The sequence below is a fragment of the Desulfogranum marinum genome (assembly GCF_016918565.1).
In the GTDB taxonomy this organism is placed as follows: Bacteria; Desulfobacterota; Desulfobulbia; order Desulfobulbales; family Desulfobulbaceae; genus Desulfogranum; species Desulfogranum marinum.
The window spans coordinates 1-57,671 of record NZ_JAFFQD010000005.1; the positions used below are offsets into that span (position 1 = coordinate 1).

General features: G+C 46.2%; 50 protein-coding genes, 1 tRNA gene and 1 pseudogene (1 of these 52 running past the window's edge). 33 read left to right on the forward strand and 19 right to left on the reverse strand.

The window, feature by feature from the left end:
* Positions 1–103 precede the first annotated feature (103 nt).
* Positions 104–709 (reverse strand): MFS transporter, encoded by a 606-nt coding sequence (locus tag JWH17_RS04670; RefSeq protein ID WP_205221419.1) that lies wholly within the window; start codon positions 707–709, stop codon positions 104–106.
* Between the two features lie 375 nt (positions 710–1,084).
* Between JWH17_RS04670 and JWH17_RS24015 the strand changes: the two genes are divergently transcribed.
* From JWH17_RS24015 to JWH17_RS04690, 4 genes are all read left to right on the forward strand, one after another.
* The gene (locus JWH17_RS24015; RefSeq protein ID WP_205221420.1) at positions 1,085–1,462 is read left to right on the forward strand and encodes a MarR family winged helix-turn-helix transcriptional regulator; all 378 of its coding nucleotides are present in this window, start codon (positions 1,085–1,087) and stop codon (positions 1,460–1,462) included.
* Positions 1,463–1,643: 181 nt separating this feature from the next.
* Positions 1,644–2,780 carry an efflux RND transporter periplasmic adaptor subunit gene (locus JWH17_RS04680; protein ID WP_205221421.1) on the forward strand — a complete coding sequence of 379 codons (1,137 nt, stop codon included), beginning with the start codon at positions 1,644–1,646 and terminating at the stop codon, positions 2,778–2,780.
* A gap of 53 nt (positions 2,781–2,833) precedes the next feature.
* Positions 2,834–5,983, forward strand: a complete 3,150-nt coding sequence (locus JWH17_RS04685) for an efflux RND transporter permease subunit (protein WP_205221422.1) — start codon at positions 2,834–2,836, stop codon at positions 5,981–5,983.
* Positions 5,984–7,378: an efflux transporter outer membrane subunit gene (locus tag JWH17_RS04690; RefSeq protein WP_205221423.1), complete on the forward strand. Its 1,395-nt coding sequence runs from the start codon at positions 5,984–5,986 to the stop codon at positions 7,376–7,378. It abuts the gene before it with no gap.
* Positions 7,379–7,466: 88 nt separating this feature from the next.
* Here the strand turns inward: JWH17_RS04690 and JWH17_RS04695 are convergent, their stop codons facing one another.
* Entirely contained in the window at positions 7,467–8,804 is a 1,338-nt protein-coding gene (locus tag JWH17_RS04695; RefSeq protein ID WP_205221424.1) for a metallophosphoesterase, read from the reverse strand.
* Between the two features lie 214 nt (positions 8,805–9,018).
* Positions 9,019–9,720, reverse strand: a complete 702-nt coding sequence (gene budA / locus JWH17_RS04700; RefSeq protein WP_205221425.1) for an acetolactate decarboxylase — start codon at positions 9,718–9,720, stop codon at positions 9,019–9,021.
* A gap of 303 nt (positions 9,721–10,023) precedes the next feature.
* On the opposite strand from budA, the gene JWH17_RS04705 reads away from it, so the two are divergent.
* From JWH17_RS04705 to JWH17_RS04740, 8 genes are all read left to right on the forward strand, one after another.
* A complete protein-coding gene (locus tag JWH17_RS04705) occupies positions 10,024–10,887 on the forward strand; it encodes a DMT family transporter (protein ID WP_205221426.1) in 864 nt (287 codons plus the stop codon).
* A 762-nt stretch (positions 10,888–11,649) separates the two neighbouring features.
* A complete protein-coding gene (locus tag JWH17_RS04710; protein WP_205221427.1) occupies positions 11,650–11,922 on the forward strand; it encodes a PAS domain S-box protein in 273 nt (90 codons plus the stop codon).
* Positions 11,919–12,230, forward strand: coding sequence for a hypothetical protein (locus JWH17_RS24540; RefSeq protein ID WP_205221534.1), 312 nt, complete (start codon positions 11,919–11,921; stop codon positions 12,228–12,230). Before JWH17_RS04710 ends, JWH17_RS24540 begins: the two co-directional genes overlap by 4 nt.
* Positions 12,231–12,256: 26 nt before the next feature.
* Positions 12,257–13,075 (forward strand): SDR family oxidoreductase, encoded by an 819-nt coding sequence (locus JWH17_RS04720; RefSeq protein WP_205221428.1) that lies wholly within the window; start codon positions 12,257–12,259, stop codon positions 13,073–13,075.
* Positions 13,076–13,387: 312 nt separating this feature from the next.
* Entirely contained in the window at positions 13,388–13,594 is a 207-nt protein-coding gene (locus tag JWH17_RS04725; RefSeq protein WP_205221429.1) for a hypothetical protein, read from the forward strand.
* A 388-nt stretch (positions 13,595–13,982) separates the two neighbouring features.
* The gene (locus JWH17_RS04730) at positions 13,983–14,261 is read left to right on the forward strand and encodes a hypothetical protein (RefSeq protein WP_205221430.1); all 279 of its coding nucleotides are present in this window, start codon (positions 13,983–13,985) and stop codon (positions 14,259–14,261) included.
* 1,281 nt (positions 14,262–15,542) lie between these two features.
* The gene (locus tag JWH17_RS04735; RefSeq protein WP_205221431.1) at positions 15,543–18,959 is read left to right on the forward strand and encodes an FG-GAP-like repeat-containing protein; all 3,417 of its coding nucleotides are present in this window, start codon (positions 15,543–15,545) and stop codon (positions 18,957–18,959) included.
* Between the two features lie 235 nt (positions 18,960–19,194).
* Positions 19,195–20,823, forward strand: coding sequence for an ABC-F family ATP-binding cassette domain-containing protein (locus JWH17_RS04740; RefSeq protein ID WP_205221432.1), 1,629 nt, complete (start codon positions 19,195–19,197; stop codon positions 20,821–20,823).
* Between the two features lie 72 nt (positions 20,824–20,895).
* On the opposite strand, the gene JWH17_RS04745 is transcribed toward JWH17_RS04740, so the two are convergent.
* From JWH17_RS04745 to JWH17_RS04755, 3 genes are all read right to left on the reverse strand, one after another.
* Entirely contained in the window at positions 20,896–22,017 is a 1,122-nt protein-coding gene (locus tag JWH17_RS04745) for a CaiB/BaiF CoA transferase family protein (protein WP_205221433.1), read from the reverse strand.
* Positions 22,018–22,263: 246 nt separating this feature from the next.
* Positions 22,264–22,884, reverse strand: coding sequence for a site-2 protease family protein (locus JWH17_RS04750; RefSeq protein WP_205221434.1), 621 nt, complete (start codon positions 22,882–22,884; stop codon positions 22,264–22,266).
* Between the two features lie 363 nt (positions 22,885–23,247).
* Positions 23,248–25,935, reverse strand: a complete 2,688-nt coding sequence (locus JWH17_RS04755) for a CBS domain-containing protein (protein ID WP_205221435.1) — start codon at positions 25,933–25,935, stop codon at positions 23,248–23,250.
* 265 nt (positions 25,936–26,200) lie between these two features.
* Here JWH17_RS04755 and JWH17_RS04760 point away from each other — a divergent pair.
* The 12 genes from JWH17_RS04760 (at position 26,201) to JWH17_RS04815 (ending at position 37,720) form a co-directional block, all read left to right on the forward strand.
* Positions 26,201–26,276: transfer RNA gene (locus tag JWH17_RS04760), tRNA-Gly, on the forward strand.
* A gap of 179 nt (positions 26,277–26,455) precedes the next feature.
* Positions 26,456–26,917: a ribosome maturation factor RimP gene (gene rimP / locus JWH17_RS04765; RefSeq protein WP_319549401.1), complete on the forward strand. Its 462-nt coding sequence runs from the start codon at positions 26,456–26,458 to the stop codon at positions 26,915–26,917.
* A 76-nt stretch (positions 26,918–26,993) separates the two neighbouring features.
* Entirely contained in the window at positions 26,994–28,412 is a 1,419-nt protein-coding gene (gene nusA, locus JWH17_RS04770) for a transcription termination factor NusA (RefSeq protein ID WP_205221436.1), read from the forward strand.
* On the forward strand, positions 28,399–28,629 hold the full coding sequence (locus JWH17_RS04775) for a YlxR family protein (RefSeq protein WP_205221437.1): 231 nt from the start codon (positions 28,399–28,401) through the stop codon (positions 28,627–28,629). Before nusA ends, JWH17_RS04775 begins: the two co-directional genes overlap by 14 nt.
* Positions 28,630–28,655: 26 nt before the next feature.
* Complete coding sequence (gene infB, locus JWH17_RS04780; protein ID WP_205221438.1) at positions 28,656–31,493, forward strand: translation initiation factor IF-2; 2,838 nt, start codon at positions 28,656–28,658, stop codon at positions 31,491–31,493.
* A gap of 18 nt (positions 31,494–31,511) precedes the next feature.
* Positions 31,512–31,907 carry a 30S ribosome-binding factor RbfA gene (rbfA, locus tag JWH17_RS04785; protein WP_205221439.1) on the forward strand — a complete coding sequence of 132 codons (396 nt, stop codon included), beginning with the start codon at positions 31,512–31,514 and terminating at the stop codon, positions 31,905–31,907.
* On the forward strand, positions 31,894–32,880 hold the full coding sequence (locus JWH17_RS04790) for a DHH family phosphoesterase (RefSeq protein ID WP_205221440.1): 987 nt from the start codon (positions 31,894–31,896) through the stop codon (positions 32,878–32,880). Before rbfA ends, JWH17_RS04790 begins: the two co-directional genes overlap by 14 nt.
* Complete coding sequence (truB, locus tag JWH17_RS04795; protein WP_232370905.1) at positions 32,877–33,677, forward strand: tRNA pseudouridine(55) synthase TruB; 801 nt, start codon at positions 32,877–32,879, stop codon at positions 33,675–33,677. Before JWH17_RS04790 ends, truB begins: the two co-directional genes overlap by 4 nt.
* Before the next feature lie 120 nt (positions 33,678–33,797).
* Positions 33,798–34,067, forward strand: coding sequence for a 30S ribosomal protein S15 (gene rpsO, locus JWH17_RS04800; protein ID WP_205221441.1), 270 nt, complete (start codon positions 33,798–33,800; stop codon positions 34,065–34,067).
* A 214-nt stretch (positions 34,068–34,281) separates the two neighbouring features.
* A complete protein-coding gene (gene pnp, locus JWH17_RS04805) occupies positions 34,282–36,369 on the forward strand; it encodes a polyribonucleotide nucleotidyltransferase (RefSeq protein ID WP_205221442.1) in 2,088 nt (695 codons plus the stop codon).
* A gap of 93 nt (positions 36,370–36,462) precedes the next feature.
* The gene (gene dut, locus JWH17_RS04810; RefSeq protein ID WP_205221443.1) at positions 36,463–36,921 is read left to right on the forward strand and encodes a dUTP diphosphatase; all 459 of its coding nucleotides are present in this window, start codon (positions 36,463–36,465) and stop codon (positions 36,919–36,921) included.
* Positions 36,922–36,937: 16 nt separating this feature from the next.
* Positions 36,938–37,720, forward strand: a complete 783-nt coding sequence (locus tag JWH17_RS04815) for an MBL fold metallo-hydrolase (RefSeq protein ID WP_205221444.1) — start codon at positions 36,938–36,940, stop codon at positions 37,718–37,720.
* 15 nt (positions 37,721–37,735) lie between these two features.
* Here the strand turns inward: JWH17_RS04815 and xerD are convergent, their stop codons facing one another.
* Together xerD and rpsU are read right to left on the reverse strand one after the other, a co-directional pair.
* Complete coding sequence (gene xerD, locus JWH17_RS04820; protein WP_269755815.1) at positions 37,736–38,683, reverse strand: site-specific tyrosine recombinase XerD; 948 nt, start codon at positions 38,681–38,683, stop codon at positions 37,736–37,738.
* Between the two features lie 11 nt (positions 38,684–38,694).
* Positions 38,695–38,886 carry a 30S ribosomal protein S21 gene (rpsU, locus tag JWH17_RS04825; RefSeq protein WP_369125042.1) on the reverse strand — a complete coding sequence of 64 codons (192 nt, stop codon included), beginning with the start codon at positions 38,884–38,886 and terminating at the stop codon, positions 38,695–38,697.
* A gap of 278 nt (positions 38,887–39,164) precedes the next feature.
* Here rpsU and JWH17_RS04830 point away from each other — a divergent pair, with 278 nt between their 5' ends.
* Positions 39,165–40,100, forward strand: coding sequence for a D-alanine--D-alanine ligase family protein (locus tag JWH17_RS04830; RefSeq protein WP_205221445.1), 936 nt, complete (start codon positions 39,165–39,167; stop codon positions 40,098–40,100).
* Between the two features lie 44 nt (positions 40,101–40,144).
* Here JWH17_RS04830 and serS read toward each other — a convergent pair whose 3' ends face one another.
* Positions 40,145–41,422: a serine--tRNA ligase gene (serS, locus tag JWH17_RS04835; protein ID WP_205221446.1), complete on the reverse strand. Its 1,278-nt coding sequence runs from the start codon at positions 41,420–41,422 to the stop codon at positions 40,145–40,147.
* A gap of 519 nt (positions 41,423–41,941) precedes the next feature.
* Here serS and tatC point away from each other — a divergent pair.
* Positions 41,942–42,712, forward strand: coding sequence for a twin-arginine translocase subunit TatC (gene tatC / locus JWH17_RS04840; RefSeq protein WP_332468369.1), 771 nt, complete (start codon positions 41,942–41,944; stop codon positions 42,710–42,712).
* 4 nt (positions 42,713–42,716) lie between these two features.
* Here tatC and JWH17_RS04845 read toward each other — a convergent pair whose 3' ends face one another.
* Positions 42,717–43,136: a 2-thiouracil desulfurase family protein gene (locus tag JWH17_RS04845; protein WP_205221447.1), complete on the reverse strand. Its 420-nt coding sequence runs from the start codon at positions 43,134–43,136 to the stop codon at positions 42,717–42,719.
* Between the two features lie 39 nt (positions 43,137–43,175).
* On the opposite strand from JWH17_RS04845, the gene JWH17_RS04850 reads away from it, so the two are divergent.
* A complete protein-coding gene (locus JWH17_RS04850) occupies positions 43,176–43,502 on the forward strand; it encodes an FtsB family cell division protein (RefSeq protein WP_205221448.1) in 327 nt (108 codons plus the stop codon).
* A 236-nt stretch (positions 43,503–43,738) separates the two neighbouring features.
* Here JWH17_RS04850 and JWH17_RS24545 read toward each other — a convergent pair.
* Positions 43,739–43,828, reverse strand: a pseudogene (locus JWH17_RS24545) (FmdB family zinc ribbon protein); the annotation flags it as partial.
* A 161-nt stretch (positions 43,829–43,989) separates the two neighbouring features.
* Here JWH17_RS24545 and JWH17_RS04860 point away from each other — a divergent pair.
* Entirely contained in the window at positions 43,990–44,871 is an 882-nt protein-coding gene (locus JWH17_RS04860; protein ID WP_205221450.1) for a uracil-DNA glycosylase, read from the forward strand.
* Positions 44,872–44,889: 18 nt separating this feature from the next.
* Here the strand turns inward: JWH17_RS04860 and JWH17_RS04865 are convergent, their stop codons facing one another.
* From JWH17_RS04865 to JWH17_RS04885, 5 genes are all read right to left on the reverse strand, one after another.
* Positions 44,890–45,255 carry a PqqD family protein gene (locus tag JWH17_RS04865; protein ID WP_205221451.1) on the reverse strand — a complete coding sequence of 122 codons (366 nt, stop codon included), beginning with the start codon at positions 45,253–45,255 and terminating at the stop codon, positions 44,890–44,892.
* A 1-nt stretch (position 45,256) separates the two neighbouring features.
* On the reverse strand, positions 45,257–46,099 hold the full coding sequence (locus JWH17_RS04870) for a hypothetical protein (protein ID WP_205221452.1): 843 nt from the start codon (positions 46,097–46,099) through the stop codon (positions 45,257–45,259).
* A 130-nt stretch (positions 46,100–46,229) separates the two neighbouring features.
* The gene (locus JWH17_RS04875) at positions 46,230–46,811 is read right to left on the reverse strand and encodes a hypothetical protein (protein WP_205221453.1); all 582 of its coding nucleotides are present in this window, start codon (positions 46,809–46,811) and stop codon (positions 46,230–46,232) included.
* 25 nt (positions 46,812–46,836) lie between these two features.
* Positions 46,837–47,382, reverse strand: coding sequence for a Crp/Fnr family transcriptional regulator (locus JWH17_RS04880; protein WP_205221454.1), 546 nt, complete (start codon positions 47,380–47,382; stop codon positions 46,837–46,839).
* Positions 47,360–49,936 (reverse strand): ABC transporter ATP-binding protein/permease, encoded by a 2,577-nt coding sequence (locus tag JWH17_RS04885; protein ID WP_205221455.1) that lies wholly within the window; start codon positions 49,934–49,936, stop codon positions 47,360–47,362. The genes JWH17_RS04880 and JWH17_RS04885 overlap by 23 nt, the downstream gene beginning before the upstream one ends.
* Positions 49,937–50,224: 288 nt before the next feature.
* Between JWH17_RS04885 and upp the strand changes: the two genes are divergently transcribed.
* From upp to JWH17_RS04900, 3 genes are all read left to right on the forward strand, one after another.
* Positions 50,225–50,851, forward strand: coding sequence for a uracil phosphoribosyltransferase (gene upp / locus JWH17_RS04890; RefSeq protein ID WP_205221456.1), 627 nt, complete (start codon positions 50,225–50,227; stop codon positions 50,849–50,851).
* Positions 50,852–50,924: 73 nt separating this feature from the next.
* Entirely contained in the window at positions 50,925–52,178 is a 1,254-nt protein-coding gene (locus JWH17_RS04895) for a uracil-xanthine permease family protein (protein ID WP_205221457.1), read from the forward strand.
* A gap of 556 nt (positions 52,179–52,734) precedes the next feature.
* Positions 52,735–53,175, forward strand: coding sequence for a DUF1178 family protein (locus tag JWH17_RS04900; protein WP_205221458.1), 441 nt, complete (start codon positions 52,735–52,737; stop codon positions 53,173–53,175).
* 98 nt (positions 53,176–53,273) lie between these two features.
* On the opposite strand, the gene JWH17_RS04905 is transcribed toward JWH17_RS04900, so the two are convergent.
* Positions 53,274–53,468 carry a hypothetical protein gene (locus JWH17_RS04905; RefSeq protein ID WP_205221459.1) on the reverse strand — a complete coding sequence of 65 codons (195 nt, stop codon included), beginning with the start codon at positions 53,466–53,468 and terminating at the stop codon, positions 53,274–53,276.
* A gap of 316 nt (positions 53,469–53,784) precedes the next feature.
* On the opposite strand from JWH17_RS04905, the gene JWH17_RS04910 reads away from it, so the two are divergent.
* Positions 53,785–55,227 (forward strand): DNA integrity scanning protein DisA nucleotide-binding domain protein, encoded by a 1,443-nt coding sequence (locus JWH17_RS04910; RefSeq protein WP_205221460.1) that lies wholly within the window; start codon positions 53,785–53,787, stop codon positions 55,225–55,227.
* 191 nt (positions 55,228–55,418) lie between these two features.
* Here JWH17_RS04910 and JWH17_RS04915 read toward each other — a convergent pair whose 3' ends face one another.
* Both JWH17_RS04915 and JWH17_RS04920 read right to left on the reverse strand, forming a co-directional pair.
* Complete coding sequence (locus tag JWH17_RS04915; protein WP_205221461.1) at positions 55,419–56,372, reverse strand: calcium/sodium antiporter; 954 nt, start codon at positions 56,370–56,372, stop codon at positions 55,419–55,421.
* 6 nt (positions 56,373–56,378) lie between these two features.
* A complete protein-coding gene (locus tag JWH17_RS04920; protein ID WP_205221462.1) occupies positions 56,379–57,104 on the reverse strand; it encodes a hypothetical protein in 726 nt (241 codons plus the stop codon).
* 247 nt (positions 57,105–57,351) lie between these two features.
* On the opposite strand from JWH17_RS04920, the gene dnaG reads away from it, so the two are divergent.
* Positions 57,352–57,671: the beginning of a DNA primase gene (gene dnaG, locus JWH17_RS04925; RefSeq protein WP_205221463.1), read on the forward strand. The gene runs 1,468 nt beyond the window's last position; the window shows 320 of its 1,788 coding nt (coding positions 1–320); its start codon is at positions 57,352–57,354; its stop codon lies beyond the right edge, outside the window.

The following is a 57,671-nucleotide window of genomic DNA, read 5'->3' on the forward strand; positions in this document are numbered from 1 at the left end:
GAAAAAGAAGGAAATCCAAAGAAAAGGGAGGAAGAAGAGATAAAAAATGCCAACTACAAAAAGAGGGAAGAAAAGCAAACAGAGAAGAAAAGACACAACATAATTAATCTCGCAACATAATTCCTGTATACCGTTTTTCCAAAGTCTCCTGCAGGAGAGAGGCCGCAAGCATAGCCACTATTCCAAATCCACCAAGAATCAGAAAAACGGCTCTCCACGATGTGTATTTCAGCACAACAGCTCCAATGACAGGAGCCACTATTGGAGCTATAACAACCATTGACATTAAAATTGCCATCACCTGTTCCCGTTCTCGTCCATCATACATGTCTTTAACCATGGCGGTGGCAACTGCGGTTGCCGCACTTCCACCAAACGCCTGCAGTATCCTCCAGCCAATAAGCCGGCCCACGTTGGGAGCATAGGCGCACAGAATACTGGCCGCAATATAGATAAACAAGCCTATCGTTAAAACAGGCTTGCGCCCGTATTTTTCACTTAACGGCCCCCAAAACAAGAGTCCTCCCGCAAAAAATATAAAAAAAGCGCTCAGTGTCAGGTTTACCTGGGACTGAGATGTATGCAATGTTTCTATCATGTGGGGAAGAGCCGGAAGATAGAGATCGGTTGAAAGAGGCGGAAAGGCACTGATAAGTGCAAGAACAACAAGCGTTCCGACATTTCCCAGATATTTTTGTTCTACATTCAAGCTATTTCTCCTTGGCTGACTCCTGGTATTGTCTGTTGTGATGCACAGCTGTAATGATAATGCATAAAACCTCTTTGGTTTTTTCATTATCTACTTCTCTTCAGAAGCATCGGTCAAGCAGGTTTTGTGCAGTTGTAGCAGGATGAGGAGACAGTGAAAATTTTAAAATAAGTGTTGAAGGTTTCAGGGACTGGTTTTTGTTTGATCGAAATGTGCTCCGGTTTTGTCCAATAGAACGGCTCTGTTCCAGTGATATTTTATTGACATGAGGATAAAGTTATGGTTAACAGGTTAACTATTTTTTAACGGAGAGCACAAATGCGCTATGACCCCTTCAATTCTTATACTTTTTTTTTAGTTGTTGCGGCAAAAAGGGTGCGTGAAAGACTGCATCACAAATTTTTACAGGCAGGATATGATATAAGTCCGGAAAAGTATGGAATGCTTGTTCTTCTTTCTAGGCAGGAGGGTATGTCACAGCAAAGTATTGCTGATAAATTCGAAATAAGCAAGGTTGCGGCTTTTAAACTAATCACAAATCTTGAAAAGAGAGGGTTTGTTATTCGAAAACCCGATCAAAAAGATGGCCGATCTAAGCTTGTCTATCTCACTGAACAAGGGCAAGACATGTATGAAAAGCTGATTGTCCTGGCCCAAGATAATCTCAATGAATGTGGACAGGGGATTGATCATGAAGAGCTAAAAATTTTAAAAACGACTTTGCGGAAAATCATAGACAATAGCCAAAAATGATTTTTCCGTGTCCCTGGTTAAACTGCTCATCATCATTTTTGCCTGCGAATAAAGCAATGAATCAAATTTTACCTTGTGGTGAGTGCGTTGCATTAGAAGAAATAGGGCTTAAGTATATGCTTTTGCCCATAATTAATAAAAAAGACGTGTTGTTTTACCTATAAACATCTGGAAATTTATCATGAAGACAAAGACTATTTTACGTATTTTCACTGTCGCCATTACTCTTGTCGCCACTCTTCAGCCAAGTTTTGTCGCAAAAGCTGCTGAGCAAGCTCAGCAACAAACCCCGCGTGCTGTTCCCGTTTCTGCGATAACGCTTAAAACAACAACAATCCAGTTGAAGCAGCACCTTCCCGGTCGCTCTGTGGCCTATAAGGTCGCAGAGATACGACCGCAGGTTACCGGTATTATAACGGAACGACTTTTCACAGAGGGCAGCATGGTGGAGCAAGGTCAACAGCTTTATCAAATTAACCCAGCCCCTTACCAGGCTGTGTATAATAAGGTCAAGGCAGATTTGCTGCGTGCTGAAGCCAACCTTGCCTCCGTAGCTGCCAAGGAGGCCCGCTATCGTGAGTCGCTTAAAGTGAGTGTGGTCAGTGAACAAGACTATGATGATGCCAAAGCTGCTCTGCTTGACGCGAAGGCTTCTGTCGCCATTGCGAAAGCGGCTATCGAGTCTGCTGAGATTGATCTTAACTACACCAAAGTCTATTCTCCCATTAGCGGTCAAATCGGCAAGTCAACTTTCACTGAAGGTGCGCTTGTCACCGCGAATCAATCAACTCTCCTTGCCAAGGTGACTCAGCTTGATCCTATCTATGTTGATATGCAGGAATCACGGAAAAAGGTTCTCAGCCTACGGGAGAAGTCAAAAAATACAGATAAAGTAATGGTTACCTTGGACTTGGGTGATGGATTTACCTATGAACACCAGGGACAATTCCAGTTCTCTGAAGTAACAGTTAATCCTACAACCTCCAGCGTTGAACTCCGAGCCATTTTCCCCAACCCTGATCAGATCCTGTTCCCGGGTCTCTTCGTTCGCGCAACCCTGCTTCTTGATACAGTTGACGCTCTTCTTATTCCACAAAAAGCAGGAATTATCGGCCCTGGAGGACAAATGAACGCTTGGATTATTGATGATAAAGATACCGCCCAACTGGTACCCATTGTTGCCAAGGAGATTCACGAAAATAATTGGATTGTCACTAAAGGACTCAAGATAGGTGATACCGTAATTACGGAAGGGTTTCAGAAACTTCGTCCAAATGCACCGGTTGTTGTTACCCCTGCTGCAGAAGATAAAAAATAGGAAAGATGCCTTTTTAAGCTCACCAGGTATTAAACCATAGAAAAGGACAAAATATGTCTCGTTTTTTTATTGATCGACCAGTTTTTGCGTGGGTGCTTGCTATCCTGACCATGCTGGCCGGCGCTCTTACAATTAAATTCATGCCCATTGAGCAATACCCTGCAGTCGTTGCTCCACCACAGGTTTCTATAGCTGCCTTCTACCCCGGAGCTTCTGCCGAGACTGTTGAGAACAGTGTTACTCAGGTCATTGAGCAGAGCTTGACCGGTATAGATAACCTCCGTTACTTCTCATCAACCAGCGATTCATCCGGCCAGGTAACTATCACTGTCACCTTCGAGCCGGCAGCGGATCCCGATATTGCACAAGTGCAGGTGCAGAATAAGGTGCAAACGGCAATGCCTCTTCTTCCCGCTTCAGTACAGGCGCAAGGGGTTGTTGTGGAAAAATCATCGGCTAGCTTTCTTTTTGTAGCCTCCTTTTACGCCACAGATGGTGAGATGACCCAGGGACACCTCTCTGATATTTTATCATCTGATATTGAAGATACTGTGTCTCGTATACCCGGTGTGGGGAGTGTGCAGGTTTTCGGTTCTCCTTATGCCATGCGTATTTGGCTTGACCCCAGTAAACTCTACAGCTTTCAGCTTACAACCAATGAAGTCGTCCAGGCTATCAGTGAACAAAATATTGATGTCTCTGCAGGGCAAATTGGAGGTCTGCCGGCAGTGAAAGGCCAGGAAATCAACGCTACCGTTCTTGCGCAGTCCCGTCTCAAAAATACAGAGGAATTTGAAAATATACTTCTCCGTGTTAATACGGATGGTTCTCAGGTGCGCCTTCGTGATGTAGCCACGGTTGCACTGGGAGAAGAGAATTTTTCCACCATCGTCCGCCAAGATACCAAGCCTTCCAGCGGTATGGGAATCAGCCTTGCCACTGGTGCAAATGCCCTTGAAACGGCACAACGTGTAAAAGCTAAACTTGCTGAGCTTGCAGAGTTTTTACCCGAAGGTGTTGAGTATAGTTTTCCATACGACGCCACTCCGTTTATTGAAATCTCCATTGAGAGTGTATTCCATACCCTGATTGAAGCCATTATCCTGGTCTTTTTTGTCATGTTTCTGTTTTTGCAGAATTTTCGCGCAACACTCATTCCAACGCTGGCTATACCGGTTGTACTTCTTGGTACCTTTGCCATTTTGAATGTCTTCGGTTTTACCATCAACACCCTGACCATGTTCGCAGTGGTACTTGCTATCGGCTTGCTGGTTGATGATGCTATCGTTGTGGTGGAAAATGTTGAACGCGTCATGAGTGAGGAGGGGCTCTCACCACTGGAAGCAACCAGAAAATCCATGGATCAGATTACTGGGGCTCTGGTGGGGATTGCCATGGTCATTTCTGCGGTATTCATACCGATGGCGTTCTTCAGCGGCTCGGCCGGTGCAATCTACAGGCAATTTTCCATTACGATTGTTTCTGCGATGACGCTGTCTGTTTTGACCGCAATTATTTTTACACCAACTCTTTGTGTAACCCTGCTCAAACCAGTGAAAAAGGGGCATGCGGAAAAAACAACCGGTTTTTTTGGTTTTTTTAATAGATACTTCAATAAATTCCGAGATGGTTTCCAAACTTCTACAGGCTTTATGACGAAGAGAATGAAGAGATCTCTTGTCGTCTACGGGCTCATCTGTGCAGGGCTTTTCTTTATGTTCCAAAAGATCCCGACCGGGTTTCTTCCGGATGAGGATCAGGGTGTGCTTTTTGCTATGGTCTCCACCCCGGCTGGTGCATCCGCGGAAAGAACCGTGGAAGCAGTGAAATTCCTTGAAAACTATTTAATTGAAAATGAAGACAGCAATGTTGAAGAGTTTTTGACCGTAACCGGATTCTCCTTTGCAGGTAATGGGCAAAACACCGGTATCGGTTTTATTATGTTGAAAGACTGGGATAGTCGTAAAAATCCAGATCAATCCATGGAAGCCATTGCTGGTCGTATTATGGGGGCTATGGCTCCTTACAAAGATGCACTTATTTTCGCCTTCTACCCGCCACCTATCATTGCTCTTGGCAATGCTTCCGGTTTCGATTTTCAACTTATTGATCAGACAGGGCTAGGCCATGAACAACTTATGGCTGCGCGAAATCAACTTTTGGGGGCGGCCGGCCGGAATCCGAAACTTGTTGGTGTACGTCCCAATGGACTCAGCGATGTCCCCCAGTACCAACTCGATGTGGATATGGAAAAAGCACGAGCCCTCGGGGTTTCTATCAGTGAAATCAACTCCACCTTGAACACGGCATGGGGCTCGAGCTATGTAAACGACTTCATTGATCGTGGTCGTGTCAAAAAAGTATATGTCCAGGGTGACGCCATCTATCGTATGCAGCCTGCTGATATAAATAAATGGTATGTGAAAAATACCCTCGGCGAGATGGTTCCTTTTTCCAGCATAGTCAATGCGCATTGGACCTATGGCTCCCCTCGTCTTGAAAGATTTAACGGTAGCTCGTCGATGAATATCCAGGGAGCCCCAGCTCCAGGCGTGAGTACCGGTGAAGCCATGGCAGAGATGGAGAAAATTGCCGCGACCCTGCCCGCTGGAATTAATTATGCCTGGACCGGCCTCTCTTATGAGGAAAAACTTACGGGATCTCAAGCCAATGCTCTCTATGCAATTTCTCTCATCATTATTTTCCTGAGTCTTGCGGCGCTGTATGAAAGTTGGGCAATCCCCTTCTCCGTGCTGTTTGTTGTACCTTTAGGTGTTGTCGGATCAGTTGTTGCTACCTCTGTGTTTGGACTGAGTAACGATATTTACTTCCAGGTGGCGCTTCTCACCACTGTGGGGTTATGCGCAAAGAATGCCATTCTCATTGTTGAGTTTGCAAAAGAGCTTTTTGACGGCGGTACTGATCTTTTTGAGGCTGCCACCACCGCTGCAAAATTGCGGTTTCGTCCAATCATCATGACCTCCATGGCATTTATTCTTGGTGTGCTTCCCCTTGCCAAGTCCACCGGGGCCGGCTCCGCTTCTCAGAATGCCATTGGTATTGCAGTTATTGGCGGCATGCTCTCTGCAACATTTGTGGCAATATTTTTTGTGCCGCTCTATTTTGTTCTGTTTGAAAAAATATCTCACTTTCGTAGCAAAGAAAACTCTGAAACTGCTCAGCTGATCGAGGAAGGTAAATAGATGAAAAAACAATATCTCACTTTATTTTTGGGATGCACCTTACTCACATCATGTGCCCTTGCACCTGAGTACAAACAACCTCAGGACATGGTATCCCCATCTTGGGATGAAATAGTGGACCTTGGACAACAGGAAGGCACCAAAACCCAGCTCGCGAGTGAAATTCCCTGGAAAGATTTTTTTCAATCACAAGAACTGCAAACCGTTATTTCGTTAGGTCTTGAAAATAACAAAGATTTACGAACCGCAATTCTCAACATTGAAAGAGCCCGCGCAACCTACGATATTGAAAGAGCAGAGCGTTTTCCCAAAATAAATGTGGGTGCTGATGCAGACCTGCAAGGGGATTTCGAGGGCGAGACAACCACAGAAATCTACCAGGTTGGTCTGGGGGTACCCTCTTATGAACTCGATTTTTTCGGACGTATTAAGAACTTAAGCGAGGTTGCATTAAATAGCTATTTGGCCACAAAATCAGCGCAGCAGAGCCTTACCATCTCCCTTATCTCTCAGATTGCGGCGTCCTACCTGCAATTAGTGACCGATATGGAAAATCTGCAACTGGCTCAAGAGACCTTATCCGCGCAAAATAAAAGCTATGATCTTATTAAGAAAAGTTATGATTTTGGCCTTTCAACAAAGCTTGACATAGCCCAAGTCCGTATTTCTGTAGAAACTGCTCGCACCGACATGATTCGCTTTGGCCGGTTAGTACAACTTGATAAGAATGCCCTTGTTCTTTTATTGGGTGTGCACAATGTTAATGAGATTCCACTGAAAGATAATCTGGGCAGTATAGCCCTGTTGTCGGACATACCTATTGGCTTGCCCTCACAAGTACTCTTGAAACGACCTGATATCAAACAAGCCGAATATACTCTTCGGGGAGCAGGTGCAAATATTGGTGCAGCACGTGCTAATTTTTATCCGCGCATAACTCTCACTGGGCAGCTTGGTTTTGCAAGCGGCAATCTTGGTGACCTCTTTGACGGCGGTGGTTGGACCTTTGGCCCCTCTTTTTTGTTGCCTCTTTTTAATGCTGGGCAGAATAAGGCAACCTTGGAAGTAGCTAAGGTAGATCAAGAGCTTGCAGTAACAGCCTATGAACAAACAGTACAAACAGCCTTTCGTGAGGTAGCAGATGAACTTGCCGCTCGCGAGACTCTGGGTAAACAGCTTGAGGCTCAAAGAATGCTTGTGGCAGCAACACAGGACTCCTATGACCTCTCTATGAATCGCTACCGTCAAGGCATTGACAACTACCTTAATGTCCTTGTTGCGCAACGCAGTCTCTTTACAGCCCAGCAAGGGGCCATTGAAATCCACAGGCAAAAACTGGTTAACCAGATCAACTTATACAAAGTCCTTGGTGGCGGTTTAGCCATAGAGGAGTAAATCAAAAATGCCCGTTCATGAGATATGGGCGGGCATTTTTACCTTGGTTCATCGGTGGTAGTTTAACGGATCTTGTTTATCTTTCAACTCACTCCGCTTTCACTTCAATCCCACTCAACGTTTTATACGCCGGTGCTCCATGCATAACCGTAAATATTGTATCCATGGCTGCATTTACATCTGCCAGGCTCGCATCAGATAAGCATTGGTAAAGAGTACTGTTTGCATCACACCCGAATATGGTTGAAAAGCGATAGCTTTGTTTTCCCCATGAAAGTGCTGCAGGTGTCGTGTAATATGTTTCAAAGTCCAGTAATTCCTTCGTGCTATAGCTGTACCAATAGATTTTGAAGCCCGGATTATTATTGTGCTGAGGTGAAACACCTGGAGCGGAAACAGCCACCTCGGTAATGTTTACGCCGTCAACATCATACAGTCGACGTACTTCATCCATATGGGTATGTCCATATAAAATACCCGTGATTTCAGACTGGTACTGTTTCATCAGGGTTAAGAATTGGTGCATCCAGTTATTGTTGGGCAAAGGTAATTGGGCCCACATCTGTGTCGGTGTTCTGTTATGAGCCACAGCATAAGCATTTTTCCCCGGCGGAATATGCATGATTATAAGGACTTTCTCTCCACTTAGCCTGGCTGCGACAAGTTCAGTACTTAACCAACTCATTTGGGTATTGCCGGCATCCACTTGCTCCACGCCATCAACCTGGTGATATCTATGCCCAAGAATAATAGAATTAAGTGTGATTACTCGTAAACCCTCTATTGGCCGAGCTGAGTAATAACCCATTTGAGGATGAGGATTGGATACGATACAGGGAGCGTTGCCGCAGGTCCGCATACTGTTTAAAGCCGGATATGCATTTTCAGGGTCTGGTGCAAGGCTTAATGGTGTTTTGTTATTTTCATCGGCATATGAACAATAATCTCCGGCTAAAGAATCGTTATTGCCGGGGGTGAAAAGCAGTGGGATTCCAGTGTCCTCTGCTAGCTTTCGCAGATCAGTTAGAACTTGAGCAATATTCTTGTGGTGCGTCTTACGCTGGTCAGGTGGAATAAAACAGGTGGTAACGCAATCGTAATGTGCTGGCAGGTCACCTGTGTAGATAATAAATTTTGGTGCCGGCTTTTGTCGGATAATTTCTGTCAATTTAACTATGGTCTTGGTCCATAGCTCTGTCCCTGTATCGTGACCATAGTTTGTAGTTGTGGCTTTCGAATCGAGGTGCACATCCGAAACTTGAATAAAATACGGATTTGCAGAGAGACTTGTGGCAACTTTTTTTGTAGATTCAGGACGTGAAGCCGGATCGATATTTTTTGCAGTCCGATGACTATGCCGGCTATCTGCGCAGCTGACGAGAAGTGCTATACAGGTTAAGCAAACCATCAGTCGGGGGAAATTCATTGCTAGTCCTCGAATTGAGATAAATAGGCTGGAAATGTTGTTTCCAATAGCTCTGGCCATTAATCTGTAATTTTTCACCAACGCTCAAACCGAAGTTGCTCGCCAGAGCAGTCGGTGTCAGGTTCGAAGTCTTCAGCAATGAATAGGTAAGCGTAGACTCCGGGTAAGCGTAGACTCCGGGTAAGCATAGACTCTGTGGTGTGCTGTTGAATAGTCACTCTACTTTTTTTAAATCCGCACCAATATCCCTGTGGAAATCCCACTCCATGTAATCTTTGGTCATTGGCAGGGCAAGCTCCAGCTTATGGATCAGTTGCACCTCTACCGAGACCTCTTCCGGAATACAACGAAGCATATGGCCACCGTGTTTGGTGTCCTCTGTAAGAAAGTGGAGGTGCAGGCCGGCAACGTTGAGCGATGCCATAAAGTCTGGGGTGTAAAACCCAACCAGAACACCGTTTATATCATTGAATTCGGATGTCACCTGTTGCGCAGCTATCTCGACCAGCGGAGAGTGGTTGCTCTGTTTAGGGATCGATCGAGTTTGCATCTGATGAAATTTCCCTGCTATTTTTATTGCATACAGCATATTCGGCGAAGGCAAAAAACTACTGAGCTTTTTCATGAACACATCATGTGCTAATCTTGCAGATATCGTACAGGTAGTTTCAGCAGAAAAAAAGGTGACTGCCGCAAAGGGCGTCTTTGCCTCTTCAGGTGCTCGCTTCACCTTTCCATCGGCAAGTATCTGGTAACAGCATCCGTCAAGGATGACCATCTCGCCATTAAGATCATCAAAGGTGCCGATGCCGAAATCGCCATGGAGCAGGACATTACTGAGCGGTATGTCCTCTTCATAGATTCCTTCTACCAGGGCGTTCACAGGAGCAGATAGATAAACTGAATTTTCCGACATGGATACGTTTCCCACCTTTAAGATGTTAGGGTAAGATAGATAATGGTTCATCCGGTTGAGAGTACTTTCCAGAAATGAATTGATGAGGGCGATAACAGGATGCCCACGGATATATACTACCATGAACTCGGTAAATGCAGAAAAACAAACCTTACTTCACTTCATTGTCTATGTAAGGTATTCTTTATCCACACCAGTTACTCAGATCCGGAACACACACATAAACCAACGTGGCTATCCGTAAACAAGTCGGAGAATATCGTACTCTTGTTCAATTTCAAGGCAACTCCTAAAGGGACATAAATGGACTCCTGGTATTTCCCAGCTTTGCTTGCATTACTGCTGATGGGCATCCAGCGGTTTTTTTATAAAGTCGCAGCCGAAAGGAACTATCCCACCCAGTGGGTAACCTTTGCCTTCATGGCTACGGTTACTTTGTTGAGTGGCGGAACATACCTTTTCCAACAGCACCATGCAGTCAATATAGGTGTGCTCGCGACGATTGCCCTGATCAATAGCATCTCTTTTCTGGTGGCTACTGTTTCGCACATAGAAGCGCTCAAGTATATCCCGGCCAACATCGCCTACAGCATCATTCGCCTCAATGTGATAGTGGTGGCTGTTTTTTCCATTGTCTACTTCAAAGAACACATTTCCTTGCTCCAGGGTATCGGTCTGCTAACCGCTATTGCCGCCATGGTAGTGCTCACGATCCAGATGGGGGCAGACAACACCACACCCCTGCAACGCAAGCGACAGGGAGCAGTGTTTATCATTCTCGCACTTTTAAGCGGTTCCGCGGCAAGCATTTCATCCAAGTTTGCCGCCGTGTATACGGACAAACTTGCCTTCATGGCCTTGTCCTACCTGATGGGTGTGATCGGCTCTCTGGCCATAAACAAAGTCGTTACCCACCACAAAACAACAACATCCCGCTGGCCGGCATTGGGTTTGGGCATGGTCATGGGCGGGTTTAATTTTACCGGGTTTTATGCCTTCCTCTATGCCCTGGAACGTGGTCCTCTTTCCCTTATTGCAGCCATTGTGGGGATGCATTTCGTGATCGCCATTATACTGTCAGCCCTTATCTATCATGAGAAGGTACGCCCTGCCGGACTAGTGGGAATACTTTTGACCATCCTCTCGATTGTCCTGATACGGATATAGGCTGTCTTGATCAATTGCTTTTCGCTCGATCTCCAGGGGGCAGAGTGCATCTGATCTGGAACGACAAGCGAGGTGGTAAAAAAACTGAGTAATCTAATTTTGCAAAGGATCGCCTTGATTGTTTCTCCGGGTAGTGGGGCAGGGCGTCCTGCTGGTTATGTGAAGCACTGTAGGGGGGCTGGCAAAAGCAGAGTCGCAATTGTTTGAAACAGTACCTTGGTTCACCACGGTCCGCCGGAGGATTTCGTCCGCAAAATCACCAAACCGCACCTTGTAAATACTGTATACCGGTAATAGCGTGTAATGTGCTGTTATTTTGGATCAAGAGTGAGGGCTACTCCATGGTTTATCCTGCATAGGATTTGCACAGGGGGCTTTATATATAGTGTTAGTTGTTTTTGCCTAGGGCCGTCCGTCTTTAGGATGCAAGTTGAAAGGACTGAAAAGAGATGGTTCTGTCCAGGTAAAGTGGAAAGAGCTTGCCGTTAGAAAAATATACTTCCAGGGATGTTGTGTAAATGAGTCAAATAAAAATCTGACCCCTTTTCGACCCTTTTTCTTTTTCAGGTTGGACACTAACAGCCGTATGAAGCGATAGCTTAATGGACAGTTAGGGGGCAACCTTGACCTATTTAAAGGCCCTATTCGTTATGCTTTTATTTAGACAGGTGAGTAATAATGTCTGAAAAGCAGACCTATGAAGAGTTGGAAAAGAGAGTTCTTGAGCTGGAAAAATTTTAACTCGAATTTAAAAAAACAGAAATGTTGCTCAAGGATGAAATAAATTGGCGACGTCTTCTGATAGAGGAATCAAGGGATGCTATCGTTGTCCTGGATCAAAACGCCAATGTCTATGAGGCGAATAATCGATTTGCTGATATGCTTGGTTATTCGAGGGCAGAAGTGTACCAGCTGCACCCATGGGACTGGGATGCTCAGTTAAAGAAGGAGCAAATATTGGAATTGGCCGAAACGGTCAATGATCTGGTCATCACTTTGAGACATAACACCGTCGCAAAGATGGCAGGCTCATAGATGTAGAACTCAGTAGCAATGGTGCAGTTTACAGGGGAAAGAAGTTAATATTTTGTATCTGCCGTGACATCAGCAAGAGAAAAAAGGCAAAAAAAGAGCGGGAAGAGCTTATTCAAAGGCTTCAAGATTCATTAGCTGAGATCAAGACCTTAAGGGGCATATTACCTTTATGCTCTTTTTGTAAAAAAATCAGAGACGATCAAGGCTATTGGGAGCAGGTTGATGTGTATATAAACAAATATTCCGAAGCAGATATCAGCCACAGCATATGTCCTGAATGTTTAAAAAAACATTATCCTGATGTGTAGCTTCGAATAGAGAGTGTGGGGGAGCAATGAGCCTGACGATTGATTTCAGCAACAAGACGGTGGTGGTGATCGGCGGAACCAGCGGTATCAACCGGGGCGTTGCCGAGGTGTTTGCCCGACACGGAGCCCGAATTGCTGTTGCCAGCCGCTCAGACGACAAGGTGCAGGACACGGTAGCTTCTTTGAAGGCACTGGGTGCTGAGACCATGGGGTTTTCAGCGGATGTTCGCGACCTGGCTGCTATTGAAGGGGGGCTGGCAACAGTCCATGAGGCCTTTGGCATTTTCGATGTGCTCGTCTCTGGTGCGGCTGGTAATTTTCCTGCTACTGTCAACGGTATGTCTGCCAATGCCTTCCGGAGCGTGGTTGAAATCGATCTGATTGGGACCTTTCATGTGATGAAAGCCTGTTTTTCCTACCTGAAAAGGCCTGGTGCCAGCGTCATAAACATTTCGGCGCCGCAGGCCTTTTTACCGATGGAAGCTCAGGCCCATGTCTGTTCTGCCAAAGCTGGAGTAGACATGATAACCCGCACTCTGGCATTGGAGTGGGGGGGTGAGGGTGTTCGGGTAAACTCTATCGTTCCCGGCCCCATTGACGGCACCGAGGGGATGTTGCGGCTTGCGCCCAACGAATTGGTACGGAAACGGGTGGTCGAATCGGTGCCCCTCCGACGCATGGGATCACCGGAGGATATCGGCCAAGCGTGTCTTTTTTTGGGTTCGGGCCTGAGCAGCTATATCAGCGGCGTGGTCCTGCCAGTCGATGGTGGATGGTCCCTGGGAGGCTGTGGTGACATGAGCTCCTACCTCGGCAGCCTTGCACGTCAAAAAGAACAGGGCTGAGAAGCGAACATTCCAACATCCCTTCCGCATGTCAGCCATAATTCTTTAAAAAATGCTCATTGCATTGAATCTCTCTCTAACCGGTATCCTGTCAGCGTAGGTAAAACCAACAAATTAACTTTTACTGATTAATTACCCGCTCCCTGATAAGATATACGTAGCGTCAATTGCAATGCCCTTGGTGTATGCAGAGGGTGAAGATTATATTTTTTACATATGAGGTCTCGTTTGAATCCGTATTACCTTATGTTTGAAGTCGAACCACAGCCTGGAAACCTATAGGGGGCAAATGTTTCCAGGGCAATCGTTCATGTGTGGGTGTTTGCAACCGATATACAAGGCGCCAGAGACACTGCGTTGCGTTTTTTTGAGTCCGATAGTTGGGACGTGAAAGAGGAGAAACAAGCCTTGTTGCTGACTCCGGAACAGATAGACGCTTTAAGCGCAGCAGATGCCGAGATTTATCGCACAGCTGAAGCAGAAGGAATGCACGTGACATTTAATTACTGGCACAAGTAACCAAAACCTGGGGAGACCGCAGTTTCTCTCTGCCCGTCGATTTACCTGAAATCGGATACGATCTCTGTAGTTCATGCCGATCGATTGATCCGGAAGAGGTTTTTTGGGGACCTTTTGACGATGTTTTTGAAGTAACTGCGACTTGGCCGGTCTGGAAAAGGTTGAGTCGCAGGTTTTTCCAACTTATTATTTAGCCATTGATAATACAGGACTCGCGCCTTTTCTTTTCCTCTCTTTTTCCACCCATTCCCACTTAAGCGCAGGGTACCCAATGTCGACTAATCGGTGAGCTGGGTAATAATTTTGAGACATTGATGACTTGGTGTTTAAAGTAACCATAAGCTACCAGCTTTATTTTTTTGTATTTTCTACTTTATGAGAGGTAGTTATGGAAACTTTTACAAAAGATGACCTTGTTTATGAATATAAGTGGTCCCACTACGAAAAAGACGATCCCAAGATTTCCGGGATACCAGATACTTCCACCTTTAATAGAAAAGAAGGGTGGCAAACGCTCTATATTATCAACCATCTGACCAACCATCTAGCATGGGATGTGAACAGCTTTGGAGAAAAAATAGAAAAAATGATCCATGATCAGCTTCCGGAAGAAATAAGTAATCAAAAGGATACGATACAGTGGATTAAGGAGAACTGGGCGAATTGACAGTTGGCTTATGCTGAGCTGTTCAAAGTTGTCATTTATCATCTCTATCTTTACCTGAAAAGTGTCGGGGGTAAAAGTACATTGCTACCAACCATTATCTCGACTCCCTAACAGCGGTGCTGCCCCGTAGAGTGTGCGTTCTGTTTTTTCATCTTAAAAGGGTCAATATCCTAATCACTTGCAGTTACGAGCAGTAAAATGAAGGTGAAAGTAACCTTTGTCCATTCCCTCCCTAGGTCGACACTGCAAGTCATTTTGGCTTTTTGCTAACGTAACTTCAAGAGGTTACACTCCCCAGCCAGAGTGAAAATAATGAAACCAGAGGCCGAACTGCGAAAGTCGGGTAGATATAGCTGTCGCCCTATAAACCCCTCCTGCAACAAATTTGATAACGGCACACAGGCTCTATCCCCCCTATGGCCCTGTTGCACAGTGAAGGTCTGGGAGTGTCGACCTTAAGATGGGTAAACGCTAAAAAGCGTCTCGTTTTCTATCTCGTTGTCCTTGTCAGTCATAGAGCAAATCAATTACTTCTTTGACCCGGCATTAATCTGCCCTGTGGAGGAAGAAAAAAACGTTTAACTGAACAGGTTTCGCAGACAAAATTGCCTTCTCAAAGAAAAGAACTTGCAAAAAAAGCAAAAGAAAAATGTCTGTCTAGCAAAGTCGGAGTATTGCTGAAGAGCGTGATATGTCAACATCGTAACGAATGTGACCTGCACTGCGTTTTCCGCATATTCGAATTTTTTTTCCTAATAATCGTAAAAAAGAGTAGCGAGCGGGTATCTGTAACCTACCGTAAAAATGTAAAGTTTTGTAATATCAATAAAATTTTTGTACCACATTGTGGCAAGGCTGTTGCATGGAAAAAGAAGTAGTTCTTTGGAAATGTTAGGTGATAGTTACCGTCCCTGTCTTGACGACATTTCGTCTACCATACCAACTCGGAACAGGAGGCCCACCTATGATTGATACTTTCTGTGTCACGTGGTAGCACAACATGTAGCGCTATTGATTGATCAAATCGCATAATATGCACAAAATGCATTCTGCAGTGTGATCCTGCAAGAAAGAAGTGGGCATATTGCCTACCCAAGGCATCCAATCAATAGATAGATATCAATAGATAGAGATGTTGAGAACATATTCAGACCTTTTACCTACAGGAGGATTGAGCTCTTTAATTTGAAATAATGTTATTTCATGAATCTAAGTACGCCTTAGCCTGATAATACATAAGCCTTACCAATTAATCTTAATGGAGGTCTTTAGGAAGAGAATATGTTGATATTAAAAGTGAATTATTTTCAAAAAAGAGTCGATACTTCTTTGTTTTTTTTTCTGAAGAACTCTGTTTATTATCGCAATCCATTGCTCATAGGTTTTTTTGTATTCATAATATCAGCAACCCTCATTTTTCCGGCCCGAGCTGAGATAAGCTTTACTGAAAGTACACAGGAAGCAGGTTTAACTTATACCGGCCCCACCTGGGGTGCGCAATGGGCCGACTATAATGGGGATGGGTGGCCAGATATTTGGGTTACCAATCATCAGTCGAAAGAGCCGAGCCTCTATCTAAATATGGGGGATGGAACATTTGACGAGATTTCTGATAGTATTTGGAATCAAAAGCCATCTCCAAATGTTGATACACATGGTGCTGGGTGGGCCGATTTTGATAACGATGGAGATCAAGATATACTGGTCAATGGCGGCACATCTAGAGATTCCAACCTTTTTTTTGTAAACGATAATGGAATTCTCTACGAAAGCGCTGAAGCATACGGCGTCTCATTTACTGAAAATCGAGGGCGCATGCCATTGTGGCTGGATTTCGATAATGATGGCCTCTTAGATGTATATCTAAATGGGATCGTTCCCCCATACCTTGAGTTTGCTGCCTTGTTTCAACAGGATAAGCAAACTGGTTTTTTTGATAAAGTAAATTCTCTGGTAGGATTTGAGGATCATGGTGCTCTTTTTAGCATGTTGGCGGATCTTACGGGTGATGGGGTTTTGGATATTATAACGTATGATGGTGGAGCAGGGTTTCCTCGTTATGTGTACAGCATGGCGACCATTCCTTTCACCGAGCATCGTAATCAAATATTTCCATCGGACACAGGATATGCAAGTGACGCTGCTTTCGCAGATTTCAACGGGGACCTTCGTCAGGATCTTTATTTATCAAGGAGCGGGGGGGGGGATCAGGTAAACGTAACATCCCATAACGTGGCAGCAGCTATTATTACCAATAACTGTGGGTGTGAGAAAGGAATAACATTTAAATCCAATGGTAGGGTGAGAATTTTGTTTTCGCTGCCGAATGCATTTCAAAACTACCCTATCTATGTCGGTTCGTCGGGTCTCCCTTTTGAAATATTTTCAGCTGACATCTCTCCCGATGACCCAAGAATATGGGGATTTTGGCCTCGAATCCCTGTTTATATAGAGTTAGACCCTAAAGATCCAAGAGTATCTGGTATGGCCTCACATCAACCAGGCGTTGATAATGGTGTTTATGTCGGCTTTGACAAGGGCGCAAATGAGTGGCGAATTGTATCTTCAAGATCTGTTGACCAAAGTTTTGAGAGTAGATTTATAGTCGAAACCGATAATCCAATTACAGATTATGACCTTTTGAATTTTAATAGGCCACAACCGGCTATAGATACTCTCTATATCCATGATGGTGCCCAGCTGAAAGAGATGCCAGCGCAACAGAGTGGAATCAACAAGCATTTAAGAGGAAGGAGTGTTGTAGCGGGTGACTTTGACAACGATATGGACATAGACATTTATGTGGTGAATTCATTAAAGGTTTTAAATACACCTAATATTCTATTTGAAAATGACGGGACAGGTGCTTTTACAGAAGTCACTGACACAGGAGGAGCGGCTGGGACCTCACTGGGAGCAGGGGATCACGTAATCGCTGCGGACTATAACCGTGATGGATTTCTGGATTTGTTCGTTACCAATGGGAAGTATCCGTCGCCGTTTGATCATTTAGGGCCTATTCAACTCTTTAAAAATAACGGAAACAGTAATCACTGGATTGAAATCGATTTAGTTGGAACGACTTCCAACAGAGACGGTATTGGTGCACGCGTGTTTGTGACCGCAGGGGATAAGACCCAGTTGCGTGAGCAAGCAGGCGGTGTGCACAAGGATTCACAAAATCATACGCGCATTCACTTTGGTCTTGGGCATAATTCAACCATACAGCGCTTAGAAGTACATTGGCCAAGTGGGATTGTTCAGGTAATAGAAAATATCTCAGCTGATCAAGTCCTCCGGGTTGTGGAATCTTCGGGTGGCCCTCAACCGCCAGTGGCAGGGGCTGATAGTGTCAGTACGGATATGGATACCGCGACGGCTGTGGACGTCCTAGTTAACGACTACGATCCAAACGGTGATACTCTGACCATTACTGCAGTGGATAACCCAACCAGTGAGGGCGGTATAGCCATTATCAACGATAACGGCTCGCCGAGTGATCCAAACGATGATTTTATCGACTACACGCCACCGGCAAGTTTTTCAGGTACAGACACCTTTGACTATATCATTGATGACTACACCGACGGCACGGGTACCGCAACCGTAACCGTCACTGTAAACGAACTAGAACCAGTCTGTATTCCGTATGGAGAGCCAAATTATGATGCAGCAACAGAGGATGGAGTTTTTCTGTGGAAAGAAGGTAATGTTTGGCACTTAAGGGCTATAGCAGGATCCAGTGGGGGGCAAAGGTATTCTGGCAGCATAGTTGCAGATATGGATTTTGTTAGTGTAACCCCTGTCAGCCTTGAGCAATGGGGAGATAGTGTGGACACCCCTGATTCGCAACTAATTGAATTTAATATAAATATGGGGTCGCCTTGGTACGACGGGCTTGATATCGAGGTTCAAGCTGGGGCCACTGTCTTTTTTAATGTTGAAGCGACGAGTGGGAATGCTGCCGATCTTGTCTTTATCGGTGGAAATCGATGCACTGTAGACCAACTCCCCTACCAGCTTTTATCAGACTCTAACACGCCGCCAGTGGCTATGTTTACGGTCGACCCAACTTTGGGCGAAGAGCCGCTGGAGGTGCACTTTGACGCTTCTGCTGCATACGACCCTGATGGTTCGATCGTATCCTATGCATGGAACTATGGCGACGGTACAGGCAGCGGCTTAACCTCTAACCACACATACAACACTCCCGGCACCTACAACGTTGTCCTCACTGTTACCGACAACGATGGTTCCACCAACACGGCCAACCAGACGATCATGGTAGGGACGTCGAGCAATTGTGATCCGTATGGAGAGCCAATTTATGATGCAGCAACAGAGGATGGAGTTTTTCTGTGGAATGAGGGTGTTGTCTGGCACTTGAGAGCTATAGCCGGATCCAGTGGGTGGCAAAGGTATACTGGCAGCATAGTTTCAGATATGCCTTTTAGCAGTGTAATTCCTGTCAACCTTGAGCCCAATGATACTCTTGACACCTCCAATTCTCAAGAGATTATATTTGCTGCACAAATGTCGAGGCCTTGGTTCGATGGAATTGATTTCGAGGTTCCAACGGGTGCCACTGTCCAATTTGATGTTCGAGCCACTAGTGGGAATGCTGCCGATGCCGATCTCGTATTTATAGGTAGAAATCGATGTCCTGTAAACCAGCTTCCCTATTCCCTCGTAAAATGAATTTAGGTGCTTCGAGGCGGGTAACCAGGATGTGGTGGATGGTTTGTTACGTATAATACGAAGAGGACTAAGGTGTTTAAGCTTTAAGATGGAACGCTTCGTGTTCCATCTTAAAGTGGCTTGTAATCATCCACCGCTTCTTTAACGTAAGGTCGTATTGTGCTTGCGAACCCTGTTGCGCTATGCTACGTTCCGCACCATTTTTTTTCGGTAAAACAGTGAAAACAATTGTTCCATGATACATTTAAACAACATATATAAGCAGTACGGTTCTCATGTCTTGTTTCAAGATGCAAGCCTTCAGGTGCTTCCCCAGAGCCGTAACGGTCTTGTCGGGCCGAACGGTGCAGGCAAGACTTCTGTTTTTCGTCTTATTACCGGAGAGGAAGAACCGGATAAGGGTGACATTTCCTGTTCGAAAAAGACGGTTGTTGGCTATTTCTCGCAAGATGTTGGCGAGATGGCGGGGCGATCGGTTTTAGAGGAGGTCATGTCGGCAGCAGGAGAGGTGGTTGAGCTAGGGCGTCAGATGCGGGAAATGGAAGCACAGATGAGTGAACCGATGGATGATGCTGTGCTTGCAGACCTGCTTGAAACCTATGGGAAAGTAACCGACATCTTCGAACATCGTGGTGGGTATGATCTTGATTCACGTTCCAAGGCGATTCTGAGCGGGCTGGGTTTTTCTGAACAGGAATTCTCGCTGCCCGTGGAAACATACAGTGGCGGCTGGAAGATGCGTATCGCTCTAGCAAAGATACTCATCATCAATCCGGATGTGCTGCTGCTGGATGAGCCGACAAACCATCTTGATATTGAATCGATTCTCTGGCTCGAGGAATGGCTGGCAAGCGAGTACAAAGGAGCGTTGTTGATGACCTGCCATGATCGAGATTTCATGAACCGGATCGTCTCCCGAGTTATCGAAATTGCCAATGGTCAGGCAACCACCTACAATGGGGACTACGATTTTTACCAGCGTGAATGTGAAATTCGTCGAGAGCAGTTAGTGGCTAGTTATCGCCGTCAGCAGGAAATGCTTGCCAAGGAAGAGGAGTTTATAGCCAAGTTTGCCGCCCGTGTCTCCCATGCTGCTCAGGTCCAGTCACGTATAAAAAAATTGGAAAAAATTGAACGTATAGTACTGCCGCCGGAACAGAAAGTTATGAAGTTTAATTTTCCTGTTCCGCACAGAAGTGGTGAAGATGTGCTTCACCTTAAAAATCTCGGTAAAGAATGGCAGACAGCAGAAGGTAGCGTCAAACCGGTCTTCAGCGGGCTCAACGGGACCATTAGGCGGCTTGAAAAAATAGCCCTGGTAGGTGTGAACGGTGCCGGGAAATCTACGTTGTTAAAAGTAATCACCGGCAGGGCAGAGGCTTCTGCAGGCGAGGTGGTTATGGGTGCGGGGGTTAGCATTGGTTATTTTAGCCAGCATTCGATGGATACTCTTCATCCCGATCATACGGTTTTTGAAGCCGTCCAGGAGGTGCTGCCGCTGGAAAATATCGGTGTCATCCGTAATTTGTGTGCCGCCTTTTTGTTCCAGGGAGATGATATTGATAAAAGGATCAGCACTCTTTCCGGCGGAGAGAAAAGTAGGGTCGTTATTGCCAAGCTGCTTGCCCGGCCATTGAATTTTTTGGTTCTGGACGAACCGACCAACCATCTCGATATTCTTTCGCGGGGAGTGTTGCTCAATGCGCTAAAAGCGTTTGAGGGGACCATCCTGCTCGTCAGTCATGATCGTCACTTTTTGCGTTCGCTGGTAAACAGAGTCTTTGAGATTGATCATGGCGAAATGCGTATTTATGAAGGTGATTATGACTATTATCTCGGTGAGGTTGCTGGTCTCGTGCACTGACGCAGTAGGCTGTGAGGGCGGCGTGATATAAAAGGCGAAAAGGAGGTAATGTGAAGTAACCAGGAGCGTGAATCACTTTGAGAACTGTCTGCGAATCAAATCACTGTGCTCGCCAAGTGCGGGCACTTTTTGCAGCACGTGTTTTTTGTTTGAATGGATTGCCGCAGGTGCGACGACATCGGCTTTGCCCGACGGCGTGTCGATTGATATTCGTCGAAGCTGAGGGTGGTTTGATAATCCAGAGATGTCGTTGAGTTTGCCGTAAGCGATTTTTCCCTGTTGCAGCCTTTCTATCACCTGAGATTGGCTCAGGCCGGAAAATACCTGGTTTATCAGCTGGTCCATGTAGGAACGATTTGCCACTCGCAGCTGGTTGGATTGCAGTTTTGGATTTTTTTGTAGGGATGGATCGCCAAGTACATCGCTGCAAAATGTCAGCCATTCACGCTCGTTTTGGATGGCGATAACGATAACCGCTCCATCGCCGCAAGTGTAGGCACCATAGGGGGATATGGTGGCATGACTGATGCCGACTCGTTTTTGTATTATGCCGGTATAGTCGTAATGCAGGAGCGGCACTGCCATCCATTCCGCCATGCTGTCAAAGAGTGATAGCTTGATAATGCAGCCTTTGTTGCTATGCTCACGTTCGATCAATGCTTCGAGAATTGCGCTGTATGCCTGTTGGCCGCAATTGATGTCGCAGGCTGAAACGCCGACCCGTCCTGGGGCATCGGGTGTCCCTGTAATCGAAGCCATACCTGATTCGCATTGCACCAACAAATCGTAAGCCTTCATGCTTCGATATTCGCCACTGTCGCCATAGCCCGAAATATCACAGCAGATTAGCTTGGGATACAGCTTGACCAGCTCCTCGCTGCCAAATCCGGCACGGGCGATTGCACCTGGGGCAAGATTCTGGAGGAACACGTCGGCGCCGGCGAGGATGCGGTGCAGGAGCATGGCATCTTCACTGTCCTTGATGTTGAGTACCAATGATTCTTTGCCCTGGTTGAGCCAGATAAAATATGCCGACTCCCCATGCACGGTGCTGTCATAGCCACGGGCAAAATCTCCCTCCGCACGTTCAATCTTGATGACGCGTGCACCAGCCTGTGCCAGACGGTTTGAGCAGTAGGGTGCTGCAACCGCCTGTTCCAGTGAGACGACCAGGGTGTTTTGTAGATTAAGCATACAGCTAATGTACGTGATCCTGTCCCTAAATGGCAACCACAATCAGCTGCGCTGGTTGCGAAAAATGTTGTGTGACTCGTAACTTCAGCAGCACGCCAACTTTTCACCATCTGCCCACCCACCATACCGATGTATCGAGGTCGGAACTTATCTGCTCATCGGTTAGCTGATAAATATTTGGTGCACTGCGGTACAGTCGCAGATCGAGGTGAAGACGAGGCGATTTGATGTTACCTGTTGGGCTGGTTAGCCGAGCAGTAAATCATTTGAAAAACGAATGATGGGCATGATCAGCTTGGGGATGATGCCGGTATAAAACAGGGCCAGAAGCAAGATAAAGCCAAACGGCTCCAATTTAATATATGTCCGAACCGCTGACGGTGGCAGGAGTCCCATCAGTACCTTGGACCCGTCGAGCGGGGGAATGGGGAGGCAGTTGAAAACCGCGAGCATGATATTAATCCAAACAGATGCCACCAGCATGCTCACCAATGGCTGCAGGATGAAAATGGGTATAAATGACAGCATAACAAAAAACTTGGCAAGAATGGCGCTGGTAATGGCAAGAAAAACATTCGCTCCCGGACCTGCCAGTGCCACCAAAATCATCCCTTTTTGTGGGTCGCGGAAGTAACTCGGGTTTACCGGTACAGGCTTTGCCCAGCCTATTTTCATTATGATAAAGGCTAAAACACCCAATGGGTCAAGGTGCTTTAATGGATTAAGGGTCAGGCGGCCTGCTTTTTTTGCTGTAGGATCACCAAGGTGATAGGCCACGTAACCGTGAGCCAATTCGTGTAAGGTGAGGGCAAACAGAAAGGGAGGCGTGAGAATAATGAGCTGTTGTATAATGTTGTTTATCTGCATGGGAAAATAAGTCGTGGGTATGTTCAAAAAATAGAGTCATGAGAGGCGCTATCAAGCAAGCAACACCTTAAGGGCAAAACTGGAAAAAGCGAGAAAGAATTTTAGTAATTGTTCAGTAGCACCCCACGAAGGCTGGGCTTACCTCTGCCCACAATCTGGCAAGAAAACATAGTTTTTCTATGGGTGTCCAGGCTGATCGTGAGCATATGGAAGACTACTGAACAGTTAGAGTTGAGGGGCAGCCGAGGTCGCTACTTAATTGTCGGGTATTCAAGAACTCTACCTCAATAAGGGTATGAAACTAACACTACTTACCTTTTCAGAATGGCATAAAATGCTCATGAGACATTTTGATTCTTTTGATTAAACGAGCCGGGTATCGTTGACGGGATAGGTCGATGTGATGAAGCTCAGCGCCTGATCATGGGTTGTGACCTGTCCGTCGAGCTGCACTTCGATAAGGTGGTTGAGCATGGAACGGAAGGCTGGGCCGGGTTTATAACCAAGCTCTTTTAGCTCGTTGCCGTTGATAAGCGGTGTTTCGTTGCGCAAGGTGGTCACGAAGAGGGATACAGCCTGCTGGATATGTTTTTTTCGGGCAATAGTCATCAGGTAGAGCAGTCCTTCGTTGTCGAGATCGCCAAGCAGCCAGTAAATTTCACTTGGCTTCATATAGGGACGCTTGAGCATATCCTTGGCAATACGTTCCACATCTGTTTTTTGCTGCACTAGTTTTTTCTGCAACTTGATGGGCAGGTCAAACCGTGTACAGAAATTTACCAGTTCTTTGGTTCTGGAGCGACTCATGATCGCCAACAGGTGCACGATCCATGGTTCTAGTTTTTCCGGGAGGTATAGGAGCTTGAACCAGGATATGGATCGGCTTGCCTGGGTGATGAAATGGACAAACCGCCTGTCAATTTTAAGGTTTGGGCGGAGGTCCGGCCAGAGAAAGGGGAACAGTTTGAAGCTTGCCAGTCGTTTGAGTGCCGGTAAAGGATTGTTTTCAGAAAGGATCAGCTTAAGTTCATAGAAAAAACGCGACTCTTCAAACCGATCAAAAAGATGCATGTCTACAGCGTTTTTGATCAGTTTTTCGGTATGCCGTGTTATTTGGAAATCAAGGCGGCCTTCAAACCTGATTGCTCTGAATATACGGGTCGGGTCTTCAACAAAACTTAAATTGTGTAATACTTGAATTCGTCTTTCCTTGAGGTCGGTTTGGCTGCTGAAATAATCGGCAAGTGTGCCAAAGCGTTCCGGGTTAAGATGGATTGCCATCGCATTAATAGTGAAGTCTCGACGATAGAGGTCAAGTTTAATCGAACTCAGCTCTACTGTGGGCATAGCAGCCGGGTATTCGTAGTATTCCAGGCGGGCGGTGGCAACGTCGACCCTGGTATCGTCAGGGAAAATGATAGTTGCTGTTGCAAATTTTTCATGGGTGCGCACCGAGGCTTTATTTTTTTCAGCATAGGCTTTGGCAAACTGAATGCCATCGCCTTCGATAACAACATCTATATCATTGTTATTTATGTGCAGGAGCAGATCTCGGACAAAGCCACCTGCAACATAGGCATTACATTGCATTTGAGCGGCAGCCTCGCCTATGTCCCGGAGGAGGACAACTATGTTCTTAGGCAGTACTTGGGTCATGGTACCGCTTAGGTTACGGCTTCTTTTGACCGAAGGTCTGTTGTCTTCCTGGAGGAGATCGGCCGGGAGGTGGGATGGGTCGTTTATAAGAAGGTTGAGCAGGTCGGTGCGGGTGATAACCCCCATTACCTCTTCGCTTTTGACTATGGGGATAAGCCGTTGTCTGTTTTCGATTATCAGTTCCTGGATATCTGCAAGTGTTGCAGTTGCCGGCAGGGTTGCCACTTCTGTGGTCATGTAATCTGATACCGTCAGACTTCCCAGTTTGTGAAAAATAGCCTTTTCTGCAACCATGCGGGAGATCATGCCCATGAAGCAAGATGGCCTTTCCCCTGTTTCCGGGTTGCCTCCTTTTTGGGCAACAGGGAGAACGGTGACGTTGTAACGGGTCATCATTTTGTTTGCTTCATCAATGGTTACATCGGGGGTAACCGCTATAACCGGCGATGACATCAACTCCCCGGCAATGGCTTTGGGCTGGATATGACGATGAAGCAGGTGGACAAGTTTTTCTTCTGCCTCATAAAGCGTCATGTCCTTGACCGTTGCCGACGCTGCCGATGCGTGTCCTCCACCACCATAGGCGCGGGCAATATTGCCCACATTGACTTCAGGGATTCTGCTTCGGGCAATAAGATAAATACGTTCTCCCATACTTATCAGGGCAAACAAAACATCAATGTTTTCCATAACCACCATCCGCTGGACAATGCTTGAAAAATCATCAATGTATTCAGGGAGAATCAGCTTGGTCAGGGTCACATTTACCGAACCGATGTTATAGATGGTGGCATTTTTGAGCAGTTTACCGAGAAACTTTACTTGCTGGGCGCTTAACTCTCTTGAAACAAATTGATTAACTACGTCAAGGTTGACCTCGTGCTGCAAGAGCCAGGAGGCTGCCACCAAATCTTCAGGGTGTGTGGTGGAGTGCAGGAAGTTGCCCGTATCCTGATATATACCCAGTGCCATCAGGGTCGCTTCCTCAGGGGTAGGTACTATTTCATTTTTTTGAAAAAGTTTAGTGAAGATAGTTGTAGTGGATCCCAAATTTTCGATGACTTCCAGGCTGCCTTTGATGTCTGTTGGCGAGTTAGGGTGATGATCGTAGAGGTGGATATCGATGCCGGGATTGTCAAGACAGGTCGCAAGTTCTCCGATACGCTCTGCGTGGCGGGTGTCGACGATAATCAGTCGCTTAACCTTGGCCAGTTGTATATGTTTTATTTTTTTAAAGGCGTAGATGTTACGAAATTGTTGAACAAGGTAATCCCGCACCCTTTTTTCCTGTGAACCTGGAAAGACCAGTTCAGCTTCAGGGTAGAGCTTTTTTGCCGCAATCATAGAGGCAAAGCTGTCGAAATCTGCATTGATATGAGTCGTTATAATCTCCATATCTTTGCTTATACAATAAATTTATGAGCTGGTAAACGCGGTAATAGAGGCCACAGGGATGGAATGAAAAAAGTGAGGGATGGGAGAATTGTCGGTTCAGGTTGAGAAAATATTGCAGCAAAGGTGGGTTGCATGATTCCTTGTGTCAACTATAGTGGCATCTGTTTTTCGGGTGTCCGTCAGTAAGAAGAATGGTCATCATTTTGTTGTTGCTTGACAATTGACATGTGATGGGTTATTTTTAGGGGCTGTAGTAAGCTGATGAGCGGGTGTAGCTCAGTTGGCAGAGCACAAGCTTCCCAAGCTTGGGGTCGCGGGTTCGAGCCCCGTTGCCCGCTCCAGGCCGCGCTAACACCTCCGAGCAATAGGTGAGTAGCTTTGCTTGGAAATGACATACGCCGCATTTGCCGGTGTACGTGAAAGTGGGCTTTGCCCGCTTTTTTTATTGTCTTTTAGGCAGAATTTGGAATTCTCCAGAGCAAAATATTTTATAGGCTGCTGGGAAAGGACTGGGAAGGTCGTGGATACTGCAAGTAATCAAATTGTTGATACCATTGAAGCATTTGCCGGACCACTTTTGGCCGATATGGGAATCGAGTTGGTCGAGGTGCAGTTTAGGCGTGAAGGTCACGGATGGGTGCTGCGTTTTTTTATTGATAAGGAACAAGGTGTAAACTTAGACGATTGCGCTACTGTAAGTCGGGAAATAAGTGCTTATCTTGAAGTGGAAGATGTTATAGATCACGCCTATCACTTGGAGGTCTCCTCTCCCGGAGCTGAGCGGCCATTAAAAAAAGAAAAAGATTTCGTGCGTTTTGCTGAGAAGAAGGCGCGGGTAAAAATGCGTGAGCCTGTGGGTGACCAGAAGGTTTTTACTGGCATTTTGCAAGGCGTTGAACAAGGCTCGGTTATTCTTGATCAGGACGGGCAAAAAATACTGCTGGATATTTCGAAGATATCCAAGGCTCGTCTGACATTATAGTAGTAAGTGCCGGCGAATTGAATGTGCCAAGACGGTTGCCGTTAATAAAGGCGATTGTCGGAGCTGGAGTGAAAAAATGGTAGGGACGGAAAATTTAAAACGCATCATTGATCAAATTTGTCGGGACAAGGGAATTGATCGAACGTTGCTTGTAGACGCCATCGAAGAGGCTGTGCGATCTGCTGTGCGAAAAAAGTACGGAAGTCGACGCGATATCGAGGTCCAGTTCAGTGAAGATTTGGGCGAAATAGAGGTCTTTCAATACCGTACAGTTGTTGACGATGTCTTTGATGAAGAAACGGAAATTTCTTTGGAAGATGCTCGTCGTCTTGATTCGGAAATTGAATTGGACGACGATCTCGGTGAGAAAATGGATAATATCGCTGACTTGGGGCGTATAGCTGCGCAGTCTGCGAAGCAGGTTATTATTCACCGCATGCGCGATGCCGAGCGGGATGTCATATACGATATGTTTCGTGATCGCGAAGGGACTATCGTCAACGGGATTGTGCAGCGATTTGAACGTGGCAACATGGTTATAAACCTTGGCCGAACAGATGCTATTTTGCCGAGAGACGGGCAGATTCCAAAGCGTTCTTTTAAACAGGGAGACCGGATTCGTGCCTTTCTGCAAGAGGTTCGTCATGAATCTCGTGATGCACAGCTTGTTCTCAGCCGTACCTGTAACGAGTTTTTGGTCAAACTGTTTGAGGTCGAGGTTCCTGAGATAGCAGAAGGGATTGTGAAGATCATGGGCGCAAGCAGAGAGCCGGGATTTCGTGCTAAAATTGCCGTTTCTTCCATAGAGTCTGATGTTGATCCGGTAGGTGCTTGCGTGGGCCTTAAAGGATCGCGGGTACAGAATGTCGTACAGGAACTGCAAGGTGAACGAATAGACATTGTCCCTTGGAGTCCGGATCCTGCTAAATATGTATATAATGCATTGGCGCCTGCAGAAGTGTCCATGGTAATAGTGGACGAGGATCGAAAATCCTTGCTGGTTGTGGTCCCGGATGATCAGTTATCCCTGGCTATAGGTAGGCAGGGGCAAAACGTACGACTGGCTTCTCGGTTGCTAGGTTGGCGAATTGACGTGAAGAGTGAGCAGCGCTATGCCAATATGGAAAATCCCGCTTATAAAACGCTGACTGTAATTGAGGGTGTTGATGAAGGCATGGCGGATAGGCTGTTTGCTGCCGGTATAACTTCTTCTGCCTTGCTGGCTGCCCTTGATGAAGAAAAGCTGATGGACATTGTGCGGGTGGATAAAGAAAAAGCCGCCGCCATCCTGGAGCGTGCTGCCCTCGTGCCGGTACCTGAAGGTATAGAGGAGGCTGTCAATTGTGAGCCTGCCGTTGAGATGAAACCTGAAACGGCAATGCCGGCTGAAGAAAATTCGGCTGAACAAGCAGTGCAGGTTGAAGAAGAAAGTGGCTTGAATTTATCAGTGACAGGTGATGCAGAGTCAGGGGAATCTGACGGTGAGACACCGTGAAAAAAAAACGTATCCAGTGCGGACATGCCGGGGCTGTGGAACGAAAAAACCACAGCAGGAATTGCTTCGCCTGAGTCTGCAGGAAGGTCAGCTTGTGGTTGACGTTGATAGACGTCTGCCTGGGCGTGGCCTGTATTGTTGTGATGATGAGCAGTGCCGTAAACGACTGGAAAAAAATAAGAAAGTGCTGAAACGTGCGTTTCGCCTTAAAGTCTGACGCGTTAAAGAAGACAGGAGCATGCAATGAGTAGGGTCCGTGTATACGAACTGGCAAAAGAAGCCGGATTAAAAAGTAAGGAACTGGCTGCTAAGCTGATAGCTATGGGATACCCTATTAAAAGTCACAGCTCAACAGTTAACGATGATATGGCAGCAGATATCCGACGTAAAATTAAAGATAATGCTGTAACCGGCGTGGCTGAGGGACGTATTGATCTTAAGGATCGCTCTGGCTCCTCCAAGAAAAAATCGACTACCATTGTCAGGCGACGTTCGAAAGCGCAGAAAGAAGAAGCATTGAAACAGCAGGAAGAAGCCGATGCTGTTGCCCTGATGGAGGAGGAGGCTGAACTCCAAAAGGAAGAAATGGCAGTAGACGCTCAACCTGCAGTTACTGTAGATGCAGTTGAAGAAACATTGCCGTCTGTGAAAGAGGATGCAGAGTCGTTGGTCAGCGAAGACGCAGAGAGCGCGTCGGATGTACAGGTTGATGAAACGGTTGCTGCTGATGTTGAGGGTGGTCCGGAAGTATCCAGTGGAAAAGTTTCCGAACCGGCAGCAATTGATGAAGTCAAAAAGGGAGAAGAGACGGAAAGCGATGCTCTTCAACCAGAAGAGGTTAAGGAGTCGGATTTGGAGCAGCATCAAGCATCTGTTGAAGAGCCTGCTGCGAAGCAGGTTGTAAAACCTGTAGCAGGCAATGGTAACGGACAACCGAGAGAGTCTCGGAAATTGGCCAAAGTTATTGGAAGGGTTGAGATTCCCAAACCAGCTGAGAAAAAAGCAAGGCCTCCCCGCAGGCCACCAAGGCCGGCACCGGTGCAAAATAAAAGACCTGGTGCTGCAGTAGATCCAGCAGGACAAGCACCGCCCCCGGCAGGAAAGGGGAAGAAAAAAGGCAAACGGGTCGTCGCTATTCAATCGGAAGATGAAAACCGCGCTAAAAAAACCACCAAAGGAAATAAGCGAGGACGAGGCGGTAAGGTCGAATTTTCAAAAAATGGGGATGTCGAATACATGCGTCCTCGCAAGGGAAAACGGCGTAAAGATAGTGGTCGCAAAGAGAAGGCTGTTCAACAGCCTGTAGCGGAAGCCAAAGCTATTAAAAGGCGTGTTAAAGTGCTTGAAACGATCAGCGTCGGTGATCTGGCCAAGCGGATGGGTGTTAAGGCTAATGAATTGATTGCTGCTTTGATGAAGCTTGGCGTAATGGCAACGCTGAACCAGGCGCTGGATATTGATACTGCAACTCTGGTTGCTGCTGATTTTGGATACGAAGTTGAGCAGGCAATGACTGAAGAGCTGGAAATGGAAGCATTTCAGGAACTGGAAGAGGAAAAAGGCGGCGAAGCCGTGCCTCGCCCACCTGTCGTCACCGTCATGGGGCATGTCGACCACGGAAAAACATCTATTTTGGATGCCATTCGTAAAACAGATGTTGCAGAGGGTGAAGCTGGAGGTATTACACAGCACATAGGCGCATACCATGTGCAGGCACCGTCCGGCGATTTAACCTTTGTCGATACTCCTGGTCATGCAGCATTTACCGAAATGCGTTCCAGAGGGGCTAAAGTTACAGATATCGTGGTGTTGGTTGTTGCTGCAGATGATGGCGTTATGGATCAGACAAAAGAGGCCATCGCACATTCCAAGGCTGCTGGGGTTCCAATTGTTGTTGCTGTCAATAAAATCGACAAGGACAATGCCGATCCGGAAAGGGTTAAAAGAGAATTGGGCGAATACGATCTGCTGCCTGAGGAGTGGGGCGGCGATACTATGTATTGCGAGACATCAGCCAAGAAAGGTATCGGCATAAATGAACTGCTGGAAGCTGTTCAGTTGCAGGCAGAGATTCTCGAACTTAAGGCTGATCCTACTCGAAAGGCCAAAGGTACCGTTATTGAGGCACAACTGCATAAAGGGCGTGGTCCTGTGGCCACTGTCCTTGTCCAGGAAGGAACGTTGCGCGCTGGAGACAATTTTGTTGCCGGCATGTTCAGCGGAAAAGTACGGATGTTGATTAATGAACGGGGAGAAAATGTTGACGAAGCCGGCCCTGCCATACCGGTTGAGGTTCAGGGTATTTCCGGCGTACCGCAGGCTGGAGATGAGTTTGTAGTGCTCAGTAACGAAAAGATGGCGAAATCTCTTTCCGGTTCGCGTCAGTTGAAGGCAAGGGAATCTGAACTTGGTTCTGCATCTAAAGTTTCGCTCGACAATCTGTTTGAAAAGATGGCTGAACAGGAAGTGAAGGAGCTTAGAGTTATCCTTCGTGCCGATGTGCAGGGAACCTTGCAGGCGTTTGGACAAGCCGCAGAAAAACTGTCTACCAGTGAGATTAAGGTGCGTGTCCTTCATGAGGGAACAGGTTCGGTGACCGACAATGATATCCATCTCGCTGCTGCCTCTGATGCCATTATCATTGGTTTCAACGTACGCCCATCCGTAAAGGTGAAGGAACTTGCAGAGCGGGAGCAGGTAGATGTTCGATCCTATGATGTTATTTACCATGCTTTGGAAGATATCGAAAAGGCCATGGTTGGCATGCTTGATCCTACCTTTGAAGAGCGCGTAATCGGCACTGCCGAGGTAAGGAATACTTTCCAGGTGCCAAAAGTGGGAATAGTTGCCGGCTGTTCGGTAATTGACGGGAAAATAGAACGTAATGCGAACGTTCGTGTGCTCCGTGACGGTGTTGTTATTTATACCGGCAAGATCGGCTCTCTGAGACGCTTCAAGGATGATGTTAAGGAAGTGCTTACCGGTTTTGAATGTGGTATTGGCGTCGAGAATTTTAACGACATTAAACTTGGCGATAATCTAGAGGCGTTTGTCCTTGACGAGATCGAGGCAACCCTGTAAACGGATCTGACTGAATTGATGGATTTTGATTTTAACCTGCCGGGACTTGGGCGTCCTGAGAGCTCACGGCCAAAACGAGTGGCAGAAGCTATAAAAAATGAACTGTCTCTTATTTTGCTGCAGAAGGTGAGTGATCCGCGGTTGGCATCTGTTGCAATTTCCCATGTTGTGGTTGCACCTGACCTGAAGTATGCAAAAATTTATTTTACTTTACCTGCGGGTGAGCATGTTGGCCCGGTGAAAAAGGCATTGACCAAAGCGAAAGGTTTTTTTCGCAGTCATCTGGCCCATACCATGAATCTCCGCTACACTCCGGAGCTGCTGTTTTCTTATGACGACCAGAACGAGGAGTTGGAGCGGATCGATGAATTGTTTCGCCAGATAGAAAAGGATAAAAAAGATGGCAACTCCTGAACAGGTACAGGCGGCAATCCAGCAAGCCGATAATCTTGTTTTAGCCACTCATATTAATCCTGATGGGGATGCCATCGGTTCCTTGCTGGGGATGATGCATATCTTACAGGGGATGGGCAAAAAAGTATTCGCCTATCTCGAAGAACCGGTAAGTCCGCTTTATCGGTTTCTTACCGGGTGTGGTCATATCCAAACCGATCTGGGCGCGTTAGCTGATTTTGTCGATAAGGCGCAAGGTAATATTCTTGGTGTTGCCCTTGATTGTGGGGACCGACAACGACTGGGCAAGAATGGTCCGCATTTGTTACAGATACAACCATTTTTGGTTATCGACCATCATCAGGGAAATAATGGGTTTGGTGGCATTGCCTGGGTTGAACCCGGTCGATCATCGACCGGAGAAATGGTGTACGATCTAGCCCGGTCCCTTGGTCGGGAAATAACAACGGAAGCTGCCGAATGCCTCTATGCTGCAATAACTACTGATACGGGATCTTTTAAATACGAATCAACCAGTGCACATACGATGCAGGTAGTGAGTGATTTGATTGCTTGCGGTGTACAACCAGCGGTCATCTGCTCCAATCTGTATGATAATTATACCCTGGGTCGTTTGCACCTCCTCCAAGAGGTTTTGGCCGGTCTTGAAATGTACCACAAGGATAGGATCGCCGTGATCAGGGTGACCCGTAATATGCTTGAGCGTACCTTTACTACCATGGAAGACACCGAACATTTTATCAACCTGCCTCGCTCCGTACGCTCCGTACGCGTTGCTGTTTTCATTAAGGAAGCCGATCAACATTCAGTTTCAGTGAGTATGCGTGCAAAGGGAAAGTGTGATGTGGCTGCCGTTGCTGCCAAGCTTGGTGGCGGAGGTCATAAAAATGCCAGCGGATTTCGATGTCATAATAAAAGTATCGACGAAGTGCGGGATTTGCTTGTACCGTTATTGCAGCAGGCAATGGCTTGAAAAATGAAACAGGGAGCTTGTTCGCCTTAAAGGAACAAAAATTTACAGCAGGAGTGTTTCTTGTCGATAAACCGGTGGACTTCAGTTCTTTTGCCATGGTGCGCAGGGTAAGGAAGTTACTCGGCATCAAAAAGGTCGGGCATGCCGGGACGCTGGACCCGTTTGCCAGTGGTTTGCTGATTATCTGTGCCGGTCGACCCGCAACCCGCAATATTGATCGATTTATGGTCGGGCGTAAAACCTATGAAGCGACTCTTCAACTTGGTGTAGAGACTACGACTCAAGATCCTGAAGGAGACGTGACGGCGACGTGTGCCGTGCCTGAATTATCACAGGTCGATGTTGATGAGTGTCTGCGTACTTTTATAGGCCCACAGATGCAAGCGCCACCAGCCTTTTCTGCAGCCAAACATAAGGGTAAACCTCTTTATCACTATGCCAGAAAAGGTATAGTGATTACCAAACCACCCAAGCCGATTGAAATTTATTCACTGATCGGTTCCCTGCATGCTCAAGATTGTTTAAAAATAGAAGTTACATGCAGTCGCGGAACCTATATTCGTGTTTTAGCCGAAGATATAGGGCGTTTTTTAGGATGTGGTGCCCATCTTACAGCGCTGAGGCGGACTGTAAGCGGTCCTTTTCGAGTAGAGCAGGGGGTTTGCGGTACTGATTTGGTGGAAGAGAACGGGCTGCACAGTTTAGCTTCGACCATGCTTTCAGTGGAAACAGCCATTGAAAAGAGTGAGCAGGAGTATCACAAATTACATCCATGTGCATTGCATAGTGGTGAATAATGTTTACATGTCCTTCGAAGTTATCCCTCTGATTTCGGTACAAGGGCAATTTATCCAGACTCCAGTCAAGGCTGAGGGAAAACGCTTTGCTGGTAGCAGAAGGAAAAATGGAGGTGCTTAATGGCACAGTCAACAGCAGTAAAAAAAGAGATTATTGAAAAATTCAAAACCCATGAAGGTGATACCGGTTCATGTGAGGTGCAGATTGCATTGCTCACTGACCGGATTAAGTACCTGACTGATCATTTCAAGACACACAGCAAGGATCATCATTCTCGCCGCGGTCTTTTGAAACTTGTTGGTCAACGCAGAAGTCTGCTGAAATACATGCAGAAAAAAGATATTGTTAAATATCGGGAACTCATTAAAGAACTCGGTATCCGTAAATAAAATTTGCGGGCAGAGAACCGGTGAAGGTTCTCTGCCCGTTTATATTGCCCGGACCTTGTTACAGTAAATGAAAGGAAATAAAGACACAAAGGATGCAGAGATAATGCGCATGTTGCTTTTATCGCTACATCCTTTGTGGCTTTGTAACCAAATACAGCTGTAACAGGTTCATCTATTCCTATTGTGTTCCGACAAGTTCGGAACAGGAGAATCTATGTATAGTTTAATTGAAACAGAGATCGGTGGTCGGAAGATTACTTTTGAAACTGGAAAAATGGCCAAGCAAACCAGTGGGTCTGTGGTCGTTTCCAGTGGTGACACCACCGTATTGGTTACTGTCGTTGCTGATAAAAAAACCAAAGATATGGGTTTTTTGCCTCTGACCATCGAGTATCAGGAAAGAATGTATGCTGCCGGTAGAATTCCAGGCAGTTATTTCCGACGAGAGATAGGCCGGCCCAGTGAAAAAGAGATCCTCACCTGCCGTCTTATAGACCGGCCACTCAGGCCGTTATTTCCTGAAGGGTATATGTCGGAAACCCAGGTGATTGCCACTGTTTTTTCAGCAGACCCGGAATTTGATCCGGATATTTTGGCTATGAATGGGGCTTCTACAGCCTTAATGCTCTCCGATGTTCCTTTTGCCGGACCTGTTGCAGCGGCAAGGGTCGGGTACATTGATGGTCAATATGTAATAAATCCGTCTACTCAGCAGTTAGAAAAATCTGCAATGAATCTGGTCGTCGCTGGAACCCCTACTGCTGTAGTAATGGTAGAGGGAAAGACTGGTGAGCTTGCAGAGGATGTTGTTCTTGAAGCTATCTTTTATGCCCATGAAAAGATTCAACCGCTGATCGAGCTGCAACTGGAATTGCAAAAGCAGGTAGGAAAAGCCAAGCGTGAAGTAGTTGTGCCTGTGGTAAATGAGCCTCTTAAAGCCGCCGTTGAAGCACTTGCCGCCTCTGGAATGGAGGAAGTCGTCACCACTGCCGAGAAAATAGCCCGTGGCGATAGGTATGACCTGCTTAAAGAAGAAGTGCTTGCCCAGGTAGACCCGGAGCTTTACCAAGATGAGCGAGAGGTCTTTGATCTGCTGAGCAGTTATAAAAAACATGTTATGCGGGACCGGATTGTCTCCCAGGGGCAGCGACTTGATGGTCGATCGTTTGAAGAGGTCAGGCCTATCAGCTGTGAAGTCGGCATATTGCCCAGAGCCCATGGGTCAGCTCTTTTTACTCGTGGTGAAACCCAAGCTCTGGTTATCTCAACTTTGGGCAGTGAGCGTGATGAACAGCATCTTGAAGGGCTCAGCGGGGATGTCTATCGCCGTTTTATGTTGCATTATAACTTTCCTCCATTTTGTGTTGGGGAAGTTAGATTCTTACGCGGTCCAAGTAGACGTGATATCGGACACGGTACCCTTGCCCGCAGGGGTGTGAGTGAAGTGTTGCCTGCGGCGGATAAATTCCCTTACACAATGCGCGTTGTATCAGAGGTGCTGGAATCAAATGGCTCCTCATCAATGGCAACTGTGTGTGGCGCTAGTCTTGCGCTGATGGATGCCGGTGTTCCTGTAAAGGCCCCTGTTTCCGGTGTTGCCATGGGATTGATCAAGGAAGGAGACAATGTCGTTATCCTGACTGATATTCTGGGTGATGAGGATCACCTGGGAGACATGGATTTTAAAGTTGTCGGGACCGAAAAGGGGATAACCGGGCTCCAGATGGACATTAAGATCGATGGTGTAGACCGAGAAATTATGGGCAAGGCCCTTGAGCAGGCCAAAAACGGCAGGGTTCACATACTTGGTAAAATGGTTGAGGCCATAGAAATACCACGTGAAGGCGTTGCCGATCATGCGCCTAAGTACGTGAGCATCAAGATTAATCCAGACAAAATCCGTGATATCATTGGCCCCGGCGGTAAAATTATCAGGGAAATGACCGCAGAATTTGATTCTAAAATTGATGTTGAAGATGATGGAACCGTTAAGATTTTCAGTAACAGCAGTGAATCCTCCAAGGCCCTTGTGAAGCGGATCGAAGAAATAACTGCGGTACCCGAGGTCGGAAAAATCTATGAGGGTGAAGTGAAAACCATCAAAGATTTCGGAGCATTTGTCCAGATTCTTCCTGGTACAGATGGCATGGTTCATATCTCTGAGCTGAAAAACAGCCGGGTGAATAAAGTGACTGACGTTCTTAAAGAAGGGGATGTGGTCAGAGTCAAGGTCATTGAGATTGATGGTCGTGGACGGATTCGCCTGAGTCGTAAGGCTGCTCTCGCAGAAGGTGAAGAATAGTAGTCTAAGTAAATATATAAGATCAAGAGCCGGTTTCCGATACGTTGGAAGCCGGCTCTTTTGTTCTCCATATTATTATAGTGACCAAAAAAGATGGAAAAGGTACAGGTTAGTTTTTCGTGGATAGATGCCGAAAGGGATAAAGATCTAGCACCACCTGCGTATGAAACGGTCCAGGCATCAGGGATGGACGTAGCCGCCGCTGTCAGCGAACCGATGATACTGGAACCAGGAGCGAGGATTTTAGTGCCGACTGGTTTTGCGGTGGCTATTCCTGCTGGATATGAAATACAGGTTCGTCCACGTTCGGGGCTTGCAATAAAGTTTGGTATTACAGTTATCAATGCTCCTGGAACCATTGATGCCGACTATAGAGGGGAAATTAAGGTAGCACTTGTGAATTTGTCAAATAAACAGTTTACCCTTTATCGTGGCGACCGAATAGCGCAGCTCGTGCTGGCCCCCGTTTGTCAGGCCAATCTTGAAGTTGTCGACGCGTTGGATACAACGCAACGAAATGATGGTGGCTTTGGGCACACAGGTATTCGTTGACAAGGCAAAACATATAATGAAGGTCTGTGTTCTTGGCAGTGGCAGTAAGGGAAACTGTACGTATGTTGAGTATGGCTCAACCCGGATTCTGATTGATGCCGGTTTTTCGGGTAAGGAGATAGAGCGCAGACTGGCAGTAATCGATAGATCTGCGGTGGGATTGAGCGCAATATTTGTCACCCATGAGCACAATGATCATATTGCCGGTGTCGGTGTGTTGTCGAGGCGTTATGGGGTGCCGGTTTTTATAAATAATGGAACCTATCAGGCTGCGCACCGTAAACTAGGCAAGTTGACCATGTTGCAGTCCTTTACAACCGGGGAAGTCGTTACTGTTAACGAGCTGCAGGTTCATCCTTTTTCCGTAGTCCATGATGCGGCGGATCCCGTTGGGTTCGTCATCCGCACCGACAATTTTTGCGTTGGTTACTGTACTGATACCGGGCAGGTAACCAGACTTATCAACTACCACCTCCGATCTTGCAGTACGTTGATTCTTGAGGCAAATCATGATCCCCGGATGTTGAGGGATGGCCCTTACCCAGTGGTGCTCAAGCAACGTATCCAGTCAAAAAATGGTCATCTTGCAAATGGTGAGGCAGTGCGGTTTGCTTCCAGTTTAGCCCAAGGGGTTCTACAGCACCTGGTGCTGGCCCATATTAGTGAGACGAACAATCACCCTGATTTGGTGCTCTCTGAGGCGGAGAAAGCTTTTGTTGGATGCAGAAATGTCGAAGTGCATCTTGCCCGTCAGGATCAGCCCGGCCCATTGCTTAGTGTAAAACAGAAAGAGGAATGATTCTTTTTGCCACCACTACCCTCTGGGGTGAAAGCGCTGGTGGATTGATTTTAATCTGTCCGTATCAATGTGGGTGTATATCTGGGTGGTGGTAATATCTGCATGACCAAGCATCATTTGCACTGAGCGAAGGTCTGCTCCACCGCTCAGGAGGTGAGTTGCAAAGGAATGGCGAAGCATGTGCGGGCTTATATCTTGTTTTATCCCCCTAGCCCTGGCCGTTTCCCTAAGAATTTGCCAGAATCTGTTTCTTGTCATTGCTCTGCCGCGATTGGAGAGGAAGAGCATCGTATTGGTGCGATTTTTCACCATGGCTGGCCGCGCACGTTCCATATATTCTCGAATACAGGCCGCTGTTTTTGCATCAAAAGGGACTAGCCTTTCTTTGTTGCCCTTGCCAAGTATGCGTAGATGGCAGGTGGCCAGATTGCATCCTTTTAAGGGGATGGAAACCAGTTCCGTCACCCTGACCCCTGTTGCATAGAGCAGGTGGATCATGGTCCAGTTGCGTATATTGATCGGAGTCGGCAGAAGTGGCCGGGTGAGCAGCAGATCAATCTCCTCTAGGTGCAGAGCTTTGGGTAGGTTACGTCCGATTTTCGGTGAATCAAGCTCAAGAAGAGGATTGGTGGTAATAATTCCCTGTGCCACTAGATAGGCAAAGAAAGCACGCAGCGCTGCAAGTCGCCTCGCACTGGAACGTGCACTGTGTTTTTTGTTATGGCAATGTGCAAAGAAAAGCTGAATATGCTTTTTGTCTACCGCAGCACAGCTTGTAACATGTTGTTCGGCAATAACAGATATAAACAACTGAAGATCGGAGCGGTAGGCTTCAATTGTATTATGGGCTAACCTTCGCTGAACAGTAAGATGCTGCAGGAAAAGTTCGAGGTGGGCGGGTAGATCTATTGTTTTGTGATGAATGGCGTGTTTTCCAACAAAAATGTCCTGGCTTTTGACCAGGACATTTTTGTTTAACCTCGATTTTTCATCCGGTTAAACTTACGAAGTTTTCGTAGTGCTTCGGCAGCTTTGCGGCGTTTTTTGACGCTGGGTTTTTCATAAAATTCACGTCGCTTCAGCTCTCGCTTGATACCGTCAATTTGCAGTTTTTTCTTCAATTGCCGAATTGCGTATTCAAGGTCACCTTTGACTTCTACTTCGATCATGATTGAATCACATCCTTGTTAGAGTGCTATTTATTATTAGGGGTTGAAAAAGTATTCAAGAGAGAGAATCTACTTAAAATGAATACACGTGTCAATAAAATTGCACCAAAGTTCGGTGACTTTTGCATAATGACTGCTCTTTTTTTGCGGAGGAATTCGGGACTATGGTTCGTTGTGCTGCATAAAGAGCAGAACTGTAAAGATAATTGAGTGATAATGCATTTTTTGTCCAAAGTGGTAGAATGCAGGAATTATATAACAGCAAGGAGGTGATTATGGCAAAAATTCGATTGGCGCTTATAGCCGGTGGCAAGTCAGATGAGCGTGAAGTTTCATTAAACGGTGCTGCAGGGGTTGAAAAAGAGCTGGATGGTAACAAGTATGATGTGATTCGCTATGACCCCGCAACTGATTTGGAAACCATCGCCCATAATGCTGAAAATATCGATGTCGCATTTGTGCTGCTCCATGGTTTATTTGGCGAGGACGGCACTATTCAAGGATTTTTAGACCTGCTTGACATACCTTATCAGGGTTCAGGGGTTCTAGGCAGTGCTCTGGCAATGAATAAGAACCTGGCGAAAATTTTATATAGGCTCAATGGATTACCTGTTGCGCCGTGGGTAATGGCCGAGAGGGAGGACCGGGAAGTTCCGCAAAGAATTAACGAGCAACTGAATTTACCCTATGTTGTAAAACCGGTAAAACAGGGATCCTCCATCGGCATGACTATAGTCCGGGAAAAAGAAGCCCTTTCAGCAGCCCTGGACCTGGCCTTCAAGCATGATGATGAAGTTATGGTTGAGGAGTATATAGAGGGCAGGGAAATTACTGTTGGCGTGATCGGTAATGACGAGCTGATAGCATTGCCTCTTGTGGAAATTATTCCGGATAGCCGGTTTGATTTTTTTGATTATGAGGCCAAATATGTGGCTGGAGCAAGTCAAGAAATATGTCCGGCAGAGGTGAGTGAAGAAATACGTGATACAGCGCAGGCATATGCTATTACAGCCCACCGCACCTTACAACTGCGTGGTTACAGTCGCACTGATATGATTGTCAACCAAGATGGCATTTTTGTGCTCGAAACCAACACTATTCCAGGGATGACCCTAACCAGCCTCTTACCGCAGGCCGCAGCCGAGGCTGGGTTGCCGTTTCCTCAGCTTTTAGACAAATTGATTGAGCTTGCCATGGAAGGACGGCGGTAAAGAAAGCACCGTCCCTCCATCGCTGCAGGATTGACTGTTGGCCGTTATGAAAGAAAACGGTTTTCGAAATAGGGTGTGAGCACTTCGGGGATGGCTACAGAGCCATCCTCTTGCTGGTAGTTTTCCAGGATTGCGAGCAGGGTTCGCCCAACAGCAAGGCCGGATCCGTTCAAGGTGTGGACCAGGCTGCTTTTTTTCTTGCCATCAGGCCGATACCGGATCCCGGCCCGCCTTGCCTGGAAGTCGAGGAAATTAGAGCAGGAAGAGATCTCGCGATAAGCGTTCTGTCCTGGCAGCCACACTTCGATATCATAGGTCTTGGTGGCGGAAAAGCCGAGATCGCCGGTACAGAGATTGACCACTCGGTACGGTAACTGCAGCAATTGGAGTACTGTTTCAGCTTCTTCAAGGAGACGTTCGTGCTCTTGCTCCGATTGTTCCGGAGTTGTAAATTTAACGAGTTCTACCTTTTCAAACTGATGTTGGCGGATAAGTCCGCGTGTATCCTTGCCGTATGAGCCTGCCTCTGACCGAAAACAGGGGGTATAGGCTGTATAGTACAGTGGGAGTTGGTCTTCACGCAGGGTCTCGCCTGCGTGGATATTCGTAACAGGAACCTCAGCTGTGGGAATAAGCCACAGGTCCCAATCTTCAATTTTAAACAAGTCTGCTTTGAATTTAGGCAGCTGGCCTGTCCCCGTCATGGTGGCTGAATTGACCATAAATGGGGGCAGTACTTCAGTGTAGCCATGTTTTTGGGTATGTAGATCAAGGAAAAAATTCACCAGAGCACGGGAAAGGCGTGAACCGAAACCTTTGAGTAGTGAGAACCGGGCCCCGGCTAATTTCGCTGAGGTCTCAAAGTCGAGGATGCCGAGGTCTTCTCCAATCTCCCAGTGTGGTTTAGGGGTAAAAGAAAAAGACGGTATCTTTCCCCATTTTTTGATTTCAACATTATCGCTGTCATCGTTTCCCTGGGGGACAGTATCGTCACATAAGTTGGGAATGGAGAGGACTATATCACTTAATTGCGTCTCGATCTCAGCCAGATCGCTATCAATTGATTTGACCTGATCACCAACTTCCCGCATTTCCCGGATAAGTGGCTCGGCCTTTTCATGTTCTCCTGCCTGTTTCAGAGGGGCGATTTCCTTGGAAACAGTGTTGCGTCTATTTTTCAAGGTTTCAACTTGACCGAGGAGCGAAAGTCGTTGGTTGTCTAGCTCCGAAAAATGTTCGAAGAGAGATGGATCAATCCCCCGAAGGATACTTTTTTCGCGGACAAGCTGCAGGTTCTCTCTGATAAACCGTAATTCTAGCATGGGAATACACTGTGCAGGAGTTAATGAAGGAGTAACAATTTAAAAAAACAACCTCTTTTATTATCATGGCTTTTCTGTAAACGCAACGGCAATAAGGTCTGATTCCGCTAAAGCCGGATGACTTATTTTTGAAGTTGCTTTTTGTGTAGCCGAGCCGGACAATTGAGCATTTCCATAAAAAGGGAAAGACAGAGGCTGGGCTGCCAACGGCAAAACTTTTTGCAGCGCTACATTAGATTGCTATAATGGTTTTGGTCTGCTAGTTTCTGAAGTTATTTTTGGACGGGATCGTCGATCTATTGGTCTTCGATACCGTGGTGTTTTGTATAACACGCAACGCACCATCTACTTGTCGTTACAGTATAAAAACTTTTTCTGCAGAGCTTGAGCTAACCAGAGTCTTCGCTACCTGTATACCTTTATTTGAACTAAATCGTCTTTGAGCGTATGGTAGGCTCGTTGTGAGGCTGTCTTTTTTTCAACCACTTTTGTCGCACCCTGTCTTGGGAATTGTATATTGTGAAAGTTAGTAAGAACCTTATTGTTTTTCTCTCGGAATTGAGAAAGTCGATCAAGCTGTCGGCCGTAAGTCTGCTGGTCATGACCGGCTGCATTTTTGCGCTTTCCAGCGGATTGATCTCTTTGTTTCAGCAGCATCTGGATGAACAGCTCTATTTTTTTTCAGTAGCCGGACCTTTTCTTGCGCATGTTAAGGTCTCTTTTTTGGGGGCGATCTATGTCTTGATGCCTTTGTTGACCTATGTTTTATGGAAGGCCATGGGGAAGCCTTTCAACGTTACCGGCAGACGTCTTTTTTGGTTTGTGGCAGCTACCTGTAGTCTTTTCTACGCAGGAACCATTTTTTGTTTTTTTGTCACCTTGCCCTATGGAGTCCAATTTTTGTTGAGTTTTCAGTCTGAGGATATGCGGGCAGTTATCTCCATCGGTCGATTTGTCAATTTTATCACATTGTTTATTCTAGCGTTTGGGGTTATTTTTGAGCTGCCGGTATTTATGATTTTTAGTGCTCAGGTTGGTGTCTTTACCCGTCGGGCATTTGAGAAAAACAGGCGATTTGCAGTACTCGGTATTGCCATTCTTTCCGCGCTGCTCACCCCTACGCCAGATATAGTAAACATGGCACTGATGGGAGGACCGCTATACTTGCTGTACGAAGCCGGTATCCTGTTGATACGGATTTTCAGGCTGGAAAAAGCGCAAGCCAGTGTACCTGTTCCAGCGGAAGATGCACAGGAAACAAGGGAAAACGAAAAACAAGAGCGCCCCTGACGGGTTAATCGAATTCAAGAACGTGTATACCTTGCTGTATAAGCAAGGCTGCCGTCACGCCGGCATTGCCATTGATAGCACAGGAGGGGCTGCGTGATTTTAGGTAGCAGGTCGTTATTTTCTGGGATTGGGCAATGGAGAGAACCAGCTCTGCCCCTTGAATAAAGTTTGAGGTGACATCGTTATTATTACAATCCAGAACGTGTGCCTTGCCCTTAAGAACATCAAATCCATTGCCACCAATAATTGAAGCGGCTGGTCGAGGTGTTGGTAATCCTCCCAATTGCTCCGGGCAGACCGGTATCCAGAGAGTTTTTTGCAGGCAATGCATGCAGGAATGGTTTTTTTTACTTTTTCCGTCGTATCGTGTCGAGAGCCCTGTAAGGCAGGCACTGACCAGGCATTTTTCAACGTAATCGTTCATGGTACCATTTTCAGGGGTGTTGGTAGGGGATGTTAAAGTATGGCAGAGCGTAGAGATCTTCGGCAGGTACAGCGTAATAGGAAGATATTGTGGCGTATTGGTTTGCTGGTTGCCGCATGTGGTCTGCTTTTACTTCTTTTTATGCCGGGAAGAGGGCTGCTGCACTACTATAAGCTGCAACGAAATGTACAAACATTAACCCAGGACAATATTCGTTTGCAAGAGGCCAATAATGCTCTTACAGAAGAAATACATCGTTTGAAAACCGACGATGCCTGTATCGAGAATTTGGCCAGGAAAAAACATGGTATGTTGAAAAAAAACGAGGAAGTTTACGATTTCAATCGATATAATAAGAAGAAATAGCTTCTTTTTTTCAACTTCTGTTTGTCTCGCCTGCTGCAGTTAAAGGGTGCAGCCTTCGCTGCACACACCCTATTTGTTGTATAGGCCACCCGGGCCCATATCTTTTACGCTCAGGAAAAACCGGATGTGGAAGAACATCCAGGTGAAGCTGAACCCAGAGAGGACGGTGCCGAAGACCCTATGCGAACACTGGAAGCAGACATCTTTTTTACTACATCCGTACTCTGACACTGAGGGCATTTGACATCTTCAGTCTGCTGCGACTGGGTCGTTAATACTTCAAACTGGTGCTTGCAGTCCTTGCATTCATATTCATAAATAGGCATTTGTTACCTCTGCTGGAAATATATAGGTCATTGTTTGAATCTATGCGATCCGTTTACGTAGTGAGTCTGCAATAACAGCAATCGGATGTAGCTGTTCGGCGTGACAAACTACCGTTAATGGAAAACCTGTTTAAGGTGAACAGTAAACACAGGAGTAAATTTTGTCAGCCAAAAATAAAACAGCGGGAGAAAAGGCTCATTCTTCAAAGCCGCAACCGGATGCTTGCCGTCTCGTCAGGATGGGCAATGATCTGCGTCGACTACTCCTGTTTCACCAACAGGTAGGGATTGGGGCATATCCTATGGTAGAAGGGCTTGAAAAAATCACGCTGCGAACTCGTCGCTCCCGTCCTTCTTCGCCTCCGCTTCCTTTACCCGCACGTAAGAAAGTAAAGAAGCCCGTCACTGCTCAAAAGGTGTCTGGAGCGTCATCAAGCGGCACGAACGTAAAAGCTGTCAAAGAGATTTTTCAGAACATTGCTGATTGTGTTCAATGCTCCTTGAGTGAAGGTGTACCCCTGGGGCTGCCTGTAAGGTTTCCCCACAAGGTGAGCCTCATGATTATCGGTGATTACTGCCTTGATACAAGCAAAGAGCAAGCAGCGTGTTTCTTTGGCATGGCAGAAGATAAGATGCTTGCCAAAATGATAAGTGCCCTGGGGCTTAAACAGGAAGATGTCTATATTACAAACTGCATCAAATGCTGCTGCAGCGACGGTATTATCCCCGGCGACGAGCAACTGCAAAAGTGCCGGCCGTATCTTGCACGTGAAATTGCGGCGGTGAAACCAGCTGTTATCTGTGCCATGGGCGACTTAAGCGCTAAAGCTGTTCTTGATACAACCGAACCCGTGGTTCGCTTGCGTGGGACGTTTCGCCGATATCGTTACTACGAAGAACATCCAGTGGAGGTGATGGTCACCTTTCATCCCCGTTTTCTTCTTGCCCATGAAGAGATGAAACGCGCAACCTGGAATGATCTCCAGCAGATTCAAAAACGGTTTTTGATGAGCAAAGTGAACACCTCGACTCCTGGGCAATAGGTTAATCTGTGTCAACCGTCAATCTTTTTGCTTCATTGCCACAAGGCCACGTTTTCCCAGTTCTTTGAGAAAACTGGTTACTGAAATTTCTGATTCACGATTGTCGAGTTGATGCCGGTGTTGGAAATTTGTCGCTATGTCACGGACACTCCGTTGGCCGTCAATTAACTGCCACACAGAACTTCCCATTTGATCAAGCTGGATTTTTCTGCGGATATTACTTGTGTCTTTTCCTGTGACCCTTTTGACTAATGTATGGAAAAAGGGCTTCACTTCAACAGGGTAGGTAAGGAGCAACCCCTCCTGGTTTTCCTCTTCTTCGGTCCTTGGATTTTGCAGCGGTATGCATTCAAGAGCCTCTTTTCTGCTGAGTGGCTGTGGCATGTTATTTTGATTGGTTGACATTGCTCAAAGGGTAAGGTCTGTAGTTGTCAATAATGTGCTGTGTCGTTTCCGGAGGGAGGGGTTTATGCCCTTCTATGAGTATGCCGAGAATGATATTCGTATCAATGTGATGGGAAAGGTGCAGGTCCCTGTACCTAGGTTTGCGCGCAAGAGTTGCCTGCACTTTTTGCCAGCCGCTGCTTCTGTACGACCATTGAGCTGTGTGGGGAGTGACGGTGGCAACAGGCTGTGCCTGACCAGCCAGATGTGCTCCAAAGTCAGTAAGTGTCTTTGAGCGCAGTAATTCAGCCGCGGGCTTGAAACGGAGTAAGACCAGTCGTCGGCGGTCAAGAGAAAAGACAATAGAGTATTTCCCAGGGTAAAATTCATGGTTTTCCAGGATAGCGCCGGAAGGCAGTAAAGCCTGGATATCAAAAACGGCCCACGGAACCAGTCCGTTATGAGTATCGTTTGTTAAGGTATGCAGGAGGCGGGTGAACGTGGGAAGTTCACTGTTTTGATAGCAAAGGAAGCGGAGAATAATAACTATGCGCGAAGATGCATGGTAGAGCAAAATGCCGTGATGGTGTGTGTTATTATCCCACTTAAAACCTGCAGGCTGATAGGGATTGAGATGCACTGTATAGGCGTCCGGCAATTCCCAGGGGGTAAGAGAAAGGTTTTTGTCTGCTTTGCTTAACTGTTTGAGGATCGAAGATGACGAAAAACGCCCCTGAACAGGTTGCCACTTGATATCAAAGGCAGGCTTGTCGTTTTTTTCAAAAAAAAGATAGTTTTTGAATATGACAGTGGCATGCCAGTTTTCCGGTATGTCAAAAGACATACCGTTCCAGGCGATTTTTTTGTAATTATATAGTGTGCCAGGCATCGCAGGGGAGAAAAAGTGGCTATGGAAGAAACCTTTCCGGGTTCAAGAGGTGCCGATACATGACCTTCGTGGAATCCTGTAAGGATTAGCGGGGAATAAATGACTCCCAGTGCTCTTCTTCCGGGACGGGCGAGGCTGTTTCTCTAGTGTTGCACATTTTATTAAAGCATAAACGTTCGGCGTTAATCCGATCAGGCATTGAAAGTTTAACCATGCTCCCCAGTGTTTCATTAAGATTCTTTTTGTTATACTGCAAAGTCAGGGAGATGCTTTCACCTGCCTCATCTGTAAAAAACCATTTCCATGCCATGAGGATGCCAAAAGAATCACCTGTGTATTTTGATGGTTCTCCCAATTGTTGTTTGTATTTTTGAAGCAACTGCCGATAAAATGATTCACTGGTGTCAGCATATTTTAGTTTTATCCTGACTATCTTACCAGGGTGTTCGCACACGCCGTATTCGATGATACCCTTTCTGAACGCACCAACATTTTCCACCACGACCTGTTTGAGAAAATTTCTGTAACTGATGAATTCATAGTCATCTATCGACGTCCCCAGTTTAAAACCGCCAATTTCTTTTGGTGCTTTTATTGCAGAGTGTCCTTCCATTGGGGGAAGAAAAAAAAAGAGTGAGAGGAGGACGGAGTAAAAGAATACTTTCATGCCTTGTTCCGTGTAGTCGATGTTTTTACTTTTTGAGTTTACTGTCGCTGTCGTGCCAAACATGAGGGCTCGTTTTTTCGATCAGTCTTCTTGTTTGGTCAGTGGATCTTGCTATGCGCAAAGTAATGATTTTTTCAATCGCTTTACTGTACATATCCGGATATCGCTCCATCACCTTTTGAAAAGCTTCTCTTGTGATGCTGAGCAGGATCACATCGGTTTCAGCCCATGCCGAAAAGAACGAGTCAATACTTGTCAGCAACGAAAGTTCTCCAAAATAATTCAACCCGTCATCTTCAAGTTGTTGGAGCTTATAATTGATGCCGTTGTATTCCTCGTAAATGGATACCTGCCCTTTGATAATCAAATACATCTGCTGACAGAGCTTGCCCTGCTGTATGATTAGTGTGCCCTTTTTAAACTCATGCTTTTTACTAAGATACGCATAGAGTTTAAGTATATCAAGCGGGGTATCACGAAACAATGAGAGTTTTTGGAGGAGAGCCAGTGCTTCCTGGATCTGACATTTTCCGTTTTCGCAGTTGTCGCTAGTGTGCTTGGGTAAGTTCATAAAATGCGCCATGTTTTGCCATGAGTTCTTCATAGGTTCCCTGCTCGATCAGCGATCCCCCTTTTAATACGAATATTCTATCGTATCCCGGAGTCAGGTCCAAGCGGTGGATGACAGCTATGATTGTTTTTTTGCCCCGATATTTTTTTTCAAGAAGGTGCTGGATTTGAGCCTGGGAGGTATTATCCAGGCTTGCTGTTGCTTCGTCCATGATCAGGATAGTTGACTCTTTAAGAAGGGATCTAGCTATGGCAAGCTTTTGCTTTTGTCCCCCGGATAGACGATCACCCTGGCTACCTACCTCAAAGTCAAGACCAATGTCCAGAATTTCATCAATGAGTCCTTCACGAGCAAAAGCTTTGATTGCCAGTTCCAGGAGATCTTGGTGGTCTCGAAGTTGCTGCTTGGAAGCGCCAAAAAGAATATTGTCTCGTAGCGAGTGACTATACAGGTATTCCGATGGGCAGTAAGGGATGAAATCTCGTTGTTGCTCATACGCAGGGAGTGCAACTATGGCTCCATCCTGCTGAAGGAGTTGAGTGGAACGGCTACAGGCTTCCATGTCGAGCTGAATAGTGTTTTTGAGAAAATCATGTCGCGCGGCGAGGATCTGATCTTTTAAACTATCACTCATGGTTGTGATTTTATGTTTTGCCGGGATAAAGCGTAATGCCAGATGAAGCAAACGGTCCATAGCACTTTTTTTGTGCGGCATATGCCCCTTGGAGGATTTAAGTAAAGCAATGAATTCTTCCAGCTCATGGGGCTCCATGGGGCTGCCTTGAAAGAAAAAATCATCATCTCCGAGGTTTCGCAGGATATCGACAGTGGTCTGAGCAATGGTCAAGCCAAGTTTGAGGAGGGGTTCTTCAAGCTTGTTTTTAAGGAGAAACGTACGAAAGGTTTTACTGTAGGGCAGGTTGTCGAGTGCATACGTTTCGGTGAGACTTTCGCCAAAAAGGAGGTTGCTTTTGAGGCTGGCATACGACATGAATGCATTAATATCATAGGGTTCGACAACCTTGGAGAAGGGTTCGCGCAGCTCAGAGTTAATAATTTGCCGCATTCTTAAAAGAGAGGCTTTTATAGGTTTTACGCGCTCTTCAGGTATAACGGTATTAAAGCCGAATCGGAGGATATCTTCTGTTAAGCCAACGTCTTGAATGATTTGTAAAATATCCTTTCGTTCTGGAAGTTGCTGTTCCTGCTCACCTGTAGCTTGTACTGCATAAAGAAGATTTTCCCGAATGGTTCCGGTGAAAATAAAAGGACGTTGAGCGATCATGGTTATGTTGCGGTTTATATCGGATTTACTCATTGCCGCGATGTCCATGTCATCAAGTAAAATGAGCCCATGGTTAATATTGTATAACTGCGCGATTAACAGGGCAAGAGTGGATTTGCCGGATCCTGAAAAACCAACCAGAGCAACTTGTTCATTTGGTTGGATGCTCATGGTGATGTTATCAAGGAGCTTGAGACCGCTACCCACTGAAAAACCAGCGTTTTTTAGTTCAATCTTTCCCCGCAAGTGGTGGGGCGGACGTTTGTCTGGAAGAAGTGGATGTTCGATTTTTTGGTCGAATATGGTCATGATCTGGTTATAACGCACCTTGGCATCTTGAAATGATTGATAATATTCAAGCATTTCTTTCCAGGGGTCATAGACTTTTTCATAGGCTGAGAGAAAGGCGACCAGGGCGCCAAGGGTGAACTCACCATGGATGGCCAGGTAGCCGCCAACGAGAAACAGAATAAAAGGACCAATGGATTGAAAAAGATTGTTGGCGAATTTGATTCCGTATTTTATGACAAATAATCGCTTGAGCTGATCGTAAAGAATATGGATATAAGTCGATAACCTCTTTTCTTCAATCGTGTAACTGCCGTTGGCGTGAATTTCCTGGAGTCCGCTGATCGCTTCGTTCACGACGTTGGACATGGACCTGGTCGTAGCGATACGCTTCTTATTATAGTGGTTGTAGCGTTTTTGTAAAAGAGGGATAACAATCAATTCAAACGGGTAAACCGTCACCGAGAGCATGGCAAGCAGTGGGCTGAGGTGAAACATGAAGCCGAGAAAGACCAGTAAGCTGAGTATGCTGGTCAAGGGGATGGTAATGGCACCACCTAGGAAGAAACCGATGGCATTAAGTTCTGCTGTCATGGCAGAGATAACGGTTCCCGGCTGCATTTTTCTGTAAAATTGAAGGGGAAGTTGCAATACATGGTGGTAGAGTTCTGTCCGCAGTTCCACCAGAATTTTTTGGCCGATAATGGTTTGCAGCACATTGATCGCGTACTTGGTCAGCCCGGCCAGTAAGATTGCTCCCATGTAGAGTCCGCAGTAGAGAAAGAGCAATTCTATATTTTTAAGATAAATGGCCTCGTTGATGATCCGTTTCTGCATTTCCAAGGGAAAGACTCGGAAAAAAAGACTAGCCACGATGATGACGAGCAGAAGAAGCTGCCATCCGTGATGTCGACGAAGGATCCAGTAAAAAAGAGGGCGCTTGGTGAGCCTCGGTTGGTCAGAAGAAAAGACTGATGACATGCAAGTCCTGTGAACCGTAGAAATTACTGATAATAAAGTGTATCAAAACTTTAAATCTTCAATGATCATTCCAGTAAATGGCAGGTATTGCAAGACGATTCTGCAGCTACCACATTGGTGTGGCTGTTTGTTTTTATTTATGAAGCCCGGAGAGTGGTGCCGCTATTACGGGCTTAATCGTTGTTTTACCCTATGGTTCCATTTTTTTTACGCTGGATAGATCTGCTGTAACATGCTACAAACAAAATCATTTTTTTCTTATCCCATTTTATTACAAAGGAGCGCTGTATGGCAGTTCATGAAATCACCCATCCATTGGTACGTCATAAGCTCGGTCATCTTCGTGAAAAAGATATTTCAACTAAAGATTTTAGAGAGTTAGCCTCTGAAATAGGCATGTTGCTTACCTATGAGGCCACCAAGCAACTTCCTGCGGAAAAGATCACCATCGATTGCTGGTCCGGTCCTGTAGAAGTTGACAGGATAAAAGGAAAGAAAATTACCATCGTGCCGATCCTCAGAGCGGGACTGGGCATGATGGACGGTGTGTTGAAAGCTGTCCCAAATGCCAAGGTATCGGTTGTCGGGTTGTATCGTGATGAAGAAACACTGCAGCCTGTTGCCTACTTTGAAAAATTGGTGGCGGACATCGAACAGCGGGAGGCAATGATTCTTGACCCTATGCTTGCCACCGGTGGCACTCTCATCGCCACTATAGATATGCTGAAGAAGGCAGGTTGTAAGGACATAATTGGTATATTCTTGGTCGCAGCTCCCGAGGGAATTGCCAAGTTGGAGGCAGCACATCCTGATGTGGATGTCTATGTAGCCGGTATTGATGAGAAACTAGATGAAAATGGGTACATCATCCCCGGCCTTGGGGATGCAGGCGACAAACTGTTTGGTACGAAATAAGCTTTTCAATTCAAGTGGGTCGATTGATTAGGCTGGGCATGAAGAGAAGAGTAATGTGGAGAAGAGGAAAAGCATGATCGAAGAAAAAAAGACCATGGGACTTGGTAAACAGATTATTGTCGGCACCCAAATGCTGTTTGTAGCATTCGGGGCGCTGGTTCTTGTGCCGATTCTCACCGGATTAAATTCAAATGTCGCTCTGTTTACAGCCGGGGCGGGAACGCTGATTTTTCAGATCGTCACCAAACGAAAGGTGCCCATATTTTTGGCATCGTCTTTTGCCTTTATTGCCCCTATAATTTACGGAGTCCAGACGTGGGGCATTGCAGGAACCATGAGTGGGCTGCTGGCTGCAGGGTTTGTTTATATTTTATTGGCTGTGTTGATTCGCTTTCGTGGCAGAGCCATAGTGAAAAAAGTACTCCCTCCGGTGGTAGTTGGTCCGGTTATTATGGTGATTGGGTTGAATCTAGCTCCGGTCGCTGTATTTATGGCACTGGGGAAGACGGGTGATGGTTCTGCAGTACTTTTTCCCCAGAATCAGGCGCTTACCGTGGCCATGATTTCTTTGCTGGTCACAGTACTTGCCGTACTTTCAGGCAAAGGTATGATTCGACTTGTTTCTATTTTGCTCGGTATTACAGCTGGATATATTGTGGCGATAGTTTTAGGAATGGTCAATTTTTCCCCTGTGCTGGAAGCACCGTTTCTGGCAGTACCCGCCTTTGTCTTTCCTCAATTAAACTGGCAGGCAATTTTTTTCATCGTACCCGTAGCCATTGCCCCGGCTATAGAACATATAGGCGATATGCTTGCCATAAGCAGTGTTACGGGTAAGAATTATCTCGAAGATCCGGGGTTGCACCGCACCCTCATGGGCGATGGAATTGCAACCTCTCTTGCATCTATGCTGGGAGGTCCCCCTAATACTACTTATTCTGAGGTCACGGGTGCGGTAACGTTGACGCGTGCTTTTAATCCGGCCATTATGACCTGGGCTGCCTGTATGGCGATACTGCTTTCCTTTTCGGGAACCTTAGGCGCTATGTTGGGAACTATCCCCACTCCGGTAATGGGAGGCATTATGACGCTTTTGTTTGGTACCATTGCTGCAATTGGTATGAATACCCTGGTACGCGAGGGGACTGATCTTGCCCTGCCGCGTAATCTTGTTATTGTCAGCCTGATTCTTGTCTTTGGTATCGGCGACATGGCATTGGGGTATAAGGGCTTCATGGTGCAGGGAATCGGCCTGTCGGCAATTGTCGGCGTATTGTTACACCTGATACTCCCTGGTAAAGAGGATTCTGTTCGCAAATCTGCTTAAGCTCGACATGGTTGAGTCCCTTTGTGGGACTCAACCTTTTCTTTTCCGATGTAAAAGAAAGAATTTCAATTAATTGATTCTACATAGAAAACGCCACTGTTCTCCGGTGGATGTGAAGAGCGCCTCTCACTTTCGTCTTCCCGACGTGTTCTTTCTTCCTTAAATAATTCCATTTAGCTTTTCGCGAGCGATTGTTCTAAAATCGGTAGAGTACAGAAGCCGCCATGGTTTCATGCTTGTGCAGTGTCTGGCATGTTTGATAGCAGCAAGGATGTTGGTCAACGCGGTTTCGGTTACCAGTGACGGATAGAAATAAAATCTCGCCTGGATTGCTCATCCGTTCCAGGGATAACAATTGCGGGACAACGGCATTGTTTCTCTTCTGAAAAGAGAATAGTGTATCGATTTGAAGGTCATTAAGGCCTTGCTGAAACGATCGCCAGTTTAAACAATCCAGAGTAACAATTTTTGCCGCGCATTTCATGGCGCTGAGCGCAGGGTAATTGGGGTGCGGCAAAAGTGGGAGGGGGAGGCTCCTCAGATAAGAATTCTTACTATGATCATTTTCGATTTACAGTGTATTTGCGGAGTCCAGTTTGAGGGATGGTTTAATAGTCGGGACGATTTTGACCGACAACATGCCGAGGGCAAAGTACTTTGTCCCGATTGCGGGAGTGAGAAGGTTCGCAAAATCCTGTCACCGGTATCCATTCACACCGGTTCTCAAGCAACAGAAGCTGTACCCTCTCATTTAGAGACAGGTGCATCCTCTGCATTGCAGTTTCTCCGTTCGTTTCAAGATTTCGTTGAAAAGAATTTTGAAGATGTTGGCGCAAAGCTTGCCGAAGAATCGCTGAAAATGCACTATGGTGTTGAAGAGCCGCGTAACATTAGAGGGGTGACAACTGCTGAGCAGGAAAAAATGCTGCGGGACGAGGGAATTGAACTGCTGAAGGTGCCGCTAAGGAAAAAAGAAACCGGCCCAAAACTCAACTAGCAGGCCGACCGGTTAAATTTCTGCTTTGAGTCGTCAGTTGTGGCATTTCTGTGTTGTAAAAATCCTTCTGGTGCCAAATATGATAACAGGCTAACAGGTTACGCCTTTGTCGAGCCGGTAAGGAAAAGCTCAAAGAGCTTCTCGAACACAGAGGGTATGGCCGATGCCTGGGCATTTGCAGAACCAGCATATGCTTTGGTAAGCTCAAATGCCCGTTCAAAGGCGTTTTCAAAGTCTGAGTCCTGTTGCGAATTGAGGATCGCTGTTAATTCTTTGGCGATACGTTCTTCCATGGTACTGGGTCAGTTGATAATATTTGGAATTATTGACAGTTAACTACTTCTTCTCTTTTTCGCCTGTTACAATAGAAGAGTTGCCGGCTTTGTCCAGTCTTTTTTGCTTTTTGCTGCGTGAATCGTCATCGATATAGCAAGAGAGCAACAAAGTTGCTTTGTCGACTTGAGGAGGCGGTTATCGGCAAGTGCAGGGAGAAGCCGGTTCTAAACGGTTAAATATCACCTTGACGCGCTAATCGCGGATTTGTTACCTTCGATTTTTGTTGCACGGTTTGCGTGTTGAAATAGTTGCAGATGGAGAGTGCTATCGTCCATGGTGAGTGAAATTCCATATTCTTTTTTGAAGCGGTGTGCCAGTGACATTCTCAATGGTCTGAGTGACGGGCTTTCCCATTTCTCCGGCACTAGCCGGGCGGCTGTTATTTTCGCGCTTGGGCCGGATAAGCCTTTGATGCTATGTGATCCGCAGAAACTGCTCAAGGGTCATGAGCCTGTGTTCAAGGCACTGTATCTTGATGATCAAAAATGGCGGCATGATGTTAGTGTTTCTTCTGATAAACGACGCTTTGCGGAAATACATGCGGTCAAGGATCTCGGGCTTGCTGGATTGCTTTCCAATGGAGGGTATTCCGGATCGCTCTTCTTTCAACGTTGGTTTACAGAGCATCACCCGGATCTTTGTTCCACCGGGCCGACAGAGCGCTGGCTAGAACATGCAGTCTGGCGTTTTTCCCATGATATGGCCAATGAAAAAGAACTGTACACAGGGATATCCGGGTATTTTCTAAGAGAGTACGCGACCCATGCTGTTCGGGACCATATTGTAGATGAAATGAATAGGCTGTTGGGGTGGGACTCTCTTATCCGCATTTATCCGGTTCTGGATGCCGTTCTTAGGATTTCCGAGACACGCGAAGAAGGGTTGTGGCCTGAAGGGCAGTTACTGTTTGTTGATCCAAGTATGGTTCATTGTCTTCAGTTTTTGGTAAAATTTGAAGACAAGGAACGGCCGCAATTAGCCAATAATAAGCATGTGCGAAAATTGCTGCTTGCTGTGGATAACTCAAGCCGGCGTTTGGTAAGCGATGGTCGTTTCATTCTTGGTATCTGTGATGCAACTCTGCCGCCTTTTTCCATACGTGCCGACTTTAAAGGCAGGCATGGGTTTCTCAAGGTAAATAAGAATAAAGTGTGCAGCTTTGCTGATGGCCGATTTGGTTCAACCACCTTTCAGGCGAAGCTGGTTCAGCTTGAAGAGTTGTTGCTGGAGTCTGCTTTAGAGAAAGCTGATTGTTATTTTTTGTTTAAAATTGCAGTGAGTCTCGTGCATCATGCTCAGCTTCGCAAGCATGGCTGCACTATAGTGCTTGATCTCAATCAGGAACCTATACACATTTCCGGGCAAAAAATTGTTCCCTCCCTGGATTTACGTAGACCCCATACCCTGAATTTGGCAAAGTCACTGGCAAAGGTCGATGGGGCATTGCATATAGGGTCAGACCAGCATCTTCATGGTTTTGCCTGTCTTTTGGACGGGCGCTCTTTTGCTGGAGAAGATCTTGCCAGAGGTGCCCGTTATAACTCGGCTCTGCGTTTCACCGCTGAACACGCAAATATTATTGTTGTGGTTGTTTCTTCAGACCGTCCCGTGTCGGTTATTTACCAGGGTGTTGAGGAGCAGGGGACATGCAATATTGATTTTCAATCGAATTGTATTTTTCCACTTGAACCTCTGGAAGAATGGGTGAAACACTAGGTTGTCTGGTGCAATTGCCTTTCTACCGGATCTTTCTGGGGCCGGCTTCTAGTTTGTTAGCTATAAAAATAACCGGGGAGGTAAATGCAGCCCTTGACATTAACTGCATGTCTCTGAGTCGGTGCTTACCAGGTTATGTAGGAAAAAACTAGTGATTCAAGGTAACTGCTGGCTCTTCTGCCCGTTCAGGATTACAAAAGGCTTACACAGTATCCGGTATAAGCGCAGAGGAGTAAAACTCCATGCCATCGTTTGGTTGTACCATCCCTGAGAAGTATTGGAATAATGATCATCGTAAAAGCAAACATAACCGGAAGATCTCGCCGCAAAAGTTCCGGCTCTATCGCAAATGGTTTGATCAGGCCTGTCACTCCCAGTACCATCAGCAGGTTGAACATATTGGAACCGATAATATTGCCGATAAGCAGCGCTGTTTCCCCTTGACGAAGAGCCGCAATACTTGCGGCAAGTTCCGGCAGGGATGTTCCAACCGCTGCCAGGGTTAAGCCTATGACCAGTTCACTGACATGAAAAAATCTGGCAACGCTGACAGCGCCTTGGATGAAAACCGTCGCTCCAAACGCTAATAAACCAAGCCCGACAAGAATGAAAAGGAAGATGGAAAGGTGCACGTACCGTAATGAGGTTTTTTGTTGTCCTTTTTTGTCCTTCGAGACGCCATTGTTATGGTTGGCGTATGTCAAGTAAGTGTAGCCTGTCAGGGTGATGATAAACATCATACCCACAATACGGGGGAAAACACCGTACCCGCTGCAGAAAATGAGGAAAATGCTGGCAGCGATGACAATCAACAGCTCTGTCCATACTTCTTTGAGGTTCATGCAGAGTGGAGCGAGAAGGGCGCAGGTTCCCATTATGAGCCCCACATTGGCAATATTGCTGCCAATGACGTTGCCGATCATAATATCGGGGTGTCCCTGGAGCGAGGCCGTTAGGCTTATGAAAAGTTCCGGTACAGAGGTGCCGAAGGCGACCACGGTTAAGCCGATGAGGTAGGCCGGCATTTGGAGCCGTTGTGCGAGACGGGTTGCGCCGTGAACGAGAGATTCTCCCCCCGCAACGAGCATGAGCAGACCTGTGATCACTGCTGCCAGTGCGGAAAAAAGCGATGGGAATTGGTCCATATGAAGTTAATTGCAGAGATGCTGTATGTCCGGTCGCCCCTGTTGCTCAAAGGCTTGGTGGATGAGTTGTATAAGAGGTGACTTGATACTTTTAAAGGATTTAAGCGGCTTCATTGTAGGTAAAATTTTATCAACCGCTTGAGGTTGCTGGACGCGCATCTTGCGGGCTAGGCGTGCATCGCCTTCCGCCTGAGTTTCGCCGGTAGCAGCAACCGATGGCGCAATCCCACCTGAGTCAAGGTTTCTGAAGAATCCCAGGATAGAGCTTAAGTCGTTATTTTTATAGAAAAGTTTGATTTCTTCTGTGATGGTTTCCTGTTCACTGATAAGTTTTTGCAAGGTATAATCATAGCTCTCCAGGTATTGATCGAGTTCCTTGTAGATTTGCAGGAAGAGATGGGTAAATCGTTTTCGCTTTGTTAACCCTTTGCTGTGATAACCATAGAATACCCTTTTTTTGATGGTTGGTGATTCCAGCAAGTAGGGATCAAAAAAAATGTTATCTTCAAGGCCTGTAAGTTTAAAGAATTTTTCAATCAAATTTGGATGTTTCAGGAGGATGTAGAGCCGTATAAGATCAAGGCCGATTGTCTGTTCGAGGTGACGGAACGAGACGAGAAGCTGCTCATTATAGGCTTTGATATCATCTTCGATTAGTTTGCGAAACCCAAAGTAGCGATCTGCAACCTCTTTTTTAAATTCCAGGGAAAGGATTTGGTCAAGTTCATTCATGAGAGCTGGTAACGGAATTGAAAAAAAGATTCTGTGGAGCGCGTCTATTTTCTTGCCGATTGATGGTTACTTGTGCATTAAGAAATTTTTTGTCAGGCACTTTGATGCAGCTTCAAGGCCGGAACCGTAGTATCAGGTAGGCTCAACTTCTCAAAATGTGTTTAATAGATATTCATTAATTTAAAAGAAATCTACTGTGCCGTGAAGACTTTTTTCTACGGAACCAGGGAGCGTCGCTAGTTTTGCTATGGTCAGTGATAGTATCAAGAGTAATATCAAGAGCTTAGTCCGAGAGTCGGCAGATATCGTTGAGGTGATCAACGAGTATGTGACTTTAAAAAAAGCCGGGACCCGGTTTGTTGGTCTTTGTCCTTTTCATTCCGAAAAGACACCTTCTTTTTCCGTCAATCCCCAAGGGCAGTTTTTTTACTGCTTTGGATGCGGTGAATCAGGTGATGTGTTTTCATTTATTATGAAATACCATCATATGGAATTTCCGGAAGCACTGAAAACTTTGGCTGATAAGTATCAGATTGCTTTGCCGGAAAAGGATATGAGCCAAGCCGA

Bases quoted from the DNA above. Each gene is read 5' to 3' on its own strand.
- JWH17_RS04815 (WP_205221444.1), top strand. From the start codon at position 36,938: ATGAAGGTCTGTGTTCTTGGCAGTGGCAGTAAGGGAAACTGTACGTAT.
- budA (WP_205221425.1), bottom strand. From the start codon at position 9,720: ATGTCGGAAAATTCAGTTTATCTATCTGCTCCTGTGAACGCCCTGGTA.
- JWH17_RS04875 (WP_205221453.1), bottom strand. From the start codon at position 46,811: ATGAAAGTATTCTTTTACTCCGTCCTCCTCTCACTCTTTTTTTTTCTT.
- JWH17_RS04895 (WP_205221457.1), top strand. From the start codon at position 50,925: ATGATCGAAGAAAAAAAGACCATGGGACTTGGTAAACAGATTATTGTC.
- JWH17_RS04905 (WP_205221459.1), bottom strand. From the start codon at position 53,468: ATGGAAGAACGTATCGCCAAAGAATTAACAGCGATCCTCAATTCGCAA.
- JWH17_RS04870 (WP_205221452.1), bottom strand. From the start codon at position 46,099: ATGTCTTTTGACATACCGGAAAACTGGCATGCCACTGTCATATTCAAA.
- JWH17_RS04850 (WP_205221448.1), top strand. From the start codon at position 43,176: ATGGCAGAGCGTAGAGATCTTCGGCAGGTACAGCGTAATAGGAAGATA.
- JWH17_RS04790 (WP_205221440.1), top strand. From the start codon at position 31,894: ATGGCAACTCCTGAACAGGTACAGGCGGCAATCCAGCAAGCCGATAAT.
- JWH17_RS04710 (WP_205221427.1), top strand. From the start codon at position 11,650: ATGTTGCTCAAGGATGAAATAAATTGGCGACGTCTTCTGATAGAGGAA.
- JWH17_RS04900 (WP_205221458.1), top strand. From the start codon at position 52,735: ATGATCATTTTCGATTTACAGTGTATTTGCGGAGTCCAGTTTGAGGGA.
- JWH17_RS04745 (WP_205221433.1), bottom strand. From the start codon at position 22,017: ATGCTTAATCTACAAAACACCCTGGTCGTCTCACTGGAACAGGCGGTT.
- pnp (WP_205221442.1), top strand. From the start codon at position 34,282: ATGTATAGTTTAATTGAAACAGAGATCGGTGGTCGGAAGATTACTTTT.
- JWH17_RS04695 (WP_205221424.1), bottom strand. From the start codon at position 8,804: ATGAATTTCCCCCGACTGATGGTTTGCTTAACCTGTATAGCACTTCTC.
- JWH17_RS04685 (WP_205221422.1), top strand. From the start codon at position 2,834: ATGTCTCGTTTTTTTATTGATCGACCAGTTTTTGCGTGGGTGCTTGCT.
- JWH17_RS04910 (WP_205221460.1), top strand. From the start codon at position 53,785: ATGGTGAGTGAAATTCCATATTCTTTTTTGAAGCGGTGTGCCAGTGAC.
- JWH17_RS04705 (WP_205221426.1), top strand. From the start codon at position 10,024: ATGGACTCCTGGTATTTCCCAGCTTTGCTTGCATTACTGCTGATGGGC.
- JWH17_RS04755 (WP_205221435.1), bottom strand. From the start codon at position 25,935: ATGGAGATTATAACGACTCATATCAATGCAGATTTCGACAGCTTTGCC.
- serS (WP_205221446.1), bottom strand. From the start codon at position 41,422: ATGCTAGAATTACGGTTTATCAGAGAGAACCTGCAGCTTGTCCGCGAA.
- dut (WP_205221443.1), top strand. From the start codon at position 36,463: ATGGAAAAGGTACAGGTTAGTTTTTCGTGGATAGATGCCGAAAGGGAT.
- JWH17_RS04830 (WP_205221445.1), top strand. From the start codon at position 39,165: ATGGCAAAAATTCGATTGGCGCTTATAGCCGGTGGCAAGTCAGATGAG.
- rbfA (WP_205221439.1), top strand. From the start codon at position 31,512: ATGGATTTTGATTTTAACCTGCCGGGACTTGGGCGTCCTGAGAGCTCA.
- upp (WP_205221456.1), top strand. From the start codon at position 50,225: ATGGCAGTTCATGAAATCACCCATCCATTGGTACGTCATAAGCTCGGT.
- JWH17_RS04915 (WP_205221461.1), bottom strand. From the start codon at position 56,372: ATGGACCAATTCCCATCGCTTTTTTCCGCACTGGCAGCAGTGATCACA.
- JWH17_RS04730 (WP_205221430.1), top strand. From the start codon at position 13,983: ATGGAAACTTTTACAAAAGATGACCTTGTTTATGAATATAAGTGGTCC.
- nusA (WP_205221436.1), top strand. From the start codon at position 26,994: ATGGTAGGGACGGAAAATTTAAAACGCATCATTGATCAAATTTGTCGG.
- JWH17_RS04720 (WP_205221428.1), top strand. From the start codon at position 12,257: ATGAGCCTGACGATTGATTTCAGCAACAAGACGGTGGTGGTGATCGGC.
- JWH17_RS04880 (WP_205221454.1), bottom strand. From the start codon at position 47,382: ATGAACTTACCCAAGCACACTAGCGACAACTGCGAAAACGGAAAATGT.
- JWH17_RS04845 (WP_205221447.1), bottom strand. From the start codon at position 43,136: ATGAACGATTACGTTGAAAAATGCCTGGTCAGTGCCTGCCTTACAGGG.
- JWH17_RS04690 (WP_205221423.1), top strand. From the start codon at position 5,984: ATGAAAAAACAATATCTCACTTTATTTTTGGGATGCACCTTACTCACA.
- JWH17_RS04740 (WP_205221432.1), top strand. From the start codon at position 19,195: ATGATACATTTAAACAACATATATAAGCAGTACGGTTCTCATGTCTTG.
- JWH17_RS04865 (WP_205221451.1), bottom strand. From the start codon at position 45,255: ATGCCACAGCCACTCAGCAGAAAAGAGGCTCTTGAATGCATACCGCTG.
- JWH17_RS04920 (WP_205221462.1), bottom strand. From the start codon at position 57,104: ATGAATGAACTTGACCAAATCCTTTCCCTGGAATTTAAAAAAGAGGTT.
- JWH17_RS04750 (WP_205221434.1), bottom strand. From the start codon at position 22,884: ATGCAGATAAACAACATTATACAACAGCTCATTATTCTCACGCCTCCC.
- JWH17_RS04735 (WP_205221431.1), top strand. From the start codon at position 15,543: ATGTTGATATTAAAAGTGAATTATTTTCAAAAAAGAGTCGATACTTCT.
- JWH17_RS04885 (WP_205221455.1), bottom strand. From the start codon at position 49,936: ATGTCATCAGTCTTTTCTTCTGACCAACCGAGGCTCACCAAGCGCCCT.
- rpsO (WP_205221441.1), top strand. From the start codon at position 33,798: ATGGCACAGTCAACAGCAGTAAAAAAAGAGATTATTGAAAAATTCAAA.
- JWH17_RS04680 (WP_205221421.1), top strand. From the start codon at position 1,644: ATGAAGACAAAGACTATTTTACGTATTTTCACTGTCGCCATTACTCTT.
- infB (WP_205221438.1), top strand. From the start codon at position 28,656: ATGAGTAGGGTCCGTGTATACGAACTGGCAAAAGAAGCCGGATTAAAA.